Origin of the sequence: Ruegeria intermedia (genome assembly GCF_900129345.1) — a bacterium.
Lineage (GTDB): Bacteria > Pseudomonadota > Alphaproteobacteria > Rhodobacterales > Rhodobacteraceae > Ruegeria > Ruegeria intermedia.
This window is the reverse complement of sequence record NZ_FQVK01000026.1, coordinates 1-54711: the sequence shown is the minus strand read 5'-3', so window position 1 is coordinate 54711 and position 54711 is coordinate 1. Positions and strand designations below refer to the sequence as shown.

57 protein-coding genes, 2 tRNA genes and 3 pseudogenes (1 of these 62 only partly in view) are annotated in these 54711 nt (G+C 63.4%); 29 read left to right on the top strand and 33 right to left on the bottom strand.

Annotated elements, in window-relative coordinates; genetic code table 11:
- Both F3H26_RS16245 and F3H26_RS16240 read right to left on the bottom strand, forming a co-directional pair.
- Window positions 1–497, bottom strand: the 5' portion of a protein-coding gene (locus F3H26_RS16245) for a PaaI family thioesterase (RefSeq protein WP_149777050.1). Its footprint begins 22 nt before the window's first position; the window shows 497 of its 519 coding nt (coding positions 1–497); its start codon is at window positions 495–497; its stop codon lies off the left edge, out of view.
- 1 nt (window position 498) lies between these two features.
- Entirely contained in the window at window positions 499–918 is a 420-nt protein-coding gene (locus tag F3H26_RS16240) for a PaaI family thioesterase (RefSeq protein WP_149777049.1), read from the bottom strand.
- A 115-nt stretch (window positions 919–1033) separates the two neighbouring features.
- Here F3H26_RS16240 and F3H26_RS16235 point away from each other — a divergent pair, with 115 nt between their 5' ends.
- The 7 genes from F3H26_RS16235 to F3H26_RS16205 all read left to right on the top strand — a co-directional run bounded on the left by F3H26_RS16235 (window position 1034) and on the right by F3H26_RS16205 (window position 8370).
- Entirely contained in the window at window positions 1034–1402 is a 369-nt protein-coding gene (locus tag F3H26_RS16235; RefSeq protein WP_149777048.1) for a MerR family transcriptional regulator, read from the top strand.
- Window positions 1403–1654: 252 nt separating this feature from the next.
- Window positions 1655–2056 (top strand): MerR family transcriptional regulator, encoded by a 402-nt coding sequence (locus F3H26_RS16230; RefSeq protein ID WP_005981908.1) that lies wholly within the window; start codon window positions 1655–1657, stop codon window positions 2054–2056.
- Between the two features lie 48 nt (window positions 2057–2104).
- Window positions 2105–3886: an acyl-CoA dehydrogenase C-terminal domain-containing protein gene (locus tag F3H26_RS16225; RefSeq protein WP_149777047.1), complete on the top strand. Its 1782-nt coding sequence runs from the start codon at window positions 2105–2107 to the stop codon at window positions 3884–3886.
- A gap of 56 nt (window positions 3887–3942) precedes the next feature.
- A complete protein-coding gene (locus F3H26_RS16220; RefSeq protein WP_005981899.1) occupies window positions 3943–4155 on the top strand; it encodes a hypothetical protein in 213 nt (70 codons plus the stop codon).
- A 129-nt stretch (window positions 4156–4284) separates the two neighbouring features.
- Window positions 4285–4923, top strand: coding sequence for a glutathione S-transferase family protein (locus tag F3H26_RS16215; RefSeq protein WP_149777046.1), 639 nt, complete (start codon window positions 4285–4287; stop codon window positions 4921–4923).
- Window positions 4924–4933: 10 nt separating this feature from the next.
- Window positions 4934–6145: an acetyl-CoA C-acetyltransferase gene (locus F3H26_RS16210; protein WP_149777045.1), complete on the top strand. Its 1212-nt coding sequence runs from the start codon at window positions 4934–4936 to the stop codon at window positions 6143–6145.
- 23 nt (window positions 6146–6168) lie between these two features.
- A complete protein-coding gene (locus tag F3H26_RS16205) occupies window positions 6169–8370 on the top strand; it encodes a 3-hydroxyacyl-CoA dehydrogenase NAD-binding domain-containing protein (RefSeq protein ID WP_149777044.1) in 2202 nt (733 codons plus the stop codon).
- A gap of 55 nt (window positions 8371–8425) precedes the next feature.
- Here F3H26_RS16205 and F3H26_RS16200 read toward each other — a convergent pair whose 3' ends face one another.
- Together F3H26_RS16200 and F3H26_RS16195 are read right to left on the bottom strand one after the other, a co-directional pair.
- The gene (locus tag F3H26_RS16200; protein WP_223162537.1) at window positions 8426–9190 is read right to left on the bottom strand and encodes a Hint domain-containing protein; all 765 of its coding nucleotides are present in this window, start codon (window positions 9188–9190) and stop codon (window positions 8426–8428) included.
- A gap of 189 nt (window positions 9191–9379) precedes the next feature.
- Complete coding sequence (locus tag F3H26_RS16195) at window positions 9380–10027, bottom strand: sulfotransferase family 2 domain-containing protein (protein WP_149777043.1); 648 nt, start codon at window positions 10025–10027, stop codon at window positions 9380–9382.
- 132 nt (window positions 10028–10159) lie between these two features.
- Here F3H26_RS16195 and F3H26_RS16190 point away from each other — a divergent pair, with 132 nt between their 5' ends.
- Window positions 10160–11176 (top strand): hypothetical protein, encoded by a 1017-nt coding sequence (locus tag F3H26_RS16190; protein WP_149777042.1) that lies wholly within the window; start codon window positions 10160–10162, stop codon window positions 11174–11176.
- A 6-nt stretch (window positions 11177–11182) separates the two neighbouring features.
- Here the strand turns inward: F3H26_RS16190 and upp are convergent, their stop codons facing one another.
- From upp to F3H26_RS16160, 6 genes are all read right to left on the bottom strand, one after another.
- A complete protein-coding gene (gene upp / locus F3H26_RS16185; RefSeq protein WP_149777041.1) occupies window positions 11183–11815 on the bottom strand; it encodes a uracil phosphoribosyltransferase in 633 nt (210 codons plus the stop codon).
- Entirely contained in the window at window positions 11812–12798 is a 987-nt protein-coding gene (locus tag F3H26_RS16180) for an adenosine deaminase (protein WP_149777040.1), read from the bottom strand. Before F3H26_RS16180 ends, upp begins: the two co-directional genes overlap by 4 nt.
- Window positions 12795–14006: a phosphopentomutase gene (locus F3H26_RS16175; RefSeq protein WP_149777039.1), complete on the bottom strand. Its 1212-nt coding sequence runs from the start codon at window positions 14004–14006 to the stop codon at window positions 12795–12797. The genes F3H26_RS16180 and F3H26_RS16175 overlap by 4 nt, the downstream gene beginning before the upstream one ends.
- Window positions 14003–15310 (bottom strand): thymidine phosphorylase, encoded by a 1308-nt coding sequence (locus F3H26_RS16170; protein ID WP_149777038.1) that lies wholly within the window; start codon window positions 15308–15310, stop codon window positions 14003–14005. The genes F3H26_RS16175 and F3H26_RS16170 overlap by 4 nt, the downstream gene beginning before the upstream one ends.
- 11 nt (window positions 15311–15321) lie before the next feature.
- Entirely contained in the window at window positions 15322–15705 is a 384-nt protein-coding gene (locus F3H26_RS16165) for a cytidine deaminase (RefSeq protein WP_149777037.1), read from the bottom strand.
- Between the two features lie 106 nt (window positions 15706–15811).
- On the bottom strand, window positions 15812–16897 hold the full coding sequence (locus F3H26_RS16160) for a cupin domain-containing protein (RefSeq protein ID WP_149777036.1): 1086 nt from the start codon (window positions 16895–16897) through the stop codon (window positions 15812–15814).
- 143 nt (window positions 16898–17040) lie between these two features.
- On the opposite strand from F3H26_RS16160, the gene F3H26_RS16155 reads away from it, so the two are divergent.
- The 4 genes from F3H26_RS16155 to F3H26_RS16140 all read left to right on the top strand — a co-directional run bounded on the left by F3H26_RS16155 (window position 17041) and on the right by F3H26_RS16140 (window position 23407).
- Entirely contained in the window at window positions 17041–19314 is a 2274-nt protein-coding gene (locus F3H26_RS16155) for an NADP-dependent malic enzyme (RefSeq protein WP_149777035.1), read from the top strand.
- 46 nt (window positions 19315–19360) lie between these two features.
- Entirely contained in the window at window positions 19361–19750 is a 390-nt protein-coding gene (locus F3H26_RS16150; protein WP_149777034.1) for a GFA family protein, read from the top strand.
- A 228-nt stretch (window positions 19751–19978) separates the two neighbouring features.
- On the top strand, window positions 19979–21868 hold the full coding sequence (gene prpE, locus F3H26_RS16145; protein WP_149777033.1) for a propionate-CoA ligase PrpE: 1890 nt from the start codon (window positions 19979–19981) through the stop codon (window positions 21866–21868).
- A gap of 90 nt (window positions 21869–21958) precedes the next feature.
- Entirely contained in the window at window positions 21959–23407 is a 1449-nt protein-coding gene (locus F3H26_RS16140) for an amidase family protein (protein ID WP_149777032.1), read from the top strand.
- 252 nt (window positions 23408–23659) lie between these two features.
- Here the strand turns inward: F3H26_RS16140 and F3H26_RS16135 are convergent, their stop codons facing one another.
- Entirely contained in the window at window positions 23660–24421 is a 762-nt protein-coding gene (locus F3H26_RS16135) for an NAD kinase (protein WP_149777031.1), read from the bottom strand.
- Window positions 24422–24590: 169 nt separating this feature from the next.
- Between F3H26_RS16135 and glyA the strand changes: the two genes are divergently transcribed.
- Window positions 24591–25886, top strand: coding sequence for a serine hydroxymethyltransferase (glyA, locus tag F3H26_RS16130; RefSeq protein WP_149777030.1), 1296 nt, complete (start codon window positions 24591–24593; stop codon window positions 25884–25886).
- A gap of 66 nt (window positions 25887–25952) precedes the next feature.
- On the opposite strand, the gene F3H26_RS16125 is transcribed toward glyA, so the two are convergent.
- Window positions 25953–26327 (bottom strand): hypothetical protein, encoded by a 375-nt coding sequence (locus F3H26_RS16125; RefSeq protein ID WP_149777029.1) that lies wholly within the window; start codon window positions 26325–26327, stop codon window positions 25953–25955.
- A gap of 89 nt (window positions 26328–26416) precedes the next feature.
- Here F3H26_RS16125 and F3H26_RS16120 point away from each other — a divergent pair, with 89 nt between their 5' ends.
- Window positions 26417–27175: an alpha/beta fold hydrolase gene (locus tag F3H26_RS16120; protein ID WP_188127795.1), complete on the top strand. Its 759-nt coding sequence runs from the start codon at window positions 26417–26419 to the stop codon at window positions 27173–27175.
- Between the two features lie 12 nt (window positions 27176–27187).
- Here the strand turns inward: F3H26_RS16120 and F3H26_RS19515 are convergent, their stop codons facing one another.
- The 3 genes from F3H26_RS19515 to F3H26_RS16110 form a co-directional block, all read right to left on the bottom strand.
- Entirely contained in the window at window positions 27188–27364 is a 177-nt protein-coding gene (locus tag F3H26_RS19515) for a hypothetical protein (protein WP_188127794.1), read from the bottom strand.
- A gap of 144 nt (window positions 27365–27508) precedes the next feature.
- Window positions 27509–27811 (bottom strand): hypothetical protein, encoded by a 303-nt coding sequence (locus F3H26_RS16115; RefSeq protein ID WP_149777027.1) that lies wholly within the window; start codon window positions 27809–27811, stop codon window positions 27509–27511.
- A gap of 47 nt (window positions 27812–27858) precedes the next feature.
- A tRNA-Leu gene (locus F3H26_RS16110) sits at window positions 27859–27943 on the bottom strand.
- 700 nt (window positions 27944–28643) lie between these two features.
- On the opposite strand from F3H26_RS16110, the gene F3H26_RS16105 reads away from it, so the two are divergent.
- The 5 genes from F3H26_RS16105 to F3H26_RS16085 all read left to right on the top strand — a co-directional run bounded on the left by F3H26_RS16105 (window position 28644) and on the right by F3H26_RS16085 (window position 34890).
- Window positions 28644–29744 carry an ABC transporter ATP-binding protein gene (locus F3H26_RS16105; protein ID WP_149777026.1) on the top strand — a complete coding sequence of 367 codons (1101 nt, stop codon included), beginning with the start codon at window positions 28644–28646 and terminating at the stop codon, window positions 29742–29744.
- A gap of 99 nt (window positions 29745–29843) precedes the next feature.
- Window positions 29844–30938: an extracellular solute-binding protein gene (locus F3H26_RS16100; protein ID WP_149777025.1), complete on the top strand. Its 1095-nt coding sequence runs from the start codon at window positions 29844–29846 to the stop codon at window positions 30936–30938.
- A gap of 76 nt (window positions 30939–31014) precedes the next feature.
- Window positions 31015–32289 (top strand): ABC transporter permease, encoded by a 1275-nt coding sequence (locus tag F3H26_RS16095; RefSeq protein WP_149777024.1) that lies wholly within the window; start codon window positions 31015–31017, stop codon window positions 32287–32289.
- A 5-nt stretch (window positions 32290–32294) separates the two neighbouring features.
- On the top strand, window positions 32295–33506 hold the full coding sequence (locus F3H26_RS16090) for an ABC transporter permease (RefSeq protein ID WP_149777023.1): 1212 nt from the start codon (window positions 32295–32297) through the stop codon (window positions 33504–33506).
- Between the two features lie 163 nt (window positions 33507–33669).
- Window positions 33670–34890, top strand: a complete 1221-nt coding sequence (locus tag F3H26_RS16085; RefSeq protein ID WP_149777022.1) for an aminopeptidase P family protein — start codon at window positions 33670–33672, stop codon at window positions 34888–34890.
- Between the two features lie 98 nt (window positions 34891–34988).
- Here F3H26_RS16085 and F3H26_RS16080 read toward each other — a convergent pair whose 3' ends face one another.
- Window positions 34989–35837 carry a fumarylacetoacetate hydrolase family protein gene (locus tag F3H26_RS16080; RefSeq protein WP_149777021.1) on the bottom strand — a complete coding sequence of 283 codons (849 nt, stop codon included), beginning with the start codon at window positions 35835–35837 and terminating at the stop codon, window positions 34989–34991.
- A 350-nt stretch (window positions 35838–36187) separates the two neighbouring features.
- Window positions 36188–36263, bottom strand: a tRNA-Thr gene (locus tag F3H26_RS16075).
- 175 nt (window positions 36264–36438) lie between these two features.
- Here F3H26_RS16075 and F3H26_RS16070 point away from each other — a divergent pair.
- Together F3H26_RS16070 and F3H26_RS20105 are read left to right on the top strand one after the other, a co-directional pair.
- Window positions 36439–36771, top strand: a pseudogene (locus tag F3H26_RS16070) (transposase); the annotation flags it as partial.
- A gap of 76 nt (window positions 36772–36847) precedes the next feature.
- Window positions 36848–37518, top strand: a pseudogene (locus tag F3H26_RS20105) (IS3 family transposase).
- A gap of 67 nt (window positions 37519–37585) precedes the next feature.
- Here the strand turns inward: F3H26_RS20105 and F3H26_RS19510 are convergent.
- Both F3H26_RS19510 and F3H26_RS19725 read right to left on the bottom strand, forming a co-directional pair.
- On the bottom strand, window positions 37586–37753 hold the full coding sequence (locus F3H26_RS19510) for a hypothetical protein (RefSeq protein WP_188127797.1): 168 nt from the start codon (window positions 37751–37753) through the stop codon (window positions 37586–37588).
- A gap of 44 nt (window positions 37754–37797) precedes the next feature.
- A pseudogene (locus F3H26_RS19725) lies at window positions 37798–37926 on the bottom strand (hypothetical protein); the annotation flags it as partial.
- 347 nt (window positions 37927–38273) lie between these two features.
- On the opposite strand from F3H26_RS19725, the gene F3H26_RS16055 reads away from it, so the two are divergent.
- Window positions 38274–38945 (top strand): hypothetical protein, encoded by a 672-nt coding sequence (locus F3H26_RS16055; protein ID WP_223162536.1) that lies wholly within the window; start codon window positions 38274–38276, stop codon window positions 38943–38945.
- 38 nt (window positions 38946–38983) lie between these two features.
- On the opposite strand, the gene F3H26_RS16050 is transcribed toward F3H26_RS16055, so the two are convergent.
- Window positions 38984–39250: a DUF2312 domain-containing protein gene (locus F3H26_RS16050; RefSeq protein WP_149777019.1), complete on the bottom strand. Its 267-nt coding sequence runs from the start codon at window positions 39248–39250 to the stop codon at window positions 38984–38986.
- Window positions 39251–39411: 161 nt separating this feature from the next.
- On the opposite strand from F3H26_RS16050, the gene F3H26_RS16045 reads away from it, so the two are divergent.
- The gene (locus tag F3H26_RS16045) at window positions 39412–39630 is read left to right on the top strand and encodes a hypothetical protein (protein WP_149777018.1); all 219 of its coding nucleotides are present in this window, start codon (window positions 39412–39414) and stop codon (window positions 39628–39630) included.
- Between the two features lie 8 nt (window positions 39631–39638).
- Here F3H26_RS16045 and F3H26_RS16040 read toward each other — a convergent pair whose 3' ends face one another.
- A complete protein-coding gene (locus tag F3H26_RS16040) occupies window positions 39639–39854 on the bottom strand; it encodes a hypothetical protein (protein WP_149777017.1) in 216 nt (71 codons plus the stop codon).
- Window positions 39855–40090: 236 nt separating this feature from the next.
- Here F3H26_RS16040 and F3H26_RS16035 point away from each other — a divergent pair, with 236 nt between their 5' ends.
- Window positions 40091–40519 (top strand): TIGR01244 family sulfur transferase, encoded by a 429-nt coding sequence (locus F3H26_RS16035; RefSeq protein WP_149777016.1) that lies wholly within the window; start codon window positions 40091–40093, stop codon window positions 40517–40519.
- A gap of 16 nt (window positions 40520–40535) precedes the next feature.
- Here the strand turns inward: F3H26_RS16035 and F3H26_RS16030 are convergent, their stop codons facing one another.
- From F3H26_RS16030 to F3H26_RS16010, 5 genes are all read right to left on the bottom strand, one after another.
- Window positions 40536–41585, bottom strand: a complete 1050-nt coding sequence (locus F3H26_RS16030; protein ID WP_223162535.1) for a flagellar motor switch protein FliM — start codon at window positions 41583–41585, stop codon at window positions 40536–40538.
- A gap of 137 nt (window positions 41586–41722) precedes the next feature.
- Entirely contained in the window at window positions 41723–44401 is a 2679-nt protein-coding gene (locus tag F3H26_RS16025) for an ATP-binding protein (RefSeq protein ID WP_149777014.1), read from the bottom strand.
- Window positions 44389–44709, bottom strand: a complete 321-nt coding sequence (locus F3H26_RS16020; RefSeq protein ID WP_149777013.1) for a hypothetical protein — start codon at window positions 44707–44709, stop codon at window positions 44389–44391. Before F3H26_RS16020 ends, F3H26_RS16025 begins: the two co-directional genes overlap by 13 nt.
- Entirely contained in the window at window positions 44706–45086 is a 381-nt protein-coding gene (locus F3H26_RS16015) for a response regulator transcription factor (RefSeq protein WP_149777012.1), read from the bottom strand. The genes F3H26_RS16020 and F3H26_RS16015 overlap by 4 nt, the downstream gene beginning before the upstream one ends.
- Before the next feature lie 79 nt (window positions 45087–45165).
- Entirely contained in the window at window positions 45166–46449 is a 1284-nt protein-coding gene (locus F3H26_RS16010) for a helix-turn-helix domain-containing protein (protein ID WP_449421234.1), read from the bottom strand.
- Between the two features lie 211 nt (window positions 46450–46660).
- Between F3H26_RS16010 and F3H26_RS16005 the strand changes: the two genes are divergently transcribed.
- The 4 genes from F3H26_RS16005 (at window position 46661) to aat (ending at window position 49874) form a co-directional block, all read left to right on the top strand.
- The gene (locus F3H26_RS16005; RefSeq protein WP_149777010.1) at window positions 46661–47197 is read left to right on the top strand and encodes a LuxR C-terminal-related transcriptional regulator; all 537 of its coding nucleotides are present in this window, start codon (window positions 46661–46663) and stop codon (window positions 47195–47197) included.
- 139 nt (window positions 47198–47336) lie between these two features.
- Complete coding sequence (gene accB / locus F3H26_RS16000) at window positions 47337–47831, top strand: acetyl-CoA carboxylase biotin carboxyl carrier protein (protein WP_149777009.1); 495 nt, start codon at window positions 47337–47339, stop codon at window positions 47829–47831.
- Window positions 47832–47840: 9 nt separating this feature from the next.
- On the top strand, window positions 47841–49190 hold the full coding sequence (accC, locus tag F3H26_RS15995; protein ID WP_149777008.1) for an acetyl-CoA carboxylase biotin carboxylase subunit: 1350 nt from the start codon (window positions 47841–47843) through the stop codon (window positions 49188–49190).
- Window positions 49191–49241: 51 nt separating this feature from the next.
- Window positions 49242–49874 (top strand): leucyl/phenylalanyl-tRNA--protein transferase, encoded by a 633-nt coding sequence (gene aat / locus F3H26_RS15990; RefSeq protein WP_149777007.1) that lies wholly within the window; start codon window positions 49242–49244, stop codon window positions 49872–49874.
- Here aat and F3H26_RS15985 read toward each other — a convergent pair.
- From F3H26_RS15985 to F3H26_RS15960, 6 genes are all read right to left on the bottom strand, one after another.
- Complete coding sequence (locus F3H26_RS15985; protein WP_149777006.1) at window positions 49838–50197, bottom strand: DUF2155 domain-containing protein; 360 nt, start codon at window positions 50195–50197, stop codon at window positions 49838–49840. The two genes, aat and F3H26_RS15985, sit on opposite strands and share 37 nt — an antisense overlap.
- A complete protein-coding gene (gene mlaD / locus F3H26_RS15980) occupies window positions 50194–50646 on the bottom strand; it encodes an outer membrane lipid asymmetry maintenance protein MlaD (RefSeq protein WP_149777005.1) in 453 nt (150 codons plus the stop codon). The genes F3H26_RS15985 and mlaD overlap by 4 nt, the downstream gene beginning before the upstream one ends.
- 11 nt (window positions 50647–50657) lie before the next feature.
- Window positions 50658–51041, bottom strand: coding sequence for an NADH:ubiquinone oxidoreductase subunit NDUFA12 (locus F3H26_RS15975; protein ID WP_149777004.1), 384 nt, complete (start codon window positions 51039–51041; stop codon window positions 50658–50660).
- 79 nt (window positions 51042–51120) lie between these two features.
- Window positions 51121–51483, bottom strand: a complete 363-nt coding sequence (locus F3H26_RS15970; RefSeq protein ID WP_149777003.1) for a RidA family protein — start codon at window positions 51481–51483, stop codon at window positions 51121–51123.
- 64 nt (window positions 51484–51547) lie between these two features.
- The gene (clpX, locus tag F3H26_RS15965) at window positions 51548–52816 is read right to left on the bottom strand and encodes an ATP-dependent Clp protease ATP-binding subunit ClpX (RefSeq protein ID WP_149777002.1); all 1269 of its coding nucleotides are present in this window, start codon (window positions 52814–52816) and stop codon (window positions 51548–51550) included.
- Between the two features lie 134 nt (window positions 52817–52950).
- Entirely contained in the window at window positions 52951–53583 is a 633-nt protein-coding gene (locus F3H26_RS15960; protein ID WP_149777001.1) for an ATP-dependent Clp protease proteolytic subunit, read from the bottom strand.
- Between the two features lie 326 nt (window positions 53584–53909).
- Here F3H26_RS15960 and F3H26_RS15955 point away from each other — a divergent pair, with 326 nt between their 5' ends.
- A complete protein-coding gene (locus tag F3H26_RS15955) occupies window positions 53910–54245 on the top strand; it encodes an ArsR/SmtB family transcription factor (RefSeq protein WP_149777000.1) in 336 nt (111 codons plus the stop codon).
- A 146-nt stretch (window positions 54246–54391) separates the two neighbouring features.
- Here F3H26_RS15955 and F3H26_RS15950 read toward each other — a convergent pair whose 3' ends face one another.
- Entirely contained in the window at window positions 54392–54589 is a 198-nt protein-coding gene (locus F3H26_RS15950) for a hypothetical protein (RefSeq protein ID WP_223162534.1), read from the bottom strand.
- Window positions 54590–54711 lie beyond the last annotated feature (122 nt).

Sequence of the window (54711 nt, the reverse complement as noted above, 5' to 3'; positions counted from 1 at the left end):
TGCGGCATCAGGAAATGCCCTGTGGCCTGCGCGAACAGCTTGGCATGGTTGTCCTGCCAGGCCTCGACACGCACCGAGGCATACCGCCGCCCCGCCCGGCTGATGAAGGCGCGTGCATAGGCATCGCGCGGCAGGCCCGAGCGCAGATAGTCCACCGTGAAGTCGATGGTCTTGGGAAAGCGGATATTGTGATCCGAGATGATGTCCTCGGCGTCGATCTCACCGCTTTCGATGCGCGGGAACAGGTGCTCCCAGCTGAGCGTGATCACCGCCGTCACCTCGAGAAAGGCCGCCGTGACGCCGCCATGAATCGCCGGCAGGAACGGGTTGCCAATCAGTTTTTCGTCGAAATTCAGAACACTGGTCAGCTCATCTCCGCGCCGGTCGAAGCTGATGTTGAGGAACCGGATATACGGAACCCCCTCGACCAGCGCCTTGAGGGCCGCGTCGCGCCGCTGTTTCACCACCTGCATCGGTTCGGGACGTGGTCTTGCCATCTCACTTCCCCTCGACCGTGAAGGCGCCCGATGCGGTGGCCACCGGGCGATCCTGATCGTCATCCATGGCGGTGGCGCGCACGAAGGCCACATTGCGCGTTATGTGATAGCAGGTCGCCCGAGTGGTGATCGTCTGGCCCGGCGTTGCGGCGCGCATGTAGTCGATTCGCAGGTCGATGGTGGCGGTGCCGCCGGGCGCGGCCGGATGGCTCATGACCGCGGCCCCGCAGCAGGTATCCAGGCTGGCCGACACTGCCCCGCCGTGAATCACCCCCGTGCGGGGATCGCCGATCAGATCCGCGTTGTAGGGCATGGTGATCTCGGCTTCGCCCTCGCCGATATGGGTCAGGGTCAGGCCCAGGGCCCGCGCATGGGGGATCGCCTCGATGAACTGGCGGGCGAGTACTGTCTTGTCGACCATTGGCGTTTCGTCCTGTTGTGTCGCCTCCTTTATGATCCGGTGTTGACGCAAAGGGCAAGCCCGCCTGTTGCGCTTGTCCGCGCAACGCCCTAGGTTGCAGCCGAGGAGAACAGGAATGTCCGACGATCGTTTGTCATTCAAAGAGATGTGCGCCGAGTTCGACGTGACTCCGCGCACCCTGCGCTACTATGAGTATATCGAGCTTCTGCAGCCCGACCGCGAGGGCCGGTCGCGGTTCTATGGCCCGCGCGAACGGGCGCGGATGAAGCTGATCATGCGCGGCCGCAAGTTTGGCTTTCCGCTGGAAGAGATCCGGCAATGGTTGCTGATCTACGAGGATCAGGGCAACGAGGCCCAGATGGCGACTTTCGTCGAGATGGCCGACCGCCAGATGGAAGAGCTGCGCCAGCAGCGCCAGCAACTGGACGAAGCTATGGACGAACTGCAGCGCCTGCGCGACCAGACCGCAAAAATGCTGAGCTGACCCCCGGGCCGATCATCGAAACAGACAGCCGCGCGTTGCCCCGCGCGGCTGTCTTTTTTGTCGCCGCCACTCTTGATTTCGCCTGAAACGGGGCACGGAAATCGCCGGAACCCCGCTTTACGCGGGCGGATGTTACGTCAATTTTGAAATGACGCAGCGTCTGAATTACGTCAACGTCACTCTCATGTTGTAAAGCGGCCATCGACTGCGCAACTCATACCTCAAGACGCCAGTGACGAGGGGGGATGACCCATGACCGAAGACCTGATGACGATCCGCGAAATGTGCGAGGCGTATGACGTCACGCCGCGGACCCTGCGGTTCTACGAGGCCAAGGAGCTTCTGTTTCCGATCCGGGAAGGTCAGAAACGGTTGTTCACCAAACGTGATCGGGCGCGGCTCAAGCTGATCCTGCGCGGCAAGCGCTTTGGCTTCAGCCTGGAGGAGATTCGTCAGCTTCTGGATCTGTACCATGTCGGCGACCAGCAACTGACCCAGATGACCCGCACCTATGAAATCGCGTGCGAGCGTCTGGCGGACATGGAAGCCCGCCGCGAGGAACTGACCCAGGCGATCGACGATCTGAAGGAACAGTTGCGCTGGGGCGAAAAGGTCATCGCCTCGATGAAACAGGAAAAGAAGGCTGCCGAGTGATCTACCCGGCCGCCTGCCACCCGGACATCTGAATTAAGGGAGCTTCAAATGCCCGTCTACAACGCGCCTACCAAAGACACGCAATTCGTTCTTCACGACGTTCTCAAGGTCTCGCAATCCGACATTCCGGGCTATGCCGAGCTTGAGCCCGATTTCACCGGCGCCGTTCTGGAAGAGGCCGGCAAGGTCGCCGTCAACCTGCTGCACCCGCTGAACGTGGTCGGTGACAAGGAAGGCTGCCGGTTCGAAAACGGCGTGGTCTATACCCCGACCGGGTTCAAGGACGCGTTCGAGCAGGTCAAGGAAGGCGGCTGGACCGGTCTGGACATGCCCGAGGAATATGGCGGCCAGAACATGCCTTATGTTCTTGGCACGGCCGTGGGCGAGATGTTCTCGGCCGCGAACCAGGCCTTCACCATGTATCAGGGCCTGACCCACGGCGCGGCCTCGGCCATCCTGGCGCATGGCACCGACGACCAGAAAAACACCTATCTGCCCAAGATGGTCAGCTGCGAATGGACCGGCACCATGAATCTGACCGAGCCGCATTGCGGCACCGATCTGGGCCTGATGCGCACCAAGGCCGAGCCGCAGGGTGATGGCAGCTACAAGATCACCGGCCAGAAGATCTTTATCTCGTCCGGCGATCACGACATGGCCGACAACATCATCCACCTGGTGCTGGCCAAGATCCCCGGCGGCCCCGAGGGCATCAAGGGCGTGTCACTGTTCATCGTCCCCAAGTTCCTGGTGAACGAGGACGGCAGCCTGGGCGAGCGCAACGGCGTTTCGGTCGGCAAGATCGAAGAAAAGATGGGCATCCACGGCAACTCGACCTGCGTGATGAATTATGACGGCGCAACCGGCTGGCTGCTGGGTCAGGAACACAAGGGCATGCGCGCCATGTTCACCATGATGAACGAAGCGCGTCTGGGTGTCGGCATGCAGGGCCTGGCCCAGGCCGAGGCCGCCTATCAGAACGCGCTGGAATACGCCAAGGACCGCCTGCAGGGGCGCGACGTGACCGGCCCGAAAAACCCCGACGGCCCGGCCGATCCTCTGATCGTGCACCCCGACATCCGCCGCAGCCTGATGGACCAGAAAAGCTTTGTGGAAGGCGCGCGGGCCTTCATCCTGTGGGGCGCGACCCTGATCGACAAGGCGCACCGCGCGGGCGACAAGGACGCAGACGGGCTGATCTCGCTGATGACCCCGGTCATCAAGGGCTTCCTGACCGACGAAGGCTATGACATGACCGTTCAGGCCCAGCAGGTCTATGGCGGCCATGGCTACATCGAGGAATGGGGCATGTCGCAATACACCCGCGACGCCCGCATCGCCATGATCTACGAAGGCGCCAACGGCGTTCAGGCGCTGGACCTGGTCGGCCGCAAACTGGCCCAGGACGGCGGCAAACACGTCATGGCCTTCTTCGACATGGTCAAAACCTTCTGCAAGGAAAACGGCGGCAAGGACGAAGCCTATGACAAGGCGTTCATCGAACCGCTGAAGGCCGCCTCGAAGGACCTGCAGGCCGCCGGCATGTACTTCATGCAGAACGGCATGACCAACCCGCACAATGCGCTGGCTGGCTCGTATGACTTCATGCACATGTTCGGCCATGTCTGCCTGGGCCTGATGTGGGCACAGATGGCCAAGGCCGCGCGAGAAGCGCTGGATGCCGGCGCGTCCGACAAGGATTTCTACGAATCCAAGATCACCACGGGCCGCTACTACATGGCGCGCCGTCTGCCGGCCACGTGCCTGCACCTGGCGCGGATCCAGACCGGCGCCGATACGGTGATGGCACTGGACGCGGCGAACTTCTGATCCCAGTCTGGTTCCGGGCGACCCCGCCCGGAACCAGCGTTTGTCGAGGAGATGACATGCCCAAACGCTTTCGCCTGACCCGCCGCTTTCCCGTCGCCATGACCGAGGACGGGTATCGAAAACTCAAGGGATTTGCCCGCGAGGCCGGGCTGGACGAAGGCGAGGCGCTGTCATTCCTGTTCGAGAATTTCAACAGCGTGATCGACGAGGAGAACCTGACCCACCGGCTGCGCATCTTCAATTCCGAGCTTGAGGCGCGCAAACGCTGAACGGCCCCGGCGCCGGCCGGCGTGTTTTCAGCAAGACAAGTCCGAACGCGGCTGCGGCCCGCGAGACAGGTCTTTCTTGAAACACGTGCGAGACGAAAACCGTACCAACGCCTTGGGAGGGGTGAGTGCATGACGATAAAATTGCATTGCTTCGGAGAAAGCGGAAACTCATACAAGGCTGCCTTGGCACTTGAGATGTCGGGGCTGGAATGGGAGCCGGTCTTTGTCGATTTCTTCAACGGCCAGACCCGAACCCCCGAATACCGCGCCGCAGTCAACGAAATGGGCGAAGCGCCGGTGCTGATCGACGGAGATTTCCGGACCAGCCAGTCGGGCGCGATTCAGGCCTATGTCACCGAAAAATCAGGGAAATTCGGCGGCAAGACGCGGGAAGAGAACTATGACATCCTGCGCTGGGTGCTGTGGGACAACCACAAGCTCAGCTCGATGGCGGGCCTGACCCGGTTCCTGATGAACTTCCTGCCCGAACAGCACCGCAACCCGGATGTGATCGCCTTCAACCAGGGCCGCCTGAAAGCCGCCTATCAGGTGCTGAACGCGCATCTGGAAGGCCGCGACTGGATCGTCGGCGACGGCGTGACCAACGCCGATCTCAGCTGCTGCGGCTACCTCTATTACCCCGAACCGTTCGGCTTTGACCGCGCCGAATGGCCCCATATCGACGCCTGGCTGACCCGCCTGTCCGAGCAGCCCGGATGGAAACACCCCTATGACCTGATGCCCGGCAATCCGTCGGATCGAGCTTGAGGAGAGAACCATGACCGAAGCTTATATTTATGACGCTGTGCGCACCCCGCGCGGCAAGGGCCGCAAGGACGGCAGCCTGCACGAGGTGACCTCGGTGCGCCTGTCGGCTGTGACCCTGAACGCCGTCAAGGAACGCAACAACCTGGAAGGCCACGCCGTCGAGGACGTGATCTGGGGCAACGTCACCCAGGTGATGGAACAGGGCGGCTGTCTTGCCCGTTCGGCCGTGCTGGCCTCGGATCTTGACGAATCCATCCCCGGCCTTGCCATCAACCGGTTCTGCGCCTCCGGGATGGAGGCCGTGAACCTGGCCGCCAACCAGGTCAAAGGCGGCGCGGGTGACGCCTATATCGCCGGTGGCGTCGAGATGATGGGCCGCGTGCCCATGGGCAGCGACGGCGCCGCCATCGCGGTCGATCCGTCGCTGGCGATGGAGACCTATTTCGTCCCGCAGGGCATCTCGGCCGACATCATCGCCACCGAATATGGCTTCACCCGCGATCAGGCCGACGCGCTGGCCGTTGAATCGCAGAAACGCGCGGCCAAGGCGTGGGAAGAGAACCGCTTTGCCAAGTCGGTGATCACCGTCAAGGACCGCAACGGCCTGACCATTCTGGACCGCGACGAATACATGCGCCCCGGCACCGACATGCAGAGCCTCGGCGCGCTGAACCCCTCGTTCCAGATGATGGGCGAGCAGATGCCCGGTTTCGACAAGGTGGCGATGCTGAAATACCCGCATCTGGAAAAGATCAACCACATCCACCACGCCGGCAACAGCTCGGGCATCGTGGATGGTGCGGCGGCCGTGCTGATCGGCAACAAGGAATTCGGCGAGAAATACGGCCTGAAGCCGCGCGCCCGCATCAAGGCCACCGCCAAGATCGGCACCGACCCGACCATCATGCTGACCGGCCCGGTTCCGGTGACCGAAAAGATCCTGGCCGAAACCGGCATGAAAATCGGCGATATCGACCTGTTCGAGGTCAACGAGGCCTTCGCCTCGGTCGTGCTGCGGTTCCAGCAGGCGTTTGACGTCGATCCGGCACTGGTCAACGTCAACGGCGGCTCGATCGCCATGGGCCACCCGCTGGGCGCCACCGGCGCGATCATCATCGGCACCCTGCTGGACGAGCTGGAACGCCAGGACAAGGAAACCGGTCTGGCCACCTTGTGCATCGCATCCGGCATGGGCGCGGCAACCATCATCGAACGTGTGTAACGGCGGGGATCAGGAGAAGAAAAATGGCTGATTTTACACTGACCAAAGACGCCGACGGCGTTGGCATCATCACCTGGGACGTCCCCGGCAAGACCATGAACGTGATGTCGTTCGACGGCCTGTCCGAACTGAACGACTGCATCGATCAGGCCCTGGCCGATGACGAGATCAAAGGCATCGTGATCACCAGCGGCAAGGAAGGCTCGTTTGCCGGCGGCATGGACTTGAATCTGTTGGCGGTCATGAAGGAACAGGCGGGCGACGACCCGGCCAAGGGCCTGTTCGAAGGCACGATGAAGATGCACGCCCTGCTGCGCAAGATCGAGCTGGCCGGCATGGACCCCAAGACCAAGAAAGGTGGCAAACCGATCGCAGCCGCCCTGCCCGGCACTGCCGCCGGCATCGGCATGGAGCTGCCGCTGGCCACGCACCGCATCTTTGCCGCCGAAAACCCCAAGGCCAAATACGGCCTGCCGGAAATCATGGTCGGCATCTTCCCCGGCGCGGGCGGCACCACCCGGATGGTCCGCAAGGTGGGCGCCATCGCGGCGGCTCCGCTGCTGCTGGAAGGCAAGATGCTGGACGTGAAAAAGGCCAAGGGCGCAGGCTACATCGACGAGATCGCAGCCGATCCGCTGGCCGCGGCCAAGGAATGGGTGCTGAACGCCAAGGATGCCGATCTGGTCAAGCCGTGGGACGCCAAGGGCTACAAGATGCCCGGCGGCGCGCCCTATCACCCGGCGGGCTTCATGAACTTCGTGGGCGCCTCGGCCATGGTGAACGGCAAGACCCAGGGCGCCTTCCCGGCGGCCAAGGCCCTGCTGAGCGCGGTCTATGAAGGCGCGCTGGTCGATTTCGACACCGCGCTGAAGATCGAGGCGCGCTGGTTCACCTCGGTGCTGATGAACCCGTCCTCGGGCGCGATGATCCGTTCGCTGTTCCTGAACAAGGAAGCGCTGGAAAAAGGCGCCGTTCGTCCGAAGGGCATCCCGGATCAGTCGGTCAAGAAAATCGGCGTTCTGGGTGCCGGCATGATGGGCGCGGGCATCGCGCTGGTCTCGGCGCAAGCCGGGATGGAGGTCGTGCTGATCGACCGCGATCAGGCCGCTGCCGACAAGGGCAAGGCCTATACCGAAGCCTATCTGGACAAAGGCATGAAGCGTGGCAAGGTCACGGCCGAAAAGAAAGAGGCCATGCTGGCCCGCATCACCGCCACGCCGGACCTCGAAAAGCTGGCCGGCTGCGATCTGATCATCGAAGCCGTGTTCGAGGACCCCAAGGTCAAGGCCGAGATGACCCAGAAGGTCGAGGCGATCATCCCCGAGGACTGCATCTTTGCCTCGAACACCTCGACCCTGCCGATCACCGAACTGGCCAAGGCCAGCAAGCGGCCCGATCAGTTCATCGGCATCCACTTCTTCTCGCCGGTCGAGAAGATGTTCCTGGTGGAAATCATCAAGGGCAAGGAAACCGGTGACCGGGCCGTGGCCAAGGCGCTGGACTATGTCCGCCAGATCCGCAAGACGCCGATCGTGGTCAATGACGCGCGGTTCTTCTACTGCAACCGCTGCATCATCCCCTACATCAACGAAGGGGCGCGGATGATCACCGAAGGCGTCAAGCCGGTGTTGATCGACAATGCGGCGCGTCAGTTGGGCTTCCCGGTGGGGCCGATCCAGTTGACCGACGAAACCTCGATCGACCTGGGCGCCAAGATCGCGCGGGCGACCAAGGCCGCGATGGGCGACGCCTATCCCGAAAGCCCCGCCGACGACCTGATCTTCTGGATGGAGGAGCAGGGCCGTCTGGGCCGCAAGGCCAAGGCCGGTTTCTTCGACTATGACGAGAATGGCAAGCGCATCGGCTATTGGCACGGCCTGCACGAGAAATATCCGCTGGCGGAACAGCAGCCCTCGCTGCAGGAAGTGCAGGACCGCCTGATGTTCGCACAGGTTCTGGAAGCCGTGCGCGCGCTGGAGGAAGGCGTTCTGGAAGACATCCGCGAAGGCGATGTGGGCGCCATCCTGGCCTGGGGTTTTGCGCCTTGGTCGGGTGGTCCGTTCAGCTGGATCGACATGATCGGCGCGCCCTACGCCGCCGAGCGTTGCGACCAGTTGACCGAGAAATATGGCGAGCGTTTCGCCTGCCCGCCACTGCTGCGCGAGATGGCCGAGAAGGGTCAGACCTTCTATGGCCGCTTCGCCCCCGAGGCCAAGGCGGCCTGACGTACAGGTGCTGGCGCATGGATGCATGCGCCAGTTCTCCGCTGAAACGACCGGGTCAGTTCTGCCAGTCGGCGCGCAAAAGCAGGGCCGGCTGTCTGGGCCGGCCCGGGCGTCCGGGGCGCCGCTCGCCCCGGACGGGCCTGGCCGGAACCACCGGCACCCGGGGGATCGCAACAGCCCTAGCGGAGACCGGGCAGGCCAGCGCCGACAGATCGCGCGCAGCCGCGACGGACGCGACCAGCGCCGCGCCACTTTCTGCATCCAGAACCGGGTAACCGCTTTGCCCCGTGACACGTCCCCTGCCCGCGATGCGGCAGGCCGGGAAATAGGCTTTGAGGCCGCCTTCGATGCAAATGATTTCGTCCTGGTCGAAAAACAATGTGGTCACCGGGAAACGGGTGGCCGGCATCGCCGAGCCAAAGGCAAAAGACCCGCTGAGCAACCGCGCCGCGACGATGGCGCTGTCGGCCGGCCGCGCATCCAGCCAGGACGCGGCGACGGCAATCCCCTGTTCGGGCATAAGCCAGACCGGCCGCTTGTTGTAAGCCGCGCCGGCCGGTACCCGAACCGGGAGAAATTCCGGACGGGTTTCATCAGCCGGCACCGAGATCAGGTCTTGCGACACGCGCCGCACGGGCTGAAACCCATTGTCCGCCGTGCGCACCGGATCTCCGGGCGTCAGCGCCTCGACGGGCACCCACCCGCCAGAGGTCAGAACCCGCGTGCCATGCACCAACCCTCCGCGCCGCACCGAAACAGCCTTACGCGTCGTCGTTGCAACCCCTTTTTCAAAGGACATCTCGTCCGCTGAAACACTCACTACTTCAAACATGCGCCGCCCCCTTCTGGCACCTGTCAACTGAAAAAGGTGTAGCACGGCAGGCTGGGTGGCGCCTTATTCCCGCCCTTTTTCCGCCCTATTTGCGCCGTTACGCCGAGCGTAAGGCCTGTTTTTGAGAACAGTTCCGCCACCAGCCCCGCCCTTGAGTGCAATCGGGAAACAGCTCCCTTATTCGAAGTGATACCCGAATCTCTCGATATCTTCCGAACAGGCCTCGGCCACGGCATCGCGGGTCCGGGCGCAGTAATAGCCCCGATAGTCTTCCGATCGGCACGACGGGTTCGCATGCGGCAGACGGAATTCAAATCCAAGATGATCGAACAAGGGGCGGGCATCTTCGTGGAAATGCTCGATCCGAACGTAGGCGTTGCACATTTCCTGCCCCTCGGCGTTGGTGACGTAGCTGCGCGCCGGGCTCTGCCGGAACGACCGGCGGATATCCGGGTGCTGCACGAAACCGCCAAAATCCAGTGCCTTGGCCAGGCCGACCGCCGGGTGCGAAAACGTCTGCGTGCGCAGCCAGTGATAGTAGCTGACCATACGGTCCCAGGGGTTGCGCACCAGCGTAAAGACGAACATGGCACGCATCCGGTCGGGCGGCACAAGCCCCTCGATATCGGACAGGCGCGCGTGTTTCCACAGGCGGCCTGCGGTCACGAGCGACTGCTGACGCCGCCGTCGCCGTTGCGCCTTGGGCGTGTCTCCGACCAGAATGTCGTCCTTCATCGCACGCGCCTCGAGCGCAAGCGCCAGCGACGTGCCCCCGGTTTTTGGAATATGAATGAAGATGAAAGACCGCCCCGTCGATAGGATCACCCTGGCCCCTTTGGTATTCTTGTGCGTTCCGGCGGGGTCAGTGGAACATGCCCGGTGCCGGTTGCGCAACAGGTTTGCGCCGTTCGGTCCCATCGTGATAGGACTTGGCCAAACCATAACGAGCAGCCCACCGTGAAGACGGCATTCAAACAATACCAACGGATCGAAGCCACCGGTCTGTGGCGCCCGTCGCCGGACGAACAGCGGCGCGAGGTCGTGGTGTCGATCGGCGAAGCGACCCTGACGATTTCCGACTTCAACGACCGGCCGCTGACCCATTGGTCTCTGGCCGCGCTGGAGCGCCAGAACCCCGGCGCCATTCCGGCCATCTACAACCCCGACGGCGATCCTGGCGAGACGCTCGAACTCGACCAGTCGGAAACGACCATGATCGAGGCCATCGACAAGCTGCAGCGTGCCATCGAACGTGCCCGCCCCCACCCCGGGCGCCTGCGCTGGGCCAGCGTCGGCGGCGTCGTGGCCGCGGTGGTGGCGCTGCTGGTGTTCTGGTTGCCGGGCGCGCTGCAATCCCATGTCGTGAGCGTCCTGCCACAGATCAAGCGCCAGGAAATCGGCGAGATGGTCTTGCGCCGGATCGAGCGCGTTTCGGGCCGGGCCTGCAACGCACGCGACGCGCAGGCATCGCTGCGGGCACTTGCACAGCGGACCGGGGTCCGCCGGATCGTGATCCTGCCCGCCGGCGTGCAGGAAAGCCTGGGCCTGCCCGGTGGCATCGTTCTGCTGAACCGGGCGCTTGTCGAAGACTACGAGGACCCGGCCGTCGCCGCGGGATACATCATCGCCGAACGCGCCCGTGCCGCATGGCAGGACCCGCTGGACGAGCTGCTGGACCGAACGGGCACCGTTGCGGCATTTCGCTTGCTGACCACGGGCGGGCTGACGGCCGGACAGATCGACGCCTATACCGAGCAGGTCCTGTCGGAGCCGCGCCCGGAGATCGCGGATGAGGCCCTGCTGCAGAGCTTTGCCCAGGCCCGGCTGCCCTCGACGCCGTATGCCTATGCGCGCGACATCACCGGAGAAACGGTTCTGCCCCTGATCGAAGCCGACCCGATGGCGGGTCAGCCCCCGGATCAGGTTCTGCCCGACCGAGACTGGGTGCGGCTGCAGAACATCTGCGGCGACTAGGCGCGCCTATTTGGTGCCAAACATCCGGTCGCCGGCATCGCCGAGGCCCGGCATGATGTAGCCCTTGGAATTCAGCTCGCGGTCCAGCGCGGCGGTGACGATCTTGACGTCGGGATGTGCCTCTTTCATGCGCGCCACGCCTTCGGGGGCGGCCAGAAGGCACAGGAACCGGATGTCGGTGGCGCCGGCCTGTTTCAGCAGGTCGACGGCAGCGGCCGAACTGTTGCCGGTGGCCAGCATCGGGTCGACCGCGATCACCAGCCGGTCCTTCAGCCCTTCGGGAACCTTGAAATAGTACTGCACCGGCTGCAGCGTTTCTTCATCGCGATACAGGCCCACGAATCCGACCCGGGCCGAGGGCACCAATTCCAGAACGCCATCCAGCATCCCGTTGCCCGCACGCAGGATCGACACCAGCGCCAGTTTCTTGCCCGCCAGGATCGGCGCGTCCATCTCCTCCATCGGGGTCTCGATGTGGCGCGTGGTCAGCGGCAGGTCGCGGGTCACCTCATAGGCCAGCAGCAGCGTGATCTCGCGCAGCAGTTGCCGGAACGAGGCGGTCGAGGTGCCCTTGTCCCGCATGAGCGTCAGTTTGTGCTGCACCAGCGGGTGGTCGACGACGGTCAGATGTTCGCTCATGTGTTCTCCAGTCTTTTCCTAACCCTTGCGCGGGTCTCTTCATCGCAGAAAGCGGCGTTCAGGGCGGTGTCGTTCAGCACGGCGAAATCCTCGGCGTCCCAGCCGAAGGCCTGGGCCAGCATGTCATATTCGCGGCGCATGGTGGTATGGAAAAACGGCGGGTCATCGGTGGAAACCGTGACCTTCACGCCCGCTTCGCGCAGCCGCGCGATCGGGTGGGCGGCGAAATCGGGGTACAGGCCCAGCACCACGTTCGAGCCCGGACAGACCTCGAGCGTGGTGCCTCGGTCGGCCAGCTCATGCACCAGATCGGGGTCTTCGATGGCCCGCACGCCGTGGCCCACCCGTTCGACTCCCAGCGCGCGCACCGCATCGCGCACGCTTTCGGGGCCGCCGAATTCGCCGGCATGGGTGGTCAGGCGCAATCCGGCCTCGCGCGCGCAGTCGAAGGCCCATTTGAAATCGGCCAGCTGGCCCATGGCTTCGTTCCCGCCCATACCGAACCCGGTGATCCAGTCACCGGCGGTTTCGGCGGCGCACAGCGCGCTGCGCTTGGCCTTGTCGGGTCCGAAATGGCGCACGCAGGTCACCACGCCGCGCAGAGTGATTTCGAACTTGCGCTCGGCCTCGTCGGCGGCGTCCTGAATGGCGGCCAGATAGTCGCGCCAGGCATGCAGATCGCCCCCGCCGCAGAAATCGGGGCCGAGGAAGGTTTCGGAATAGACCACCCCGTTCGCCGCGCTTTCTTCCAGGATCGCCAGCGTCAGGCGGCGGAAATCCTCGGGGGTTTTCAGCACCTCGCAGGCGGCCTCGTAGACGCTGAGGAAATGCGCGAAATCGCGGAAGTCATAGCTGCCGTCGGGCTTGAAGGTGCCGCTCAGGTCAACCTTCTTTTCATGCGCCAGCTGGCGGATGAAGGCGGGCGGGGCCGCGCCTTCGTGATGCAGGTGCAGTTCGATCTTGGGCAGGTCTGCGACGGTCATAGAAAGGTCCTTCCCGGCCCTTGCGCCGGAATGTTCACGTGATGGGCGATGCTGGCGGCCACATCGGCGAAATTGATCTGCCCGATCTGTCCGGCCCCCAGGCCGGCGATCAGCACCGGCACCTGCTCGCGGGTGTGGTCGGTGCCGACCCAGCTGGGGTCGTTGCCGTGATCGGCGGTCAGCAGGAACAGGTCGCCCGGGCGCAGCCGGGGCAGGATACGCCCGATCTCGGCGTCGAACCATTCCAGCGCGCGAGCATAGCCCGAGATGTCGCGCCGGTGGCCGTACTGGCTGTCAAACTCGACGAAGTTGGCGAATGTCAGGCTGCCGTCTTCGGCGCTGTCCACAAGGCGCGAGAGGTGACCCATCAACTCGGCGTCCGAGCCCTTGTCCAGCGTGTCGATCCCCTGCATCGAGAAGATGTCGCCGATTTTGCCCACGCCATGCACCGTGCGCCCGGCATCCTGCGCCCAGTTGGTCAGCACCGGCGCGGGCGGCGTGATGGCGAAATCCTTGCGGCTGGTGGTGCGGACAAACCCCTGTTCGGGCGAGCCCACGAAGGGGCGCGCGATCACCCGGCCCACCTTCATCTCGTGCAGCATGGGGGCCAGGGTCCGGCACATCTGGTACAGGCGCTCCAGCCCGAACGTCTCCTCGTGCGCGGCAATCTGGAACACGCTGTCGGCCGAGGTATAGCAGATCGGCCAACCCGTGCGCAGATGTTCAGCGCCCAGTTCGGCGATGATCGTGGTGCCCGAGGCGTGGCAATTGCCCAAAATGCCCTCGGTTCCGGCGGCCTGCGCGGCGGCGCGGGTCACATCATCAGGGAACGCGGGGACCGTGTCGGGGAAATAGTGCCAGTCCCACGGCACCGGCAGCCCGGCCAGTTCCCAATGACCCGAAGGCGTGTCCTTGCCTGGCGAATGCTCGCACGCGCACCCCCACAGGCCGGTCGGGTCGGCCTCCAACCCCGGCACATCCGCGCCCGAGGCCAGCCGCACCGCCGCCCCCAGCCCCAGCGCATCGAGGTTGGGCAGGCGCAACGGCCCGGACCGACCATCCTCGGCCCGCCCTTCGGCGCAGGCCTGCGCGATATGGGCCACCGTGTTCGCGCCCGTGTCCGGCACGTCGCCGTTGAAAAACCGGTCGGCATCCGGCGCACCGCCGATACCCACCGAATCCATCACCACAAGGAACGCGCGGCTCATGCGAGGATCCTTTCCTGTACCAGCTCCGGCACCGGAACGGGCGCCGGGCCGATGGTGATTGCGGCACGCACGGTTTGCGCGGCCCGCTGCGCGGCGTCCTCGCGCGCGGCATGGACCACGGCCAGCGGCGTTCCGGCCGAGACCTTGTCGCCCAGCCGCACCAGCCCCGACAGCCCTACTGCCGGGTCGATCACATCGCTTTCCACCTGCCGGCCACCGCCCAGCGCCACGACGGCAAGGCCCAGCGCCTCGCCATCCATCGCGGTGACATAGCCTTCGTCCTGGGCCGTGACCTCAAGGATCACGCTGGCCTCGGGCAGATAGCGCGCCCAGTCCTCGACCAGACCCAGCGGCCCGCCGACCGCGGCCATCATCCGGCCGAACCGCTCGGCCGCACGGCCGTCGCGGATCACCTCGGCGATCATGTCCCGCCCGGCCTGCGCATCACCGACCATACCGGCGTCAGACAGCAGAACACCGCCCAGCTCGGCCGAAATCTCGGTCAGGGGCGAAGGCTGCCCATCGGTCAGCACTTTCATCACTTCGGCGATTTCCAGGGCGTTGCCCAAGGCGGGAGCGAGCGGCTGATTCATGTCGGTGATCAGGGCCGAAGTCCGGCACCCGGCCGCATTGGCCGTTTCGGTCAGGGCCTGCGCCAGCTTGCGCGCTTCGTCCAGCGTTTTCATGAAGGCTCCGCTGCCCATCTTGACGTCCAGCACCAGAGCATCCGGGCTGGCCGCCAGTTTCTTGGACAGGATCGAGGCGGTGATCAGATCGAGGCTTTCGACCGTAGCTGTCACGTCGCGGATCGCATAGAGCCGCTTGTCCGCCGGGGCGATCTGTGTCGTTGCGCCGACGATGGCGGCACCGGTCTCGGCCAAAATCTGGGCCAGCCGGTCTTGGCTGATCTGGGTCGACACGCCGGGGATGGCCTCGAGCTTGTCGAGCGTCCCGCCGGTATGGCCCAGACCGCGGCCCGAGATCATCGGCACATAGGCCCCGCATTCCGCCAGCGCCGGGGCCAGCACGAGGCTGACGCAATCCCCCACCCCGCCGGTCGAATGCTTGTCGATCACCGGACCGTCCAGATTCCAGGTCAGAACCTCGCCGCTGTCGCGCATGGCCAGCGTCAGCGCGGCGCGGCCCTCGGGACCCAGCCCGCCCATGCAGACAGCCATGGCAAAGGCTCCGGCCTGGGCGTCGCTGACGCTGCCATCGGCCAGGCCATGGGCGAACCACGCCAGCTCGCCGGCATCCGGCACCTCGCGGCGGCGCAGTTTCGCGATGATCGAACGGGCGTCCATGCGCGCGGCCCTTACATGAACGAGGCGTCGAAGGCGCCGGGCAGCAGCTCGCCGATAGTCGTGCGGGTTTCTACCCCGTCCACCGTCGCCATGGTGACCACCACGTCCTTGTCTCCGAACTCGGCCAGTTTCTGCCGGCATCCGCCGCAGGGCGGAACCGGTTGCGGGCTGGAGGCGACCACATAGACCTCGGCCAGCTTGTTTTCTCCGGCGGCGACCATCGCGGCGATCGCCCCGGCCTCGGCGCAGGTGCCTTCGGGATAGGCCACGTTTTCCACGTTGCAGCCCGCGAACACTTCGCCCGACGGGGTGCGGACCGCGGCGCCCACCTTGAAATTCGAATAGGGCGCATAGGCGTTTTCACGCACCTTGAGGGCTGCTTCTTTCAACGACATGGCGATTCCCCGATTTTTGATCATCTGGTCAGAATGCCATACCCTACTGGAAATCCGCGGGGGAATTGAAGCCCCCTCGGCACGGGAATCTCGGCGCCCCCGCGCGTCAGCCCAGATCGGTCTTGAAAAACCCCGGCAGCGTGACCTCGAGCAGTTCGACATCGTCGCTGGGGTCGGCCAGCCGCGTGCGCATTCCGGGCGGGATGACAAAGGCGTCGCCCTGCTCCAGGCGAAACGGATCACGTCCTTCACCTTCCAGGGTGACGGCCCCGTTCATCACGAAGGTAAAGTGGATATCGGCATCATGGCTGGCCCAGACCGGGTCGCCCTGCCCCCGGCGCACCACCTGAACGCCCGCCACGCCCTTGGTGTTTTCGGCAATCGTCGTGTCGCGGCATTGATAGCCCGGCAGGCGGAACGGCTGCCACTCTGCCCCTTCGGCCCGGTTGTAGACGAACCGCTGGCCCTGCCATTCCCGCTCGGGGCGGTAATGCGGCGTGGGCAGTTTCATTTCGTGGTCGATCTCGGTGACATGCTCGGCCGGAACGCCGATTTCGATCACCTGCACGTTGTCCGACGCCTCGAGCACGCGGTGCCGGATCTCGGGCGGCTGGATGAAACAGTCGCCAGCGGTCAGGCGCATCTTGTCGCCCTGATCCTCATAGACCACATCCACCCAGCCGTGGATGCAGAAGATCAGCTGGAACCCGACCTTGTGGAAATGCACCATGTCGGGGACCGGGCCGCCGTCGGGAATGCGGATGTGGCTGGCGATGATCGACCCGCCCAGCCGGTCCGGCACCAGGTCGCGATAATGCATGCCCGCGCGCCCGATGATCCAGGGCGCCTGATCCTTAAGCCTGCGGACGACGAAGGAATGAACCGTCTCCGGCATCACAAGGGGCGGGTTGCGCTCTTCGATCTCGATCCGGGTGCCGTTGGGGGCGACCAGGCTGCGCTGACCGCCGGCAAACCCGTCCGGATCATCGGTGAGGATGCGCAAGGTGCCCGGCGCCTCGGGCGCGTCCTTTTCCACCCGCAGGCGCAGGCCGTGCCCCGAAAACACCGCGACCCGAGGGTCATCCGCCGGATAGATCATGTCCATCCGCATGCCCAGAACCTTGGTGTAGAACGGAATGTCGTCTCGCAACTCTTGGGTCGGAATGCGGAATTCGGCTATGGTGTCGGTCATGCTGGTCTCCTCTGTGCCGGACTGTGAGGGGCCGTTGGAGGATTTGCAAGTCGGGGTCGGATCCGCCGTCACGCGATTTCGAGGTTTCCCCAGCGTCAGAAATAGTTTAGCACTAAACTAAATTCCAAACGGGAAGTTTTGACATGTCCGACACACCCAGCCTGCGCCAGGCCGCACTTGACTACCACGCGCATCCAAAGCCTGGGAAACTGGAGATCAAGGCGACCAAACCCATGGCCAACGGGCGCGACCTTGCGCGCGCCTATTCGCCCGGCGTGGCCGAGGCCAGCTTGGAGATCAAAGACGACCCGGCGACCGCCGAGATGTATACCGCGCGCGGCAATCTGGTGGCCGTCGTCTCGAACGGCACCGCGGTGCTGGGGCTGGGCAATATCGGCGCGCTGGCCTCCAAGCCGGTGATGGAGGGCAAGGCCGTCCTGTTCAAGAAATTCGCGGGCATCGACTGTTTCGACATCGAGGTGAACGAACCCGACCCCGAGAAGCTGGCCGATATCGTCTGCGCGCTGGAACCCACCTTCGGCGCGATCAACCTCGAAGACATCAAGGCGCCCGACTGCTTTGTCGTCGAGAAGCTGTGCCGCGAGCGGATGAACATCCCGGTGTTCCACGACGACCAGCACGGCACCGCCATCGTGGTGGGGGCCGCTGCGCGCAATGCGCTGCACGTGGCCGGCAAGCGGTTCGAGGACATCAAGGTGGTTTCCACCGGCGGCGGTGCGGCGGGGATCGCCTGCCTGAACATGCTGGTCAAGCTGGGCGTCAAGCGCGAGAACATCTGGCTGTGCGACATTCACGGGCTGGTCTATGAAGGCCGGGCCGAGGACATGAACCCGCACAAGGACCAGTTCGCCCAGAAAACCGACCTGCGCACGCTGGATCAGGTGATCGACGGCGCCGACCTGTTTCTGGGCCTCAGCGGGCCGAACGTGCTCAAGCCCGAGATGGTCGCGCGCATGGCCAAACAGCCGATCATCTTTGCCCTTGCGAACCCGACCCCGGAGATCCTGCCCGACGCCGCGCGCGAAGTGGCCCCCGACGCCATCATCGCCACCGGGCGCAGCGACTTCCCGAACCAGGTGAACAACGTCCTGTGTTTCCCGTTCATCTTCCGGGGCGCGCTGGACGTGGGCGCGACCGAGATCAACGATGCCATGCAGATCGCCTGTGTCGAAGGCATCGCCGAAATGGCCCGCGCCACCACCAGCGCCGAGGCCGCAGCCGCCTACAAGGGCGAACAGCTGACCTTCGGCCCCGACTACCTGATCCCGAAACCGTTCGACCCGCGGCTTGTGGGCGTGGTGTCTTCGGCCGTGGCCCGCGCCGCGATGGAAAGCGGTGTGGCCAGGCGCCCGATCGCTGACCTCGAGGCCTACAAGGAGCGCCTCAATCAGACCGTGTTCAAATCGGCCCTTCTGATGCGGCCGGTATTCGAGGCCGCCAAGGCCGCCTCGCGCCGCATCGTCTTCGCCGAGGGCGAGGACGAACGCGTGCTGCGCGCCGCCCAGGCCATTCTGGAGGAAACCACCGAAACGCCGATCCTGATCGGCCGCCCCGAGGTGATCGAGGCCCGCTGCGAAAAACTGGGGCTGTCGGTCCGCCCGGGCCAGGATTTCCAGATCGTGAACCCCGAAAACGACCCGCGGTACTACGACTACTGGAACTCGTACCACCAGATCATGCAGCGCCGTGGCGTGACGCCCGACCTGGCCAAGGCCATCATGCGCACCAACACCACCGCCATCGGCGCCATCATGGTGCATCGCGGCGAGGCCGACAGCCTGATCTGCGGCACCTTTGGCGAGTATCGCTGGCATCTGAACTATGTCGAACAGGTTCTGGGCGACGGCGACCTGCGTCCGCATGGTGCGCTGTCGCTGATGATCCTGGAAGACGGGCCGCTGTTCATCGCCGATACCCATGTGCATCAACTGCCTTCTCCGGCGGAGCTGGCCGAGATCTCGATCGGCGCGGCGCGGCATGTGCGGCGGTTCGGGATCGAACCCAAGATCGCCTTCTGCTCGCAATCGCAATTCGGCAACCAGGCCGAAGGCTCGGGCAAGCGCCTGCGCGACGCGATCGCGATATTGGACAGTCAGCCCCGCGATTTCATTTATGAAGGCGAAATGAACCTGGACGTGGCCCTGGACCCCGAACTGCGCGAGCGGATTTTCCCCAACTCGCGCCTCGAGGGGGCCGCCAACGTTCTGATCTTTGCCCATGCGGACGCGGCCAGCGGGGTGCGCAACATCCTGAAGATGAAGGCCGACGGCATCGAGGTCGGCCCCATCCTGATGGGCATGGGCAACAAGGCGCATATCGTGACCCCCTCGATCACGGCGCGCGGGCTGTTGAACATGGCGGCAATTGCCGGAACGCCCGTCGCGCATTACGGTTGACCACGGCGGCCCGACCGGTCTGGCCGCCCTGCCGAGGGAGGTCAACATGAAAGGTCACTGCCACTGCGGCGCCGTGCGATGGGCCAGCAATGCCGAGATCGCCTGGAGCTGCTATTGTCATTGCGCGGATTGCCGCCGCAACTGCGCTGCCCCGGTCACTGCGTTCATCGGGCTGCCCCACGGTTCGGTGATGTGGTCAGGGGATGCGCCGCGCGTGTACAACTCGTCCAAGGATGTCGAACGCCTGTTCTGCGGAACCTGCGGCACGCCGATGGCATATCGCAATGCCCGCGACCGGGTGAATATTCACCTCTACGCCGCCACGCTGGACAACCCCGAGGATGCTGCGCCCCGGTTTCACGTTTTTCACGCCGAGCATCTGCACTGGCTGAACATCCAGGACAGCCTGCCCCGATACGCCGGACCAGCGACATGATCCGAATCTGACGGAGCCGCGTTTGCACCGGCGAGTTTGCTGATTTGCAATAACGGAAGAAAATTCCACTCAAGAGGTTAAAATTCTGTATATTTGCAAAAGTTTGCAGGCAATTCGGCACAGTTCTGCAAAGATTTCGCGATAAACTGACGCGCCGTCATGCGCGCCGCTTGCTCGGCTGGACACAGACGCCTAACACATTCCTCAAGACTGTCTGGAGGAGGACAAATGGCGTACCAGGACGTATACGAGAGCTGGAAAAAAGATCCCGAAGCCTTCTGGATGCAGGCGGCCGAAGGGATCGACTGGATCGAGAAACCCAGCAAGGCCCTGTTTGACGACAAGGCGCCGCTGTATGAATGGTTCTGCGATGCCAAGGTGAACACCTGCTGGAACGCCGTGGACCGCCACGTTGAAAACGGCCGGGGCGAGCAGACCGCCATCATCTATGACAGCCCGATCACCCACACCAAGCGCGAGATCTCCTACATGGAGCTGCGCAATCGCGTGGCCACCCTGGCCGGCGCGCTGCGCGCCAAGGGGGTCGAAAAGGGCGACCGCGTCATCATCTACATGCCGATGATCCCCGAGGCGCTCGAGGCGATGCTGGCCTGTGCGCGGCTGGGCGCGGTGCATTCGGTGGTCTTTGGCGGGTTTGCCAGCAACGAACTGGCGGTGCGGATTGACGACGCCAAACCCAAGGCGATCATCGCGGCGTCCTGCGGGTTGGAGCCCGGTCGCGTGGTGCATTACAAGCCGCTGCTGGACGGCGCCATCGACATGGCCAGCCACAAGCCCGAGTTTTGCGTGATCTTCCAGCGCGAACAGGAGGTGGCCAAGCTGGTCGAGGGGCGCGACTTCAACTGGCACGGCTTTCAGTACGGTGTCGAACCGGCCGAGTGCGTGCCGGTCGCAGGCAATGATCCCGCCTACATCCTTTACACCTCGGGCACCACGGGTGCGCCCAAGGGTGTCGTGCGGCCGACGGCGGGCCATCTGGTGGCGCTGAACTGGACGATGAAGAACATCTACAACGTCGATCCCGGCGACGTGTTCTGGGCGGCCTCGGACGTGGGCTGGGTCGTGGGGCATTCCTACATCTGCTATGGCCCGCTGATCCACGGCAACACCACCATCGTGTTCGAGGGCAAACCCGTCGGCACGCCTGACGCGGGCACCTTCTGGCGGGTGATTTCCGAGCACAAGGTCAAAAGCTTTTTCACCGCCCCGACAGCGATCCGCGCGGTCAAGCGCGAGGACCCCAAGGGCGAGATGCTGGCGAAATACGACCTGTCCTGCCTCAAGGCCCTGTTCCTGGCCGGTGAACGCGCCGACCCGGACACGATCACCTGGGCGCAGGACGCGCTGAAGGTTCCGGTCGTCGACCACTGGTGGCAGACCGAAACCGGCTGGGCCATCGCCGGAAACCCGCTGGGGATCGAGGAACTGCCGATCAAGCTGGGCTCGCCCGCCAAGCCGATGCCCGGCTATGACGTGCAGATCCTGGACGAAGGCGGCCACCCGATGAAACCCGGCGAGCTGGGCGCGATCGCGGTCAAGCTGCCCCTGCCTCCGGGCACGCTGCCGACCCTGTGGAATGCCGAGGAGCGGTTCAGGAAATCCTATCTCGAGCATTTCCCGGGCTATTATGAAACCGGCGATGCCGGGATGATCGACGAGGACGGGTATCTGTATATCATGGCCCGCACCGATGACGTGATCAACGTGGCCGGCCACCGCCTGTCCACCGGCGCGATGGAGGAGGTTCTGGCCGCCCATCCCGACGTGGCCGAATGCGCGGTCATCGGCGTGTCGGATGATCTGAAGGGGCAGGCCCCGGTCGGTTTCCTGTGCCTGAACGCGGGATGCAATCGTGACCACGCCGAGATCGCGAAAGAGGTCGTGCAGATGGTGCGCGACAAGATCGGCCCCGTCGCCGCCTTCAAGACAGCCGTCGTGGTGGACCGCCTGCCCAAGACACGGTCGGGCAAGATCCTGCGCGGCACCATGGTGGCGATCGCAGATGGCAAGGACTACAAGATGCCTGCCACAATCGACGATCCGGCCATTCTGGACGAGATCACCGAAGCCATGAAATCAATCGGTTACGCCCAGTAACCGTGCATCGGGCGGCCTTGGGCCGCCCGCCCTGCCCTGCGGGGTTGCAACCTTTGGCAGACCGCCTACTGTGCCCTTGACGGAGGGCACATGGCAACTGACGACATCTGGCGCCTGAGCGCCACCGAACTGGCGGAACGCACCCGTTCCGGGGACCTGAGCGCGACCGAGGCTGTCCAAAGCGCGATCGACCGGATGCACGCGCTGAACCCGGCGCTGAATGCCGTCGTCGAAGACCTCAGCACCCAGGCGCAGGAGCGCGCCCGCGCCCTCGACGCCCAGCGGGCGCGCGGCGAACCGACCGGCCCCTTGCACGGCGTTCCGGTCACGATCAAAGTCAATGTCGACCAGAAGGGCCATGCCACGACCAATGGTGTTGCCGCTCTGAAAGACGTGATTGCCCCCGACGATGCGCCCGTCGTGTCGAACCTGCTGAAGGCCGGGGCGGTGGTGATCGGCCGGACCAACACGCCCGAGTTCTCGTTCCGTGCCGACACCGACAACCCGCTGTATGGGCGCACGCACAACCCTTGGGGCCGGCATATCTCGGCCGGAGGCTCCTCGGGCGGGGCCGGCGTGGCGGTGATGACCGGCATGGGCGCCCTGGCGCATGGCAACGACATCGGCGGCAGCCTGCGGTTCCCGGCCGCTGCCGTTGGCGCGGTGACCGTGAAGCCGGGCCTTGGCCGCGTCCCCGCATGGAACCCCAGCCAGAAGGCCGAGCGCGGGCTGCTGGCGCAACTGATGTCGGTGCAAGGCCTGATCACCCGCAGCGCGGCCGACCTGCACCTGGCCATGCCCAGCCTCATCACGCCGGATCCGCGCGATCCCTTTCACGTTCCGCTGCCATGGCGCATGGCCGACCCTGACCCGCAGCCGCGGGTGGCTTTCACCAAGAACACTTTCGGTTACGATCTCCACCCCGAGGTCGACAAGGCGCTGGACACGGCCCGTGTTGCACTGGTTGATGCTGGGTACGTCGTAGACGAAATCGACCCTCCGAACGTGTTTGGATGCGGACGGCTTGGCTATCGCGCCTTGATGGGCGAAGTGCTGACCCTGATGAAAGGCGATGTCGAGGCGGCCGGATCCGAGACCATCCAACGCATCTTTGCCACCTACTTCCAGGAATTCCCCCCGATCACCGGCCCGGACCTGGTCCGCGCACTGGCGCAGCGCAGCCACCATGCGCGGGAATGGTCCCTGTTCCTGGAGGATTATCCGCTGGTGCTGTCGCCCTTCCTGCCGCAGCCCTTTTTCAGACCCGACCGTGATACGGAAGGCCCGGGAGGCGTACACGAAGTGCTGGGCTGCGCGGTCTATTCCTATGCGATGAACTTTCTGGGCCTGCCCGCCGCCTGCGTTCCGGCGCGTTTGGCCGAATTGCCGAACGGCCCGCAACCCGTCAACGTGCAAATCACGGCCCGCCGCTGGCGCGAAGACTTGGCCGTTGACGCCGCCGCCGCGATCGAGGCACGCGTGGACCGGATGTGCGAAACTCTGTGGCGTCGCATGGACCCGGCCGAACAGGCTGGCTGACAAAAAATAGACCCCGGGGTATTGTGCCCGGGGCCCGCCTACTTAAATAAGCCCGGATTTTTGATGACGAGCGTAGCACCACCCACTCTCGCCAGCGCACAATCTGCGCAATCATTCGAAAACACCATCTTCAGGCGGCCACTCACTTCCACCTTGGCGCGTTCTCCGGGCAAATCGAGCGTATCACATTGATTTGCCGCGTCCTGTGAACTGCATCACACAAGCGGGCCAAATCTCTGTTTTCCCGAGCCTTCAGGTGAATTGCTCGGAAATCAGGCGTTCCTCGAGCCCGTGGCCCGGATCGAACAGAATGCGATGCCGCACCTTGGGCTCCGAGCGGATCTCGACCCAGTCGATATCCGGGAACGAGATCGAATCGGCATCGGCCATGACCGGGCGCTTGTCAGCCTCGAGAACGTCGAACCGGACCTGCGCCGTTTTCGGCAGCAGCGCCCCCCGCCACCGGCGCGGCCGGAAGGCCGCGATCGCCGTCAGCGCCAGCACATCCGAACCGATCGGCAGGATCGGACCATGCGCCGAATAGTTGTAGGCGGTGGACCCGGCGGGTGTCGACAGCAGCGCGCCATCGCACACCAGTTCGGCCAGGCGCAGACGTCCATCGACGCTGATCCGCAGACGCGCGGCCTGCGGACCAGCCCGCAGCAATGATACCTCGTTGATCGCAAGGGCCTCGTGCAGCTTGCCGGACTGGTCCATCGCGCGCATGGCCAGAGGATTGATCACCTCTTCCTCGGCGGCGGCAAGGCGGTCCAGCAGATTGGCGTCGTCATATTCATTCATCAAGAACCCGATGGTTCCACGGTTCATGCCATAGACCGGCACGTCCAGATGCTGCGTATTGTGCAGCGTGCGCAGCATGAACCCGTCCCCGCCCAGCGCAACGATGACGTCCGCGTCCCGCGGCGCGGCGTTGCCGTAGCGGTCCACCAGCGTGCTGCGCGCAGTTTGCGCGACATCCGCGTCGCTGGCGAGAAAAGCGATTCTCTTTGTCATGTTTTTTCGGTTTCCGGTGCTGCGCATTTGGTTCCGAAACAAACATACCTTTCCCCCTTAGGCCAGACTTGACGCCGCAGAATGCCAATTCGTCGCTTTACGGCCTTTTTCACCGGCCCAGTTTCCTATAGGAAATTCGCCAAACCAACCTCAGCCATGCGGAGCTCCCATGAACGCCAACCTTCGTGACACCGGTTTCTTCACCCAACCCCTCGCCGAGCGCGACCCCGAACTGTACGGCGCGATCCGGTCCGAATTGGGCCGTCAGCGCGACGAGATCGAACTGATCGCCTCGGAAAACATCGTCTCGGCCGCCGTGATGGAGGCGCAGGGCTCGGTGATGACCAACAAATATGCCGAAGGCTATCCCGGCCGTCGCTACTATGGCGGCTGCCAGTTCGTCGACATCGCCGAGAACCTGGCCATCGACCGGGCCAAGCAACTGTTCGGCTGCGAATTCGCCAATGTGCAGCCGAACTCGGGATCGCAGGCCAACCAGGGCGTCTTCCAGGCGCTGCTGCAACCGGGCGACACCATCCTGGGCATGAGCCTGGATGCCGGCGGCCACCTGACCCATGGTGCCAAGCCCAACCAGTCGGGCAAGTGGTTCAACGCCGTGCAGTATGGCGTGCGCAAGCAGGACAACATGCTGGACTATGACCGGGTCGAGGCGCTGGCGAAAGAGCACCAGCCCAAGCTGATCATCGCCGGCGGCTCGGCCATTCCGCGCCAGATCGACTTTGCCCGCATGCGCCAGATCGCCGACATGGTGGGTGCCTATCTGCACGTGGACATGGCGCATTTCGCCGGGCTGGTGGCAGCAGGCGAACATCCCAGCCCCTTCCCGCATGCGCATGTGACCACCACCACCACGCACAAGACCCTGCGCGGCCCGCGCGGCGGCATGATCCTGACCAATGATGAAGATATCGCCAAGAAGGTGAACTCGGCCATCTTCCCCGGCATTCAGGGCGGCCCGCTGATGCATGTGATCGCAGCCAAGGCCGTCGCCTTCGGCGAGGCGCTGCGTCCGGAATTCAAAGACTACATCAAGCAGGTGATCAGCAACGCGCAGGCGTTGTCGGATCAGCTGATCAAGGGCGGTCTGGACACGGTGACCCACGGCACCGACACCCATGTGGTGCTGGTCGACCTGCGCCCCAAGGGCGTCAAGGGCAACGCCACCGAAAAGGCATTGGGCCGCGCGCACATCACCTGCAACAAGAACGGCGTGCCGTTCGACCCGGAAAAACCGACCGTGACCAGCGGGATCCGTCTGGGTTCACCTGCCGGTACGACCCGCGGTTTCGGCGAGCCGGAGTTCCGCCAGATCGCCGACTGGATCATCGAGGTGGTCGATGGGCTGGCCGCCAACGGCGAGGATGGCAACGATGCGGTCGAAGCCAAGGTCAAGGCCCAGGTGGCCGAGCTGTGCGCCCGGTTCCCGATCTATCCCAATCTCTGAGTTCGTCAGCGACCCTGACCCGGAATGGCGCTCCGCGGGGCGCCATTTTTCGTTGCGATGGCCGCGTCAGATCAGGCCACGCCACAGCAGAAATATCAGCACCAGCACCGCAAGAGCCAGCAGGTTGAAGGCCAGCGCCCCAAGAGTGTCCAGAAACCAGCCCCAGCGGCGATCGGCCAGGCTGATCGAACGCAGATGAGCCTGGACTTCGTGCGCGGCTTTTTCCAGCCGGGGCGTGTCCAGGATCAGGCGCAACCGGGGGTGCGCGGCCATCGGTTCGGCGCGGGCCAGCTCCATCGCCTGTTTGTAGACGTGACGCGGCAGTCGCCGTTTGGCGCGCCGCACCGACTCGGCCAGCGTCTTGCCCCGGGTGCCCAGCTTTTTTCGCAGCAGGGCGATGGTCTGGGCGATCAAGGTCTGAATTTCGGTTTCCTGCGACATCCGCGCCTCCTGAACCGGCAATCTACCCGCGTGGATGCGGCGCGACAATGGGGCTGGCTGTCGGGTTTGGCAGGCGGTATCAGTACGCCATGTTGAACACGATCACACATGGCGACCCGACATCGCTCCCGCCCCTGCTGATTGCCCACGGCCTGTACGGATCGGCCCGGAACTGGGGGGTTGTTGCCCGCAGGCTGGCCGACGAACGGCAGGTCGTGGCCGTGGACATGCGCAACCACGCCTACAGCAAATGGGACGACCGGCACGACTATCCGGCGCTGGCCGACGATCTGGCCGAGGTCATCGACAGCCTGGGCGGGCGGGCGGACGTGCTGGGACACTCGATGGGGGGCAAGGCGGCCATGACCCTGGCCCTGACCCATGGTGTACGGGTCAACAAGCTGGTGGTAGCCGACATCGCGCCGGTGACCTACGGCCACAGCCAGATGCCCTATATCGAAGCGATGCGCGCCGTGGACATGGCGCAGGTTCATCGGCGGTCCGATGCCGAACGGTTGTTGGCCGAACAGGGCGTCGAGAAAGCCCTGCAGAGCTTTTTCACGCAGTCACTGGACGTCGCCGGGAAACGCTGGCGGCTGAATCTGGACGTGCTGGCAAAAGAAATGCCCAGAATCATGGGCTTTCCGGATATCGACGCAGTCTGGGACGGCCCGGCGCTGTTCCTGACGGGCACCGAGTCGGACTATGTCCGACCGGAACACCGCACCACGATTCGGTCACTGTTTCCCAACGCCCGTTTCGCCAAGATCCCCGGCGCGGGACACTGGTTGCACTCCGAGAAACCCAGAGAATTCGAAGCCGCCGTCAGGACGTTTCTCAACGCCTGACGACCGCGCAGGTCAATACAGTTTCCTGGCCACGAGCCACGACGCGGGCGCAGCCGCTACCGCACCGATGGCGGCACCGGCAAGAATCGCCTGAACCGAAACGAATCCAGCCACCAGAACTGCAATGACCGCCGACCCCGCCAGCGCGGTGGCAATCAGCGAATACAGCAGGAACGCAAGCCGCAACATGTGTCATCACCCTCTGTGAACGATCAGATCAATCATGACACATTCACAAAATGAAAACCGTGATCTGGATCAAGAACCCGCGCGCGCGCCGCATAGTTGCTCGCGGTAGGCGCGCGACATGCTGTCGACCACCGGCTTGGCGTTTCAGGGCGCACAGGTGCGCTCCTGAGTCCGGATCATGATCTCGGCCGGCATGTCTGGCGTCGGGACGAACCCAAGGATCCGATCCACCTCCTGTTCGCACCGCTGGCGAATCTGTCCGACGACCACCGCGAACACTTCCAGACGCCACCGGGCACCGGTATGTGGCCGGAGTTCGGCAGCCGGGCGATGACGCGGCTGATAGAGCAGGATCCCGGCCACGCTGGCGGCTGGTGCAGCCCCCCAAGAGGGCCGCCGCAGATACATGGCCGTGGGCGCGGGGTCCGTGATGGCGCGTGGCGTCATCAGCGAATACCTGACCCACGAGGTCACCTGGGGATAAGCGTAGGTGATGGTGCGGGCGGCGGGAGTCGAACCCGCACGAGCTACGCTCTAGCGATTTTAAGTCGCTTGTGTCTACCGTTCCACCACGCCCGCACGGCGCGTCCGGGGCCTATTTCGGGCCCAGAAACCTCCCTACCGCCCTAAGGCGCTGAAAACAATGCGCTTCCCGGACGAGATGCCGGGATTTTAAGTGCCATGTGTCTACCATTCCACCACGCCCGCACGGCGCATCGCGGACCCATTTCGGGCCCAGAACCTCCCTATCGCCCTAAGACGCTGAAAACAATGTGCTTCCCGAACGAAATTCCGGAATTTTCGGCCGATATGCCTGCCACTCCGTCACGTCCGCAACCGACCAGCGGTGCGAAACACCACGGCCGGGTCGCGGAACGTTTACAGGCAATACAGTCAACTTGCAGGATTGCAAACCCCATGGCGAAGGAGCACCGCCGGCCGGTTTTCCGCGCGGCGGCGGCGCCAGACTTCGCCCCTCCCGCACCAGGGCAAGACCGAACGGCCGATGCGGTATTTCCGTGCCGCACGTGCCTGCGAACGCTGGAGGCGATCCCCCGCGTTCAGGCCCGTATCGACAAGCCGGCCCTGTCCAGCAACACGGCGTTTGCCTGGCATGTGGCGCGACTAAACAGCGGGCATCGCTCGAAAAAGCTCCGGAGGTTTCGCCGCCCGAACGACATATTCTGTTGCAAGCTGCAGGGCGCTGCGTGTTTAATATGGATCAGGATCAATGGAATCCGGGCCAACCGGATCAGGAATTGACGCAACAGGGGGTCTTGTGACCGAAACAACCAGCGACGCCGCGTTTGTCGAATTTCGGCGCGTGCAAAAATCATATGACGGCGAAACGCTCGTCGTCAAAGATCTCAACCTGGCCATGCCGAAAGGCGAGTTTCTGACCATGCTGGGCCCGTCGGGTTCAGGCAAGACGACTTGCCTGATGATGCTGGCCGGGTTCGAAACCGCCACTCACGGCGAAATTCTTCTGGACGGCAAACCGATCAACAACATTCCGCCGCACAAGCGCGGGATCGGCATGGTGTTCCAGAACTATGCCCTGTTTCCCCACATGACCGTGGCCGAGAACCTGTCTTTCCCGCTCGAGGTGCGCAAGATCGGCAAATCCGAGCGCGAAGAGAAGGTGCAGCGGGCGCTGGACATGGTGCAGATGGGCGCATTCGGCAATCGCCGGCCCGCACAGCTGTCGGGCGGTCAGCAGCAGCGCATCGCCCTGGCGCGGGCACTGGTGTTCGAGCCGGAACTGGTGCTGATGGACGAGCCGCTGGGCGCGTTGGACAAGCAGTTGCGCGAACACATGCAGTTCGAGATCACCCGCCTGGCGCACGAGTTGGGCATCACCACGGTCTACGTGACCCACGACCAGACCGAGGCGCTGACGATGTCGGATCGCGTCGCCGTGTTCGATGACGGCCGCATTCAGCAGCTTGCGCCACCCGATCAACTGTACGAAGCGCCGGAAAACAGTTTCGTCGCGCAGTTCATCGGCGAAAACAACACCTTGGAAGGTGTGGTCAAGTCCATCGACGGGGACACTTGCATCGTGACCCTGGACGACGGATCGGAAATCGACGCGGTGCCGATCAACGTCCATCAGCCCGGCGAGCGCACCAAGGTGTCGATCCGGCCCGAGCGGGTCGAATTCAACAAAGAGCGTCTGAGCCCGGACGCGCACACGCTCAAGGCGGTGGTGCGCGAGTTCATCTATATGGGCGACGTGTTCCGTTTCCGCATGTCGGTGGCCGGCAATGACGAGTTCATCGTCAAGACGCGCAACGCCCCGGATGCGGTCCGCCTGCAACCCGGCCAGGAGATCGAGATCGGCTGGCTGGCACGAGACTGTCGCGCGCTGGACGCCTGAGCGCCCTGCCGCGTCAGACGGTCAACTTGGAAGGATCGGCCGACGAAAACCCGTGCGTCGGTCGACCAGTGACAACAACGGGAAAACTGGGAGCTGAACATGAAACCAACGAAATTCCTGCTGTCGGCTGCGGCTGCGGCCATCACGGCCGGTGCGGCCTCGGCCGAGGACATGACCCTCGTGTCCTGGGGCGGCGCCTACCAGGCGTCGCAGCAAAAGGCCTATGCCGAGCCGTATATGGAAATGCACCCCGACGTGAACATCGTCTGGGACGAAAGCTCGGCCGAGGCCGTGGCCAAGCTGCGCGCCATGAACGAGGCGGGCAACATCACCTGGGATGTGGTCGACGTGGTCGCCTCGGACGCCATTCGCCTGTGCGACGAAGGCCTGGCGATGGAAATCGACCCCGACACCCAGCTGGCCCCGGCGCCTGACGGCACCCCGGCATCCGAGGATTTCGGCGATCTGCTGGTCAGCGATTGCTTCATCCCGCAGATCGTGTACTCGACCACCTTCGGCTATCGCACCGATCTGGTCGGTGACACGCCGCCGGACGACATCTGCGACGTGTTCGATCTCGAGGCCTATCCGGGCAAGCGTTCGCTGGAAAAGCGCCCGATCAACAACATGGAATGGGCGCTGCTGTGCGACGGCGTGCCAAAGGACGAAGTCTATGACGTTCTGGCCACCGACGAAGGCCAGGACCGCGCCCTCAAGAAGCTGGACACCATCAAGGACAGCGTCGTGTGGTGGTCGGCCGGCGCCGATACGCCGCAGCTGCTGGCCGATGGCGAGGTCGTCATGGGATCGACCTATAACGGCCGCCTTTTCAGCCTGATCGAAGAGCAGAAGCAGCCCGTTGCCATGCTGTGGGACGCGCAAGTGTTCGATCTGGACGGCTGGATCATTCCCGCAGGCCTGAGCGACGAGCGCAAGCAGCGCGCGCTGGACTTCATCTATTTCGCGACCGACACGCAGCGCCTGGCGGATCAGGCCAAGTACATCTCGTACGGCCCGGCACGCAAATCGTCGGCACCGCTGGTGGGCAAGCACGCCGAACTGGGCATCGACATGGCGCCGCACATGCCGACCGACCCGAACAACGCCAAGAACACGTTCCTGTACAACTACGAGTTCTGGGCCGACTATCGCGATGACATCGACGCCAAATTCCAGGCGTGGCTGGCGCAATAAGCCCATCGCAATGCCATGAAACCGGTTGGGGCGACCTGTCGCCCCAACCCGACCCAAGCAGATCCAAGGGGCACGAATGACCGACGCAAGCCATACCGAAGGGCCCATGCTGGCAGCGGATGGAACGCCGCTGAAACAATCGCTGGCGCGTTCCCTGAGGCGGCAGAAACTGCGCGCGCTGCTGCTGATCGCCCCCCTGCTGATCTTCGTCCTGTTCTCGTTCATCGTGCCGATCGGCGCGATGCTGTTCCGGTCGGTGGAAAACAGCATCGTCCAGGACACGCTTCCGCTGACTGTCGAGGCCTTGCAAAGCTGGGACGAGAAAAGCGGCGAGTTGCCGCCTGAAAATGTCTACGAGGCCTTCGTCCGCGACATGGTCGTCGCCGTCGAAAACAAGCAGCACACGCGTTTGGGCACGCGCCTGAACTATGAAGAAACCGGGATGTCGTCGCTGTTCCGCAAGTCCGGACGCAAGATCAAGAAACTGGACCCCGACACCGACGGCCCGTTCAAGGACAAGCTGATCGACATTCATGACGGCTGGGGCGACGTCAAGACCTGGCAGGTGATCAAGACCCACGCGGTGCCGATCACCAATGGCTATTTCCTGAACGCGGTCGACATGCGGCGCACCCCCGACGGGCCTCAGATGCAACCCGAAGACAAGCGCATCCTGGTCAAACTGTTCGGCCGCACTTTGTTCATGTCGCTGGTCATCACCGGAGCGTGCATCCTGCTGGCCTATCCGGTCAGCTACCTGCTGGCGACGCTGCCGATGCGCGTGTCGAACATGCTGATGATCCTGGTTCTGCTGCCGTTCTGGACATCGCTTCTGGTGCGGACATCCGCCTGGAAGGTCATGTTGCAGCAACAGGGCGTGATCAATGACACGCTGGTCTGGCTGGGCCTTGTGGCCGATGACGCGCGGTTGATCATCATCAACAACCAGATCGGCACGATCATCGCGATGACGCACATCCTGCTGCCGTTCATGATATTGCCGATGTATTCGGTGATGCAGACGATCCCGCCATCCTACACCCGCGCGGCCAAATCCATGGGCGCGACGAACTGGACCACGTTCTGGCGAATTTATTTCCCGCAGTCCATTCCGGGCATCGGGGCGGGCTCGATCCTGGTGTTCATCCTGGCCATCGGCTATTACATCACGCCCGAAATCGTCGGCGGGACCAAAGGCGTCTTCATCTCGAACCGGATCGCCTACCACATCTCGTCATCGCTGAACTGGGGGCTGGCCGCGGCGCTGGGGACGATCCTGCTGGCGGTGGTTCTGATCCTCTATTGGGTCTACGACAAGATCGTGGGCATCGACAACGTGAAGCTGGGATAACCGACATGGCCGCTCTGACTCCGATTTCGCGCAAACCCCTGTCGATGGTCCTGCCCAGCGTCGCCTTGGCCGGAGCCTTTGCCGGCATCTTCGTCGGTGCTGGCAACGGTTCGGTGCCGATGGGCATGATCGGCGGCGCCATTCTGATCGCCGGGCTTGCCTGGTTCTACATCTCGGTGCTCGGAAACGAGCGGCTGGCCTATTGGATCAACATCCTTGGCTTCGGCTTGGCAGGCTTTGTGTTCGCGGGAATCGGGGGCGGTATCCTGGGGCTGCTGGGCGGCTGGTTCTTCGTCTGGTTCACCTATTGGCTGTACGAGGGCCGGTATCGCCGCAAACTGTTGCCCTATCTCACAGCGCAGCAGGTGTTCTTTCACTACCTGTTCCGGGTGATCTGCGGGGCGATCTTCGTTTTCCTGATCACGCCGATCCTGGTGGTTCTGCCGTTGTCGTTCAACGCGCAGGACTTCTTTACCTTCACCCCGGAAATGCTGCGGCTGGACCCCGAGGGGTATTCGCTGAAGCACTACCGGGATTTCTTCACCAACAACGAATGGCAACGCAGCTTCAAGAACTCGCTGATCATCGCGCCCATCGCCACGATCATCTCGGTCTCGCTGGGCACGCTGGCCGCCATCGGGCTGAGCCAGTCGCATGTGCCCGGACGGCGGGCGATCATGGCCATCCTGATTTCGCCGATGATCGTACCGCTGATCATCTCGGCCACGGGCATGTTCTTTTTCTACAGCGACATCGGGCGGTTCCTTGAAGGTACTCTGGGCATGAACAAGACCTTCGTGGGCTACCTCAAGGTGATCCTGGCCCACGCGGTTCTGGGCATTCCCTTCGTCATCATCACCGTGACCGCCACGCTGGTGGGCTTTGACCGGTCGCTGACGCGGGCCGCCGCGAACATGGGCGCGGGCCCGGTGCGGACCTTCTTCAAGATCCAGATGCCGCTGATTCTGCCGGGCGTGATCTCGGGCGGGCTGTTCGCCTTCATCACCTCGTTCGATGAGGTGGTCGTGGTGCTGTTCGTCGGATCCGCCAGCCAGAAGACCCTGCCGTGGCAGATGTTCACCGGCCTGCGCGAGCAGATCAGCCCCACCATCCTGGCCGTGGCCACGATCCTCGTCGTCATCTCGATCGCCCTGCTGACCACGGTCGAGTTGCTGCGGCGGCGGTCGGAACGTCTGCGCGGGCTGACACCGGCTTGACCGGCGGCATTTGCTGATCTAACGATTTCCGTGTTCGCCCCCTGCTGCGATGGCGTCGCAGCGCCCAAGGGGGTGATCGGCTCTCGGACCCCGAGACCGCCTGTCCTGTACGCCGGGACATGTGGCCGGGCTTTGCACGTCCGGCAAAGAAACGAGAGAGCACATGACAGACCTTTCAAATCGCCCCGAATTCTTCACCTGCCACAACGGAGACAAGGCGCCCCTGCCCTTCAGCCGGGCCGAGTACGACCGCCGGTTGGCCAAACTGCGCGCCATCATGGCGCAACGGGACATCCCGGTCGTTCTGCTGACCTCGATGCAGAACATCGCCTATTACTCGGGCTTTCTGTACTGCGCCTTCGGCCGGCCCTATGGCTGCGTGGTGACGCAGGACAGCTGCACCACCGTGTCGGCCAATATCGACGCGGGCCAGCCCTGGCGCCGGTCGGTCGAGGACAACGTGATCTACACCGACTGGAAGCGCGACAACTACTGGCGCGCCGTGGCCAGCCTGATCGGGACCGCCCGCCGGATCGGCATCGAAAGCGACCACATGACGCTGGCCGCGCGCGACACGGCCCTGGCCATGCTGAACCAGCCCGAGCTTGTGGACATCGCCCCCGACACGATGGCCGCGCGGATGGTCAAATCGGCCGAAGAGATCGAGTTGATCAAGGGCGGCGCACGCACGGCGGATGTGGGCGGCGCGGCCATCCATGCCGCGATCCGTGAAGGTGCCACCGAGATCGAGATCGCCATGGCCGGCCGCGACGCGATGGAGGTCGCGATCGCCCGCGCCTATCCCGACGCCGAGTACCGCGACACCTGGGTCTGGTTTCAGTCGGGCCTGAACACCGACGGCGCACACAACCCGGTCACCAAACGGGCGCTGCAGACGGGCGATATCCTGTCGCTCAACACATTCCCGATGATTTCGGGCTATTACACAGCTCTGGAACGCACCCTGTTCCTGGGCGAGCCCGACGCCGACAGCCTGCGCCTGTGGCAGGCCAATATCGCCGCCCACGAGTTGGGGCTGAGCCTGATCAAACCCGGCGCGACCTGTTCCGGCATCACCGCCGAGATCAACCGGTTCTTCGCCGATCAGGGCCTGCTGCAATACCGCTCGTTCGGGTATGGGCATTCCTTCGGCATCCTCAGCCACTATTACGGCCGCGAGGCAGGTCTTGAACTGCGCGAGGACATCGACACGGTGCTCGAACCGGGCATGGTCGTCTCCATCGAGCCAATGCTGTGGATTCCCGAAGGGCAGCCCGGCGCGGGCGGCTATCGCGAGCACGACATCCTGGTAGTGCGCGAAGACGGGGCCGAGAACATCACCGGCTTTCCTTACGGACCGGAACACAACATCATCACGGCGTGACAGCCAGGATCACCGGCGCGTGAGCGGCGCGCGCCGGCCAAACCACTTTGACTGGGGGCCTTGTTCAGACCGTCCGCGACACGGCTCCAATCCCCGGATCAGTCGTCGCTGCGCACCCTCTGACGCTGATGCCCCAAACCGTCGATCCGCAGGTCCATCACGTCTCCATCCCTCAGGTAGACCGGCCGAGGCTTCATTCCCATCCCGACCCCCGGCGGTGTTCCGGTCGAGATCACGTCGCCCGGATGCAGGGTGAACAGTTGGCTCAGATGCTCGATGATCTCGGCCACCGTAAAGATCATGGTCGCCGTGTTTCCGGTCTGCATGCGCTTGCCGTTGACTTCCAGCGCCATTCCCAGGTTCTGCGGATCGGCGATTTCGTCCCGCGTCACCAGCCAGGGGCCGGTCGGCCCGAACGTGTCACAGGATTTTCCTTTGGTCCACTGTCCGGTCAACTGCATCTGGAAATGGCGCTCGGACACGTCATTGACGATGCAATATCCGGCGACGTGGTCCAGCGCGTTTGCACGGTCGACATATTTGGCCGTCTTGCCGATCACCACACCCAGCTCGATTTCCCAATCGGTTTGAGTCGACCCGCGCGGGATCACCACGTCGTCATAGGGACCGACGATGGCCGAATTTGCCTTGAGGAACAGAATGGGATGTTCGGGAATGGCGGCGCCGGTTTCGGCGGCATGGTCCGAGTAGTTCAGACCGATGCACAGGAATTTTCCGATATTCCCGACGCACGGCCCGATCCGCGGGTTTCCCTCGACCAAAGGCAGGGTCTCGGGGTCCAGACGGCGCAACCGGTCCAGGCTGGCATCATCCAGAGTGCCCCCCGAGATATCCGCAACGAGCGCCGAAAGATCCCTCAATCTGCCTTCGCCGTCCAACAGTGCCGGTTTTTCTGCCCCGGCATCTCCGTAGCGTACAAGTTTCATGTGCCCGACCCTCCACCGTCGTTTTTTCTCCCCTCCGCCAATTGCAGGATGGGATGCGACGAATCCAAAATCACAGCTCGAACATGGAGGTCAACCAATTGCCCGGATTGAATCTTCCGAAGCGGATTGAGCTATCCTCCGGCAAGATCCGAGTAGCGACGCATGCTGGAATTTGCAGCGTGCCGGTCGTCAATGTGACGAGCAAGACCGCGCTCAATTCCCTGAATTTCGAAGAGATCACCGCCGGACTGCAAGCTGACTCGGAGGCAGTGCAGATGTTCCCAAATGGCTTGGCATCAGCGAAGCAGGAAGTTGTTGCCAGAGTGTACACGGGCTCAGAGAATAGTCTCTGGTGCCCCCACACGGACTCGAACCGCGGACCTACTGATTACAAATCAGTTGCTCTACCAGCTGAGCTATAGGGGCGTCGATTGTCGGTTACCTCCTCGCGTTACAGACTGCAAGCCTGAATCTCCAACTCGCTCGTCGGTTTGCCGAGCTACTTCCCAATCATTGGACAGGATTCCGCGTGAGCTAGGGTCAGGATGCATTGATTTTCGACGCGCTGCGTGTTTCACGGCTCGGAAAACAGAGCGGTGACCTGAGCGACCTTTTCTGGCTGACCGACGAGCAGATGGCCAAACTTGCCCCGTTCTTCCCGAAGTCGCACGGCAAGCCAAGGGTCGATGACAGGCGGGTGTTGATTGGGATTATCTTCATCAACCGCAATGGGTTGCGCTGGCGGGACGCTCCTCGGGAATATGGTCCGCACAAGACGCTGTACAGCCGGTGGAAGCGTTGGAGCGAGAAAGGTATCTTCGCGCAGATGGTGGTCGGCCTGACTGCCGAACACGGCGAGGAAAAGACCGTGATGATCGACACAACCTATTTGAAGGCCCACTGTACTGCGACCAGTATGGCCGCGAAAAAGGGGCGCGTGGACGTCTGACCGAAAAACTGAAGGAACTGGGGTTCGATGTCGGACATCCATTGCCCGGCGGGCGCATGCTTTGCATGCTGCCGAGAGGGGTCGCGTTGGCCGTTTGACGCGGCAGAACGGCACTACGGCAAGGAGAAACAAGAACACGGACAGCAACCACAGCTTCAACGTCGCGCCGAACCTTCTGAACCGGGAATTCCATGCGGATGAGCCCAACCAGAAATGGGCGAGGGACGTCAGCCATTTATTGACGCGTGAAGGTTGGCTCTGCCTGGCCATCATCCTTGATCTGCATTCCCGGCGTGTCATTGGCTGGGCCGTTGGCAACCGCATGAAGCGTGATCCACTGCCCGACAGGCGCATGCGCAGCATGCTGCCGAGAGGGGGGGGCGATCCTGGCGTTGAAAATGGCCCTTGCGTTGCAGCGACTGACCACCCACGGGCTGCATCCACCACACGGATCGCGGTAGCCAGTATTGTTCCCACGATTATCAGAAGCTTCTGCGCCAGCATGGCTTCCGGGTATCGATGAGTGGAATTGGGAATTGCTAGGACAACGCCGTGGCCGAGGCCTACTTCAAAACGATCAAGGCCGGGCTCTTGTGGTCGCGGTCCTGGCCCACCTGTCGCGCCGCCGATCTGTCAATCTTCGAATACATCCACGACTTCCATTACCCACGACGCAGGCATTCAGCCCTCGGCTGGAAAAGCCCCTTGGTATTCGAAGGAAAGGCCGCTTAGGTGAGCAATCGAAGCAGCATCAAACCGCGACAGGTCCACGTATTGGCTGGCTCAACCATCTTTCGCCTCACTTGCCGGTCCGCGGCTTGAGCTTTCTGGACAAAAAGTCGTTGGCCACAGCAAACTCCCCGATCTTGGCGTGCAAATCTTTCCCCTGCTCCTCGTCAATCCCGGGCTTCTTCGAGCTACCGCGCTCGAACACGCCGGGCGCGCCTTCGGCAGGGTCTTCTTCCAAGCGTGGACCAGGGTCGGATGAACCCCGAACCGGCTCGCCAGCTTGGCCACCGTCTGCTCAGCCTTCAGCGCCTCAAGCGCCACCTTCGCCTTGAATTCCGGCGAAAGCTGCTTGCGTTTCGAGATCTCCGGTCTCCTTGTCGCCGAAGAACAGAAGACAACAAATCGTAGCATACGTCGGTGCCCGATTTTCCGGGGGTAGCGCATGCATCGGGCAATACGAGCGCCCGGCCTTGAAACGCCATGTGGTTTGACGTCAAACCAAACAGATTGTACCCCGATGGATAAAGACCGGAAACCGCAGGACCGCTTCAGCAATGCATCTAGCCATTCACTCTGGCGCAGATTTCACCGACGGGGGTCTTTTGTTTCATGCCCTGCGAGCGAATTCCGATCTTCTGTCCGATGCAGGCGTCCTGCTCTACGGGCCCAAACGCTGTCGCCGGCTGTTCATGTCGCCGCTGAAAAACCTGGCCAACGGCCAGGTCGAGCCGGAAACCGTCGATCGACTTCGCAGCCTGATGCTCGACGGCAACAAGCACCAAAGAGCAGTTTTGACATCCCCGGGCTTCATCGGAGAAACTCCAACGGCCCTGAGGGACGGACAATTCTATCCCATGGCCGGTCAACGACTGGCGTTTTTCGAGCAGACCTTTGCGCAGGCCGAAATGGAACTGTTCGTCGGTGTGAGGAATCCCGGAAGCTTTATCCCAAAGGCCCTGATGGCCTTGCCGCCCGAGGATCGCGCCGAAACCTTGGCGAACACTGATATCAGTTGCCTGAGTTGGCTGACGATGATCGAAGACATTCGCGACCTCGCGCCGAACGTGGCTATCACTTTGTGGGCCAACGAAGATCTGCCGGTCATTTTCGGGGACATCGTCCGTGCCATCTGTGGCCTGCCTGGCGAAACGCCGATCGAGAACGAATTTGCGCTGCTGTCATCGCTGCTGGACGATGACGGCCGGGACAGGCTGGAGGAACTGATCCGGCCGGGAAACTCGGGTGACCGGCCGGCCCTGCTGGCCGATCTTTCCGGCTTGTTCGAAGATCACGCGCTGCCGCATGAGGTCGAGGAAGAACTGGACATGCCCGGTTGGAGTACCGACATCGTCGAAGCCTTTACGGAACTTTATGCACAGGACCTTGCGCGGCTGAAATCCATGCCGGGCATACGTGTTTTGGGTCTCTGAGCCCCGACTTCCCGCACTGCCCGGCATGGCGCGCCGCTCTACATGCCCAAAGCTTCCTTGTACATTTCCAACACCGCCTCTTCCTCGGCGATATCGTCCTTGTCGCGCTTGCGCAGTGCGATGACCTTGCGCATGACCTTGGTGTCATAGCCGCGGGCCTTGGCCTCGGCCATCACTTCCTTCTGCTGATCCGCGATGTCCTTCTTTTCGGCCTCCAGACGCTCGAACCTTTCGATGAACTGGCGCAGCTCGCCCGCGGTGACGCGATAGTTCGCTGCGGCCTGGTTTTCGGTCATGTCTTCCATTGGCGTCTCTCCCAAGTCGTGATTGGTGTTTCCCGCGTGACGGTCACCCTGCCGGATACATCGGGGCGGCAGCGGTCGCAAGAGATGAGCCGGGCTGTGACTTGTGCCGCCCCGGACGATCCGGTATCCGCGACGGCATGGCATGAAACACGAGGCGAGCCATGTTCGACTTTTTCATCTGGGGCGGCGCAAGCCTGTCCGTCGCGGGGCTTGCGGGCCTGGTCTGGTGCATCCTTCGCGTGATGAAGGCGCGCAGATCCAACCTGCCGGATGACGAACTGCGCGCAACCGTCCAAGGCGTTCTGCCCTGGAACCTGGGCGCGCTGTTTCTATCCGTCATCGGACTGATGCTGGTGATTCTGGGAATTTCCCTGGGCTGAAGGCCCTTTCAGATCGGCAGATTGTCGAATTTCGCCTCAAGGGCGTCCTCGACCAAGGCGGCATCCAACAGGCGCAGCCGAGTCGGAACGGGCACGCCTTCCGCGCGCATGCGGTCGATGACCTTGCTGACCGACGGCTGAAGGGCCAGGCGCGTTTCCAGGTTCGCCTCACGCAGTTGTCTTTCCAGCCTCGCAATCTCGGCAGAGAAGTCATGTGCAGTCATCGGCATCCTCCCGCATGTTGCCAGCATTCCTGATATGGGGAGGGGCTTTGCGAACCGCCACCCAAGCCTCGGCCCTCTGGCAGGTTTTTGCGCATCGCGCGCCCCTCACCACGAAATGATATCATGGATACTACACCATCATGACGCATCGGCCCTTGACGGACATCAAAAACGGCCCGCCCCCAACCGAGCGGCGAAAACTGGACAGAACCGGAAACGCGGCCTAAAGCTTCGGCATGGAAATTCGCCAAATCACGCCCCGCTATTCAGTTTCGCCGCAGATCACGATCGAGGATATCCCCACGATCAAAGCTGCGGGTTTTGCCAAGGTCATCTGCAACAGGCCCAATGCCGAAGTGCCGCCGCACATGCAGTCCGACGTGATCGGACGCGCCATACGCGAGGCCGGGCTGGAGTTCGAGGTGCTGGAACTGACGCACCAGACGATGACGCCGGCCAACGTGTCGCACCAGAAAAGGCTGATCGAAAGCGGCCCCGGTCCGGTTCTGGCCTACTGCGCCTCAGGTACGCGGTGCTCGGTTGTCTGGGCACTTGGGCAGGCGGGCAGCCTGCCGGTGGACGAGATTCTCGAAACCACCCGAAAGGCCGGGTACGAACTTGAACAGCTCCGCCCAACTCTCGAACAGATGCGCCCGACCGCCTGATCGCCGGACGTTGCCGTCAAGAGGACGAACGGGTCACGGGCAAGCCCGACAGTTCCGAGATCTTTTCGGCCAGCTGATCCGTTCCGATCGAATCCAGGTCGTCTTGGCCCAGTTCGGACACTGACATTTCCGAGACCAGAACGTCATGTGCCGCCTCGGAAGCGTCCGCCTCCAAGGGTTCCGATTCTGATTTGTCAGGGTCGACCCTGTTTGCCACATGTTCGACAAATGTCCCGGCATCCTTGGTCGAAACGGACGGGCTCACCGATTTGCCGGTCAGACGCAGTGCGCGCATGCCGCCGCATTGGCCCAATCGACCAGTGGCCACACGCGCCCGATCGATGGACAAGACGTCGATCTGCCCCAGCCTGGCCCCCGTCAGCGGCAGAACATCGCCCGCGCTCAACCCCGAGAGTTCCGCCAAGGGCAACTGCAACCGGGTGATCACGGCGTTCAGTTCCGCCCGCATGATGCCCGCGGCCTCGGCCAGACGCTTCTCGGCGGGGGTGTTGCGTGAATCGCCAGGATCGGAATCGTCCGACAAATCGGGCAGCAACAAGACGGCCACCCCCTGTCGCGCACCGCCGCCCAGTTCGACGGTCAGCTCATATCGCCCGTATGCCTCCTGGACCAAGGCCAGGGAAACCGCCCTCAGATCCGCCGCGCGTGAGACGTATTCATACCCTGACAGCAGCGCGACATCCTGCGGATCCTCAAGCAATTCCGTCGCCCGGGCGAACATGCCGTCGATCAGCGGTGCGACGATTGCGGCGTCGGTGTCGGTGAAAGGCCGCGGCGCGGGCGGATCGGGCAAGACCTCGCCGATCGTCTGTTGCTGGATCACGGCCGACACCAGGCCCGGATCGAGTGCAACCGCGGCAAGGCGCTCCTCGCCGGCGGCGACCAGCAGAAACAACCAGCCTTCATCCAGCCCTTCGGTCAGGTCTTCCGCCTTGCGGCCAGCCTGCTTTGCACCGATCACCGAGACCGCAAGGCGAAACCCTTCGACTGCGGACCGCGCCAGCGCCAAACGCAAGGCCCGCAGAACGGCTCGGGACGCCGTCATCGTACCACGCTGTGTCGCGGACAATTTGCGCGCCAGCGCAGAGCTGACCGGTTTCGACATCACATCGTTCCATCGCTTTGAAACACTTCGCCCTCAGGTCTACACCCCGGACGGTTACCAATGTCTTTAAACCGACGTCATTGCGCCGCCTGCCGATGTGCCAGCGGCAAGCTGACCCGAAAGGCCGCCCCGCCCTGGCCCGGCAGATAGACGATCTCGCCCCCCAGCCGCTGCATGATCTCGCGGCAGATCGCCAGGCCCAGCCCGGCGCCTCCGGCCTTGTCGAACCCCACGCGCGCGAACTTCTCGAACACCATGGACTGCGCATCGGCCGGCACGCCGCTGCCATTGTCGACAAAGTCGATCACGAGCTGCCCGCCCACATCATGGGCGGAAATGGTCAGCGTCGGCTCGGCGGCGTCGCAGTATTTCTGCGCATTCGAGATCAGGTTGATGAATACCTGCCCCAACCGGTCCAGGTCAGTGTGCAGCGCAACGCGTTCGGAAGGCAGAGACCGACGCACTTTCAAGCGCCGTTCGGCCCCGGCCAACGCCGTGGACACCGCACGGTCCAGAACCGTCCGCAGGCTGGCCTCGCCCATGTTCAGATTGACCTGCCCGTTTTCCAGCACGCTGAGATCCAGCAGATCATCCAGCAGGCGGGTCAGGCGCAGCGCCTCGTCATGGATGATGGTGGCGTAGCGGCGGGTTTCATCCGCGCTCAGCCCGTCGGTGTCGCGCATGATCTCGGAAAACGCCCGGATCGAGGTCATGGGCGTGCGCAGTTCGTGGCTGACCTGACCCAGAAAGGCGTCCTTCTGCATTGAAATCTGGGTCAGTTTCTCATTCGCTTCCCGCAGCTTGCGGGCGGTCCGGGTCAGCTCGGCCGACTTCGCCTCGAGCTGGCTGGAATATTCCAGCAGCTGAGCCGATTCGTCGGCCACCGCCAGAAGGTCCTCGACCGACACCGAAGACCCGCCCACGATCTGCCCGATCATCGCATGGGCCGTCGCCGCACCGACCGACCCGCTCAGCTCGCGCTCGAGCCGTTCGAGAAAGCCGGGCGTCGGCTCGGGCAGGCGGCCGCGAACGCCCTGGCGTTCGGCTTCGGCCTGAAAGAACTCCTGCGCGGGGGCTGCACCCAGGATCCGCTGTGTCATGATCATCAGATCTTCGCTCTGCGCCACCGATCCGGTCCAACCGCCGGGCGCAACCGAGTGGTCGAACACGTTGACGAACTGCGCGCCCTGAAGGCGTTCCAGCGGGCTGGGAAAGCTGAGCAGCGAGGCCACGCAAAAGGCCAGCGCGTTCAGCGACAGCGACCACAGAACCGTATGGGTCATCGGGTCCAGACCCTCCAGCCCGAACAGGGCCTGCGGCCGCAGCCAGCCCATGCCGAACGGGCCGTTTTCGATGACGGACGCGGACATGATGCCCCCGCCCATCCCCGGCAGCAGCAGCGTATAGACCCACAGGCCGAACCCCACGCTCAGCCCGACCAACGCGCCGGTTCGGGTGGCCCCGCGCCAGAACAGCCCGCCGACCAGCGCGGGCAGGATCTGCGAGATCCCGGCAAAGGCCACCAATCCGATCGAGGCCAGCGCCGCCCCGCCGCCGGACAGACGATAATAAAAAAAGCCCAACGCCATGATCGCGGCGATCGAAATCCGCCGCGCCATCAGAACCACGTTGCGCACATCGCCGGAAATCGAGCTGCGCCGCTCGCGCGTGTTCAGCCAGATCGGCATGACCACATGGTTCGACACCATCGTCGACAGCGCCATGGCTGTGACGATCACCATCGACGTGGCCGAGGAAAACCCTCCGATGAAGGACAGCATCGCCAGCCAGTCATTGCCTTGTGACAGGGGCACGGTCAGCACAAACAGATCGGGGTTGGACCCGGCCGGCAGCAGATCCAGCCCGACCACGGCGATGGGCACCACGAACAGGCTCATCAACAGCAGGTACAACGGAAAGGCCCAGGCGGCCGTGCGCAGATGCGCCTCGTCGTCGTTTTCGACGACCATCACCTGGAACATGCGCGGCAGGCAGACGAAGGCCGCCGCCGACAGGAAGGTGATCGTCATCCACCGCCCCGCATCCACGTTCCAGCGCCCGATCTCCGAGGCGTCGATCCGCTCCATCATCGGAGTCACTCCGCCGGCGATGCCCCAGACCACGAAGATGCCCACCGCCAGCAACGCGAACAGTTTGACCACCGATTCCAACGCAATGGCCGTGACCACGCCGTGGTGACGTTCGTTCGCATCCAGGTTTCGGGTGCCGAACAGAATGGCGAACACCGCCAGCCCGGCCGCCACCCAGAACACGCTGGCACCTTCGCGGTACAGGCCCGACGGGTCGGCCTCGGCGAAGATCGAGAAGGACAACGTGATCGACTGCAACTGAAGCGCGATATACGGTGTGCCCCCCAGCACGGCCAGGATCGTGACGCAGATCGCCAGCGTGTTCGACTTGCCATAGCGCGACGAGATCAGGTCGGCGATCGAGGTCACCCGCTGACTGCGCCCCACCCGCACCAGCTTGCGCAGGCCCCACCACCAGCTGATCATCACCAGGGTCGGTCCAAGATAGATCGTTACGAATTCCAGACCCGACCGCGCTGCGCTGCCGACGGCGCCATAGAATGTCCAGGCCGTGCAGTAGATCGACAGCGACAGGGTGTAGATCAAGGGCGAGCGCAGCCAGCGGCCGCGTCCGGCCGCGGCCATCCGGTCGGCTGCGAAGGCGACGCCGAACAGCAGCACCACATAGCCCAGGCAGACCAGGATCAGAATGTTCATGGTCGCCATGGGGCAGCCTCAGTACTGGCGTCTTCGCGCGCAACCATGCGCCGCGCCGCCAGACCGAACAGGAAACTGACCCCGATCATCCCGGCCCAGCTGATAAAGATGTACAGCATGGCGGACGACAGGGGCATCCCCAGCCCCGCAACATCGGCGCGCGGCCACAACAACGGGATCACGACCAGCGCAGCGCCCAGAAAGGGCAGCATTCGCGCCGCATCCGCCAACCGGCGGCGGCGATAGCTTTGGCGTTCGAGAAAAACCGACGGGCGCGGCCCCTCTGCAGTCGGTCGCTCGGGGCCTGGCGCACTCATGACCGAGACGCCTGCGCGTACAGGTCTCGTACGGCGGTCAGCACTTCGACATTCGAAAACGGTTTCGTCATGAACCGGCTGACCCCGGCCTTCTCGGCCATCTCGCGGTCGCGCGACTGTCCACGGGCGGTCAGCATCAGAACCGGCAGCGCCTTCATGTCGGCGTGCTCGCGCAATTCGCGCAGCACGTCCATGCCGCTTTTGCCCGGCAGCATCACGTCCAATATGACCAGATCGGGCCGCGCAGCCAGAATCGTCTCGACCGCGTTCCCACCTTCGGCATGGGTTTCCACCACCCACCCTTCGCGGGTCAGCAGAAACCGGATGGCCTCGGTGATGTTCGGCTCATCCTCGATCAAAAGAACCTTGCGGCTCATGTTGGTATTCCCTCCCCAAGACCGGCCGCGACGTCTGGCGGTCGGTCACATGCAGATTAAGCGGTGCGTCACGAAACTGTCAAAAACCTTCACTCAGAATCGACGGCTCGCGCCGGGCGGCGCAGTCCGTCTTGGGGCAGATCCGGCAGCTTGCCCCAAGTTGCACCTCTGCCCCTGACCGGGTCTTGTCGTCGCCCGGCGGCACCACCAGCATCACCGAGCGATAGACCGGCTCGTGCCCGAACTCCGACACGGGCTGCGGCCAGGCGATGGCGAAACACTCGAATTCGGCGGCGCTGCGGCCCAGAAAGGTGACACGGCCGTGAACCGGCACCAAAGGCCGGTTCAACGCCGAGAACACGGGCCACAAAGGGCAGGCATCGCCGTGCCGGGGCAAGGCGAAACCGGGGACATGCTTGAGCAGGATGATACTGCCGGACGAATCGCACACCGCCAATCCCGCCGGTCGGGGCAACACGTCCTCGGGCAGGAAGGCCAGCCGCCGCAGCACCGTGGCCAGATCGACCGAAAACCGCGCGGCAAGTTTCAACGGATCCAGCCCGTCCGCCTGCAAGGCCTCGCGCAGCCGGCCCAAAGGCATGGCCCGCGCGTCCTGCGCATATTGCTTCAGCACCTGCCGGATCAGCGACCTGGCCGCCGCCGACCGCAAGCCGTGCTGCACCAGGTCATCGCCGTATTCACCGCCCTCCAACTCGGGCAGATGAAATCCGCGCTGGTCCAGAAAGGCCTCGACCTCCTCCATGGGCAATCCTTGCCGGTCGTCGGGGCTTTCGCTTTGATCCAGATAGGCGACCAGGGCCTTCGAGCTTTCCGCCAGACGCTCGGCGTCCTGGTGCAGGTTGCGGTGGAACCGGTCGCGCCACTCGGCATCCAGTTCGCCGGGCTCGGCCAGAATCGCCGCGGTCGAGCGGATCGCGGCCGCCGTCGACAGGACCTCGTGCATCGAGCCCGCCAGATGCGGGTCATGCGTCAGACGGTCCGACAGGGTCTCGACCGTACGTTCAAGCGACACCACCCGGCGGTGCATCTGGGCCAGCACGCCGGCCCAGCCCGGAAACCGTCCGGCAAATTCGTCAAGCGAATCGATCTCGGCGCTTTGCCCCACCGCGTCGGCGGCGGCTTCGCGCAGGGCCGCGATCAGCGTGGCTTCGACCCCCTGGGTCAGAACCGACGGTTCGACCGACAGTGCCGCCGCGATGTCGACCAGAAGCTTGCCGCCGATTCTGCGCCGGTTATGTTCGATCAGGTTCAGGTATGAGGCCGAAATCCCCACCTGGCGCGCCAGCTGCGCCTGCTTGAGCCCGGAAATCTGGCGCCTCTCGCGGATGCGGCTTCCGGTCAACGTGTCTCTCAAAACGATCCCCCTCCTCAGCTGATGCCCGCCAAACACACCGCTCCAAGACAGGCTTTGCTGATACCTATTTTGATTTAAAGGGGTTATGCGCGCGTTTTCAAATCTGATTTACAGGATTAACCACTTTCCTGCGGCAGTCGTGCGGCGCATCAGCAACTCTCCCCTTCAATTCAGCCGGAAATGCCGCCACCATACCGGCATGAGCGATCCCGCATTCGAATACGCGCCCATCGGCCTGGTCGAGCTTGAAAACCGGATCATCCGGCGCTGCAACCTGCAATTCGCCCGCACTTTCGGCGGCGAGGAAACCGACTATCGGAACATGCCGCTTTTGCATCTCTACCCGTCCGTCGCCGATTGGGAGAGGATCGGCGCCCGCAGTCTGCAGGTCATGCGTGACACCGGATATTATTCAGACGAACGGGTGATGCGCCGCCGCAACGGCGACCTGTTCTGGTGCCGCGCACGCGGGCGGTCGCTGACGCCCGATGACCCGTTTCGCCATGGAATCTGGAGCTTTTCCGACATTTCCGAAGAACGCCCTCTGGTCGAGCTGACCAAACGCGAACGCGAGGTGGCCATCCTGTCGTGCCGCGGCCTGTCGGCCAAGGAGATCGGTGCCGAGCTTGGGCTCAGCTATCGCACCATCGAGGCCTATCGCGCCCGGCTTCTGGAAAAGTTCGGGGCCCGCAAGCTGCCTGAACTGGTGGCCAAGCTGTCGGGCACGCCGCTCTAGCGGAGACCGTGCCGGCGTTTCAGGGTTGATACCAGACCAGACTGCGCTTTTCATGGCCGTCGCGTTGCCCTATAACGCAGCGTAATTGAGCAAAGCCCGCGCAGACAGACGGGCCATAGGGGAACCTTCGAGGACACTCATGACAGACACCAGACACGAAGCGGATGTGGCGTTCATCAAGGCATTGGCTGAATTGCTGCGCGAAAACGATCTGACTGAACTGCAGGTCAAACGGGAATATGGCGAGGAAGACAGCCTGAACGTGCGCGTCAGCCGTGTCGCACCGGCGCCCGCCGCACCGGTTCAGGTGGCGGTCCCGGCCGCCGCCCCGGCGGCGCCGGCGGCACCGGCCGCCGCCCCGGCCGAGACCGCAGCTCCGGCCGACGATCCGGCCAGCCACCCCGGCGCCGTCACCTCGCCCATGGTCGGCACCGTCTACATGCAGCCCGAACCGGGCGCGGCCCCGTTCGTGACCGTGGGCGCATCGGTTTCCGAAGGCGACACGCTGCTGATCGTCGAGGCGATGAAGACCATGAACCACATCCACGCCCCCAAGTCGGGCACCGTCAAACGCATTCTGGTCGCCGATGGCGACGCGGTGGAGTTCGGCACACCTCTGGTCATCATCGAGTAAGGCGGACCCATGTTCGACAAGATCCTGATTGCCAACCGAGGCGAGATCGCCCTGCGCGTGATCCGCGCCGCGCGCGAGATGGGGATTGCGACGGTCGCGGTGCACTCCACCGCCGACAGCGACGCCATGCATGTGCGCATGGCCGACGAATCCGTCTGCATCGGCCCCGCGCCCAGCCCGCAAAGCTATCTGTCCATTCCCGCCATCATCTCGGCCTGCGAGATCACCGGCGCGCAAGCGATTCACCCCGGCTACGGCTTTCTGTCCGAAAACGCCGATTTCGTGCAGATCGTCGAAGACCACGGCATCACCTTCATCGGCCCCACTGCGGAACATATCCGCATCATGGGCGACAAGATCACCGCCAAGGATACGATGAAGGAACTGGGCGTGCCCTGCGTTCCCGGCTCGGACGGAGGTGTGCCCGATCTGGCCACGGCCAAGCGGATCGGTGAAGAAATCGGCTATCCGGTCATCATCAAGGCCACCGCCGGCGGCGGCGGGCGCGGCATGAAGGTCGCCCAGACCGCCGACGAGATGGAAAGCGCCTTCATGACCGCGCGGGCCGAAGGCAAGGCCGCCTTCGGCAATGACGAGGTCTATATCGAGAAATACCTGACCACGCCCCGCCATATCGAGATCCAGGTCTTTGGCGACGGCAAGGGCAACGCGGTCCATCTGGGCGAGCGCGACTGCTCGCTGCAGCGGCGCCACCAGAAGGTGTTCGAAGAGGCCCCCGGCCCCTGCATCACCCCCGAAGAGCGCGCGCGCATCGGCAAGATCTGCGCCGAGGCGGTTGCCAAGATCAACTATATCGGCGCCGGCACGATCGAATTCCTCTATGAAAACGGCGAGTTCTATTTCATCGAGATGAACACCCGCCTGCAGGTGGAACACCCCGTGACCGAGGCCATCTTTGGCGTCGACCTGGTGCGTGAGCAGATCCGTGTCGCCGCAGGCGAGCCGATGTCCTTCGGTCAGGACGACCTGAAGATCAACGGCCATGCCATCGAGGTGCGGATCAACGCGGAAAAGCTGCCCAACTTCTCGCCCTGCCCGGGCAAGATCACGGCCTATCACGCGCCGGGTGGCTTGGGTGTGCGGATGGATTCAGCCCTGTATGACGGGTATTCGATCCCGCCCTACTACGATTCCCTGATCGGCAAGCTGATCGTGCATGGCCGCGACCGCCCCGAAGCCCTGGCACGCCTGAACCGGGCCCTGGGCGAACTGATCGTGGACGGTGTGGACACCACCATTCCGCTGTTCCGCGCCCTGCTGCAAGAGCCCGACGTCCACAGCGGCGACTACAACATCCACTGGCTGGAGCACTGGCTTGCGGAGAACATGTCCCAGTAATTCAGGCCGCCCGGAGAAATACTCTCCGGGCGCCTTTCGCCTGGGCTCCGCATGAGCCTGACGCCCGACCTTCTGCTGCATGGCTATTCCGTCGGCATCTTCCCGATGGCCGAGCATCGCAACGATCCAGAGCTTTTCTGGGTCGATCCTCGGCTGCGCGGCGTGTTCCCCCTGGACGGGTTCCATATTTCGCGCAGCCTGCGTCGGCGCATCCGAAATTGTGGGTTCTCCGTCACCGTCAACCGCGATTTCCCGGCCGTCGTGGACGGCTGCGCCGACCGGGCCGACACCTGGATCAACGGCCAGCTCCGAAGCCTGTATGCGCAGCTGCACGACACGGGCCACGCCCATTCGCTGGAACTGTGGGACGGCGACACTCTGGCCGGCGGTGTCTTCGGCGTGACGCAGGGGGCGGCCTTCTTCGGCGAAAGCATGTTCTCACGCCGCCGTGACGCATCAAAAATCGCTTTGGCCTATCTGGTCGACCGCCTGCGCCAGACCGGGTTTCAGTTGTTCGACACGCAATTCCTGACCGCACATCTGGCATCCCTGGGGGCGATCGAGATTCCCCGGCACGAATATCGCAGGTTGTTGGATCAGGCCACCGCCGGCAGCGCGGATTTCACCGCACCGCTGTCACAAACGCCTCAGGGCGTGATACAGCGGATCACCCAGACGTCGTAACGGGAATGGTCCAAAGCGTTCAGCGCGGGCGACGTCGCGATCATCCAGCCATCGAACAGCTGTTCGGCCTCGCCCTTTTCCCAAATGGTCAGAAAGGCAAAGGCGTCGCCGGTCGGGTTCTCAGTCGGGTACCGGCAATCCCCCAGCGCCACGTCCAGCCCGAAGATCGAGGCCGTCTCGCCCGGTTTCATCTGAACGTCGACAGTCTGACCATTGACCTTGTCCAGCCCGCGCAGCAACGCCCCGGCCCCCGAGGTGACCTTCTGCTGTGCCTGGGCCGCGCCTGCCGCCAGCAGCACAAACAAGGCCGCACGCATCATCATTCGGCGCTGTCCCCTGCCACGAACTTGACCAGAAGCGAGATCAGGCTGACCGCGCCCTGGGTGTCCTCGATCTGATCGCCGGGCTCGAAATAGAACGGCGAGCCCCCGGGCATGACTTCGACGAAGTTGCCGCCCAAAAGACCCTCGGACGAGATCACGATCGCGCTGTCATCGGGGATCAGAATACCATCAGCCACCGAGATGGTGGTATCGGCGCGGTAGGTTTCCGGGTTCAGCTTGACGTTCGTGACAGTACCGATCTTGACCCCGGCCAGCCGAACATCGGTGCCCACCCCAACCCCTTCGAGCGATCGGAACGAGGCGCCCAGCTCATAGCCCGAGGTGTTCTGCGACCAGCCCGTCGACTGGCTGGCATAGACGCCAAAGCCGATGGCGCAGGCCAGCACGACGCCGCCGACCAGAACTTCGGTCATGTTGTGGGTCGACATCTATGCCTCGCTTATTCCGGGCGCCATGCCTCGTAATCCCTGCGTTCCACCGGTTCGGGGCGGCGCAGGGATCCGGCCGGCGCATAGGCCATCGGCGTGCCTGTCAGGTTTTCCTGATGCGGTTTCTCCCACGCCTTGTGGCGCAGAGGTTTTTCGGTGGGCGGCTCGTCCCATGTCCGGTGCAGCCAGCCATGCCATTCCGGATCGATTCGGCTGGCTTCGGCCTCACCGTTGAAGATCACCCAGCGCTGGCTGTCATCGGCATTGCGATAGAACACGTTGCCCTGATCGTCCTCGCCCACCTTGATCCCCTTGCGCGCGGTGTAGATCTGGGTGTTCAGGGTTGCTCCGTTCCACCAGGTCACGGCCCGCAAAAGAGTGTTCAGGATTCCCATCGGCTGCCTCCGGCATTTCTGTCCCCGCAGATATGGACCAAACCCACGCAGAGGTCCAGTGCCACAAAGACCGCACCCGTCATGTCGGCAGCAAGGCCGTCACTTCGATCTCGATCCGGTATTTCGGGTCGATCAGGCCACATTCGATCATAGTGGCCGCCGGCGGGTTCGGCCCGAAGGTATCGGCAAGAATGGGCCAGCAGGGCGCGAACTCCGCGCGGTCGGGCAGCATGTAGGTCACGCGGACCACGTCGGCAAACGACGCCCCGGCCTCGGACAGCGCCTTGCCGATGATTTCCAGGGCCGAGCGGCACTGTTGGACCACATCGTCGCCCTGCCCCACGGTACCGGCCACATGCACCCAGCCGCCGGCAACCACCGCCCGGCAATAGCCGACCTTCGCCTCGAACTCGCCTCCCGAAGAAATTCTCCGAATCGTCATTCGTGCCCTCATACGAAAACGGCGCGGACAATGCCGCGCCGCAGGTTTTCCAATTTCACGCCGATCAGCCTGCTGATACCGTTTCCGGCTCGGCGTCGGCATAGATGATCAGCGGCTGCGCCTCCGAGGTCACCGCCTCTTCGTTCACCACCACCTTGGTCACGTTCTTCATGCCGGGCAGTTCGAACATCGTGTCCAGCAGGATGTCTTCCAGAATCGAACGCAAACCGCGCGCGCCCGTCTTGCGCTCGATCGCCTTCTTGGCGATGGCCTTCAGCGCGTCCTCGGTGAAGTCCAGTTCGACGTTTTCCAGCTCGAACAGGCGCTGGTACTGCTTGACCAGCGCGTTCTTGGGCTTGGTCAGGATGGTGACCAGCGCATCCTCGTCCAGATCCTCGAGCGTGGCCAGAACCGGCAGACGGCCGACGAATTCCGGGATCAGGCCGAATTTCAGCAGATCCTCGGGTTCCAGATCCTGGAAGATTTCACCCACGCCGCGCTCGTCATTGTCACGCACATCGGCACCAAAGCCCATGGCCGAGCCCTTGCCGCGCTGCGCGATGATCTTGTCGAGACCGGCAAACGCGCCGCCGCAGATGAACAGGATGTTGGTGGTGTCCACCTGCAGGAATTCCTGCTGCGGATGCTTGCGCCCGCCCTGCGGCGGAACGCTGGCGACCGTGCCTTCCATCAGCTTCAGCAAGGCCTGCTGCACGCCCTCGCCCGACACGTCGCGGGTGATCGAGGGATTTTCGGATTTGCGAGTGATCTTGTCGACCTCGTCGATATAGACGATGCCGCGCTGCGCGCGCTCGACATTGTATTCGCTGGCCTGCAGCAGCTTGAGAATGATGTTCTCGACATCCTCGCCCACGTAACCGGCCTCGGTCAGCGTGGTCGCATCGGCCATGGTAAACGGTACGTCCAGAATCCGCGCCAGCGTCTGCGCCAGCAGCGTCTTGCCGCAGCCCGTGGGGCCGATCAGCAGGATGTTCGACTTGGCCAGCTCGATGTCGTTGCCGGCCTTCTGCGCGTGGTTCAGGCGTTTGTAGTGGTTGTGCACGGCCACCGACAGAACCCGCTTGGCCCGCGCCTGACCGATGACGTAATCGTCCAGAACCTCGCAGATGTCCTTGGGCGTCGGCACGCCGTCAGTGGATTTCAGCCCGCTGGCCTTGGTTTCCTCGCGGATGATGTCCATGCACAGTTCGACGCATTCATCGCAGATGAATACGGTCGGACCAGCAATCAGCTTGCGCACCTCGTGCTGGCTCTTGCCGCAGAAACTGCAGTAAAGCGTGTTCTTGCTGTCACCGCCTGAATTCGTCGCCATGATCTACCTTTCGGGCTCCATCCCCGCGGCCCCGTGCGGACCGCAATTGCCACCTTTGCGTCAGCTTAGGCCAGCGCCAAGGCAGCTACAATCTCAAAATCGCACCCCGCACCCGTGGGTGCGGGGTTTCCGCATCACGCCTCGTCGGGTTCGGCCTTCGTCCGGCTCTCGACGATTTCGTCGATGTGGCCCCATTCCTTGGCCTCTTCCGGGCTCATGAAGTTGTCACGATCCAGCGCCTTTTCAATGGTCTTTTTCGACTGTCCGGTATGCTTGGCGTAGATATCGTACAGGCGATCCTTCAGCTTTTGCGTCTCGGCCGCGTGAATCATGATGTCGCTGGCCTGACCCTGATAGCCGCCGCTGGGCTGGTGCACCATGATGCGGCTGTTGGGCAGTGCAAAGCGCATCCCCTTCTCGCCCCCGGCCAGCAGAACCGACCCCATCGAGGCCGCCTGACCGATCACCAAAGTCGAACATTTCGGCTTGATGTACTGCATTGTGTCATAGATGGCCAATCCGCTGGTCACCACGCCACCGGGCGAGTTGATGTAGATCGAGATTTCCTTGTTCGGATTCTCGGCCTCGAGATGCAGCAGCTGCGCGACGATCAGATGACTCATCCCGTCGTGGATCGGGCCGTTTATGAACACGATCCGCTCCTTCAGAAGGCGCGAGAAGATGTCATAGGCACGCTCTCCGCGGCTGGTCTGCTCGACGACCATCGGGACGAGCGTGTTCATGTAGGTGTCAACTGGATCGAACATTCGGAACCTGCCTGATTTGCTATGGACCGGGACCATACCCGGAAAGACGTTACACGAGTCTTAGTGTCGGCGCCGGGGGGCTGCAAGGGGTCAGCCGCACCGGAGTTCGCGACGCGTACATGACCGCCAATCCATGTTGCCCGTATGCCGTCTTCTGCGATCGGCGCAACAAACTGGACTGCCTCGGCTGCTTGTGCTTGCATCACAAGATTGCGATGCGTTCTTATGGAAATTCCCGATTACTATGTGTAAGGGACCGCCAGGAACACCCATGGAGCCTTGGGCACGCCGCCCTCGTCGAGTTACAGTCAAAAAGGTCAAACAGGATGACGCTTCCCAAGCTTTCTCCGGACATGTCCACCGAAGAGATGGACCGCATGGCCGAAAACGCGGCCCGTGCGGCGGGTTTTCTGAAGGCCATCAGCCACGAAGGGCGGCTGATGATCCTGTGCCATCTGGCCTCGGGCGAGAAATCGGTGACCGAGCTCGAAGAACTGCTGTCCGCGCGACAGGCTGCCGTGTCCCAGCAATTGGCGCGTCTGCGTTTCGAGGGGCTGGTGGTTCCCCGCCGCGAGGGGAAAGCCATTTACTACAGCCTGGCCGACGACCGTCCACGCAAGATGATCGAAACGGTGTACGAGTTGTTTTGCGCAGACCAATGACTGACGCCGAAACCGGCATTCGGCCTGGAACCCCGCCGCGCAAGATGCTTGTCCCGAGAGACTGACCACGGCGTGGACACTTCGATGATCAGGGCGCCTTTGGTTGAGCAACCTTCTCTGACTGTTCCAAATTGATTGTTGGTGCGTTAACGGCCTGTGACCCATCGGGCCGATGCCCTCAACCCGTGCCAGACCTCCTCGGTCGCGCGCGCCATCCAGGGCATCTCGGCGTGCAGGGCCGCGGCAATCTCGTCGGCCTCGTGTTCGGTCACGATACGCGTGACGGGCAGCCCACCACGTAACGGCGTCAACCGCGCGCGGGTCTCCTCGGAAAGGTGATACATGCCGGTCGCCGTTGTCCGTCGTCAGAGTTTTCGGACAGCGCAAGCAGTTTCGTAACGGAGGCTCTGGTTCGGTTTCTGTCTGAGTTTAGGCGGCAGCGGCTTGATGTTGCAACCGGCGTTTT

Excerpts from the sequence above, each read along its gene's own strand:
- F3H26_RS16210 (WP_149777045.1), top strand. The coding sequence starts at position 4,934 with ATGACCGAAGCTTATATTTATGACGCTGTGCGCACCCCGCGCGGCAAG.
- F3H26_RS16215 (WP_149777046.1), top strand. The coding sequence starts at position 4,285 with ATGACGATAAAATTGCATTGCTTCGGAGAAAGCGGAAACTCATACAAG.
- F3H26_RS16205 (WP_149777044.1), top strand. The coding sequence starts at position 6,169 with ATGGCTGATTTTACACTGACCAAAGACGCCGACGGCGTTGGCATCATC.
- F3H26_RS16040 (WP_149777017.1), bottom strand. The coding sequence starts at position 39,854 with ATGACTGCACATGACTTCTCTGCCGAGATTGCGAGGCTGGAAAGACAA.
- glyA (WP_149777030.1), top strand. The coding sequence starts at position 24,591 with ATGAACGCCAACCTTCGTGACACCGGTTTCTTCACCCAACCCCTCGCC.
- F3H26_RS15960 (WP_149777001.1), bottom strand. The coding sequence starts at position 53,583 with ATGTTCGATCCAGTTGACACCTACATGAACACGCTCGTCCCGATGGTC.
- F3H26_RS15985 (WP_149777006.1), bottom strand. The coding sequence starts at position 50,197 with ATGATGATGCGTGCGGCCTTGTTTGTGCTGCTGGCGGCAGGCGCGGCC.
- F3H26_RS16140 (WP_149777032.1), top strand. The coding sequence starts at position 21,959 with ATGGCAACTGACGACATCTGGCGCCTGAGCGCCACCGAACTGGCGGAA.
- F3H26_RS16125 (WP_149777029.1), bottom strand. The coding sequence starts at position 26,327 with ATGTCGCAGGAAACCGAAATTCAGACCTTGATCGCCCAGACCATCGCC.
- F3H26_RS16175 (WP_149777039.1), bottom strand. The coding sequence starts at position 14,006 with ATGAGCCGCGCGTTCCTTGTGGTGATGGATTCGGTGGGTATCGGCGGT.
- F3H26_RS16150 (WP_149777034.1), top strand. The coding sequence starts at position 19,361 with ATGAAAGGTCACTGCCACTGCGGCGCCGTGCGATGGGCCAGCAATGCC.
- F3H26_RS16020 (WP_149777013.1), bottom strand. The coding sequence starts at position 44,709 with ATGAGTGCGCCAGGCCCCGAGCGACCGACTGCAGAGGGGCCGCGCCCG.
- F3H26_RS16180 (WP_149777040.1), bottom strand. The coding sequence starts at position 12,798 with ATGACCGTCGCAGACCTGCCCAAGATCGAACTGCACCTGCATCACGAA.
- F3H26_RS16055 (WP_223162536.1), top strand. The coding sequence starts at position 38,274 with ATGCTCGACGGCAACAAGCACCAAAGAGCAGTTTTGACATCCCCGGGC.
- F3H26_RS15950 (WP_223162534.1), bottom strand. The coding sequence starts at position 54,589 with ATGTATCACCTTTCCGAGGAGACCCGCGCGCGGTTGACGCCGTTACGT.
- F3H26_RS16135 (WP_149777031.1), bottom strand. The coding sequence starts at position 24,421 with ATGACAAAGAGAATCGCTTTTCTCGCCAGCGACGCGGATGTCGCGCAA.
- F3H26_RS16170 (WP_149777038.1), bottom strand. The coding sequence starts at position 15,310 with ATGGACGCCCGTTCGATCATCGCGAAACTGCGCCGCCGCGAGGTGCCG.
- F3H26_RS16220 (WP_005981899.1), top strand. The coding sequence starts at position 3,943 with ATGCCCAAACGCTTTCGCCTGACCCGCCGCTTTCCCGTCGCCATGACC.
- F3H26_RS16235 (WP_149777048.1), top strand. The coding sequence starts at position 1,034 with ATGTCCGACGATCGTTTGTCATTCAAAGAGATGTGCGCCGAGTTCGAC.
- accC (WP_149777008.1), top strand. The coding sequence starts at position 47,841 with ATGTTCGACAAGATCCTGATTGCCAACCGAGGCGAGATCGCCCTGCGC.
- F3H26_RS16045 (WP_149777018.1), top strand. The coding sequence starts at position 39,412 with ATGTTCGACTTTTTCATCTGGGGCGGCGCAAGCCTGTCCGTCGCGGGG.
- F3H26_RS16035 (WP_149777016.1), top strand. The coding sequence starts at position 40,091 with ATGGAAATTCGCCAAATCACGCCCCGCTATTCAGTTTCGCCGCAGATC.
- F3H26_RS16160 (WP_149777036.1), bottom strand. The coding sequence starts at position 16,897 with ATGACCGACACCATAGCCGAATTCCGCATTCCGACCCAAGAGTTGCGA.
- F3H26_RS16025 (WP_149777014.1), bottom strand. The coding sequence starts at position 44,401 with ATGGCGACCATGAACATTCTGATCCTGGTCTGCCTGGGCTATGTGGTG.
- F3H26_RS15955 (WP_149777000.1), top strand. The coding sequence starts at position 53,910 with ATGACGCTTCCCAAGCTTTCTCCGGACATGTCCACCGAAGAGATGGAC.
- mlaD (WP_149777005.1), bottom strand. The coding sequence starts at position 50,646 with ATGTCGACCCACAACATGACCGAAGTTCTGGTCGGCGGCGTCGTGCTG.
- accB (WP_149777009.1), top strand. The coding sequence starts at position 47,337 with ATGACAGACACCAGACACGAAGCGGATGTGGCGTTCATCAAGGCATTG.
- aat (WP_149777007.1), top strand. The coding sequence starts at position 49,242 with ATGAGCCTGACGCCCGACCTTCTGCTGCATGGCTATTCCGTCGGCATC.
- F3H26_RS16165 (WP_149777037.1), bottom strand. The coding sequence starts at position 15,705 with ATGTCGTTGAAAGAAGCAGCCCTCAAGGTGCGTGAAAACGCCTATGCG.
- upp (WP_149777041.1), bottom strand. The coding sequence starts at position 11,815 with ATGAGCGAACATCTGACCGTCGTCGACCACCCGCTGGTGCAGCACAAA.
- prpE (WP_149777033.1), top strand. The coding sequence starts at position 19,979 with ATGGCGTACCAGGACGTATACGAGAGCTGGAAAAAAGATCCCGAAGCC.
- F3H26_RS16095 (WP_149777024.1), top strand. The coding sequence starts at position 31,015 with ATGACCGACGCAAGCCATACCGAAGGGCCCATGCTGGCAGCGGATGGA.
- F3H26_RS16085 (WP_149777022.1), top strand. The coding sequence starts at position 33,670 with ATGACAGACCTTTCAAATCGCCCCGAATTCTTCACCTGCCACAACGGA.
- F3H26_RS16080 (WP_149777021.1), bottom strand. The coding sequence starts at position 35,837 with ATGAAACTTGTACGCTACGGAGATGCCGGGGCAGAAAAACCGGCACTG.
- F3H26_RS16100 (WP_149777025.1), top strand. The coding sequence starts at position 29,844 with ATGAAACCAACGAAATTCCTGCTGTCGGCTGCGGCTGCGGCCATCACG.
- F3H26_RS16005 (WP_149777010.1), top strand. The coding sequence starts at position 46,661 with ATGAGCGATCCCGCATTCGAATACGCGCCCATCGGCCTGGTCGAGCTT.
- F3H26_RS16230 (WP_005981908.1), top strand. The coding sequence starts at position 1,655 with ATGACCGAAGACCTGATGACGATCCGCGAAATGTGCGAGGCGTATGAC.
- F3H26_RS16050 (WP_149777019.1), bottom strand. The coding sequence starts at position 39,250 with ATGGAAGACATGACCGAAAACCAGGCCGCAGCGAACTATCGCGTCACC.
- F3H26_RS15975 (WP_149777004.1), bottom strand. The coding sequence starts at position 51,041 with ATGGGAATCCTGAACACTCTTTTGCGGGCCGTGACCTGGTGGAACGGA.
- F3H26_RS16090 (WP_149777023.1), top strand. The coding sequence starts at position 32,295 with ATGGCCGCTCTGACTCCGATTTCGCGCAAACCCCTGTCGATGGTCCTG.
- F3H26_RS16225 (WP_149777047.1), top strand. The coding sequence starts at position 2,105 with ATGCCCGTCTACAACGCGCCTACCAAAGACACGCAATTCGTTCTTCAC.
- F3H26_RS16015 (WP_149777012.1), bottom strand. The coding sequence starts at position 45,086 with ATGAGCCGCAAGGTTCTTTTGATCGAGGATGAGCCGAACATCACCGAG.
- F3H26_RS16120 (WP_188127795.1), top strand. The coding sequence starts at position 26,417 with ATGTTGAACACGATCACACATGGCGACCCGACATCGCTCCCGCCCCTG.
- F3H26_RS15970 (WP_149777003.1), bottom strand. The coding sequence starts at position 51,483 with ATGACGATTCGGAGAATTTCTTCGGGAGGCGAGTTCGAGGCGAAGGTC.
- F3H26_RS19515 (WP_188127794.1), bottom strand. The coding sequence starts at position 27,364 with ATGTTGCGGCTTGCGTTCCTGCTGTATTCGCTGATTGCCACCGCGCTG.
- clpX (WP_149777002.1), bottom strand. The coding sequence starts at position 52,816 with ATGGCGACGAATTCAGGCGGTGACAGCAAGAACACGCTTTACTGCAGT.
- F3H26_RS16030 (WP_223162535.1), bottom strand. The coding sequence starts at position 41,585 with ATGACGGCGTCCCGAGCCGTTCTGCGGGCCTTGCGTTTGGCGCTGGCG.
- F3H26_RS16240 (WP_149777049.1), bottom strand. The coding sequence starts at position 918 with ATGGTCGACAAGACAGTACTCGCCCGCCAGTTCATCGAGGCGATCCCC.
- F3H26_RS16115 (WP_149777027.1), bottom strand. The coding sequence starts at position 27,811 with ATGACGCCACGCGCCATCACGGACCCCGCGCCCACGGCCATGTATCTG.
- F3H26_RS16155 (WP_149777035.1), top strand. The coding sequence starts at position 17,041 with ATGTCCGACACACCCAGCCTGCGCCAGGCCGCACTTGACTACCACGCG.